This window comes from Methylobacterium sp. NEAU K (assembly GCF_030700285.1).
In the GTDB taxonomy this organism is placed as follows: Bacteria; Pseudomonadota; Alphaproteobacteria; order Rhizobiales; family Beijerinckiaceae; genus Methylobacterium.
The window spans coordinates 1-47,674 of the sequence record NZ_JAUYZJ010000036.1 but is presented as its reverse complement, the minus strand read 5'-3'; the positions used below and the strand labels follow the sequence as shown (position 1 = coordinate 47,674).

At 66.6% G+C, this 47,674-nt stretch carries 47 protein-coding genes and 10 pseudogenes; 27 read left to right on the top strand and 30 right to left on the bottom strand.

Features of this window, described 5'->3' with window-relative positions:
• Positions 1 to 743 (bottom strand): B12-binding domain-containing protein (locus Q8W67_RS22525; protein WP_305550009.1); only part of this gene is annotated, 743 nt, incomplete at its 3' end.
• Between the two features lie 397 nt (positions 744 to 1,140).
• Between Q8W67_RS22525 and Q8W67_RS22520 the strand changes: the two genes are divergently transcribed.
• From Q8W67_RS22520 to Q8W67_RS22505, 4 genes are all read left to right on the top strand, one after another.
• Positions 1,141 to 1,851, top strand: a complete 711-nt coding sequence (locus Q8W67_RS22520) for a L,D-transpeptidase (RefSeq protein ID WP_305550012.1) — start codon at positions 1,141 to 1,143, stop codon at positions 1,849 to 1,851.
• Positions 1,852 to 2,095: 244 nt separating this feature from the next.
• On the top strand, positions 2,096 to 2,254 hold the full coding sequence (locus tag Q8W67_RS22515) for a hypothetical protein (protein WP_305550007.1): 159 nt from the start codon (positions 2,096 to 2,098) through the stop codon (positions 2,252 to 2,254).
• A 111-nt stretch (positions 2,255 to 2,365) separates the two neighbouring features.
• Positions 2,366 to 3,397 (top strand): transposase DNA-binding-containing protein, encoded by a 1,032-nt coding sequence (locus Q8W67_RS22510; protein ID WP_305550006.1) that lies wholly within the window; start codon positions 2,366 to 2,368, stop codon positions 3,395 to 3,397.
• Positions 3,321 to 3,647: a hypothetical protein gene (locus tag Q8W67_RS22505; RefSeq protein ID WP_305550005.1), complete on the top strand. Its 327-nt coding sequence runs from the start codon at positions 3,321 to 3,323 to the stop codon at positions 3,645 to 3,647. The genes Q8W67_RS22510 and Q8W67_RS22505 overlap by 77 nt, the downstream gene beginning before the upstream one ends.
• A gap of 119 nt (positions 3,648 to 3,766) precedes the next feature.
• Here Q8W67_RS22505 and Q8W67_RS22500 read toward each other — a convergent pair whose 3' ends face one another.
• The 3 genes from Q8W67_RS22500 to Q8W67_RS22490 form a co-directional block, all read right to left on the bottom strand.
• Positions 3,767 to 4,183: a DUF1236 domain-containing protein gene (locus Q8W67_RS22500; RefSeq protein WP_305550004.1), complete on the bottom strand. Its 417-nt coding sequence runs from the start codon at positions 4,181 to 4,183 to the stop codon at positions 3,767 to 3,769.
• A 44-nt stretch (positions 4,184 to 4,227) separates the two neighbouring features.
• The gene (locus tag Q8W67_RS22495; RefSeq protein WP_305550003.1) at positions 4,228 to 4,473 is read right to left on the bottom strand and encodes a hypothetical protein; all 246 of its coding nucleotides are present in this window, start codon (positions 4,471 to 4,473) and stop codon (positions 4,228 to 4,230) included.
• Positions 4,474 to 4,758: 285 nt separating this feature from the next.
• Positions 4,759 to 4,968, bottom strand: a complete 210-nt coding sequence (locus Q8W67_RS22490) for a hypothetical protein (protein WP_305550002.1) — start codon at positions 4,966 to 4,968, stop codon at positions 4,759 to 4,761.
• A gap of 653 nt (positions 4,969 to 5,621) precedes the next feature.
• On the opposite strand from Q8W67_RS22490, the gene Q8W67_RS22485 reads away from it, so the two are divergent.
• Positions 5,622 to 5,888, top strand: a complete 267-nt coding sequence (locus tag Q8W67_RS22485; protein WP_305550001.1) for an amidohydrolase family protein — start codon at positions 5,622 to 5,624, stop codon at positions 5,886 to 5,888.
• A 15-nt stretch (positions 5,889 to 5,903) separates the two neighbouring features.
• Here the strand turns inward: Q8W67_RS22485 and Q8W67_RS22480 are convergent, their stop codons facing one another.
• From Q8W67_RS22480 to Q8W67_RS22450, 7 genes are all read right to left on the bottom strand, one after another.
• Positions 5,904 to 7,196 (bottom strand): hydantoinase/carbamoylase family amidase, encoded by a 1,293-nt coding sequence (locus Q8W67_RS22480; protein WP_305550000.1) that lies wholly within the window; start codon positions 7,194 to 7,196, stop codon positions 5,904 to 5,906.
• A gap of 66 nt (positions 7,197 to 7,262) precedes the next feature.
• Positions 7,263 to 7,679, bottom strand: coding sequence for an oxalurate catabolism protein HpxZ (gene hpxZ, locus Q8W67_RS22475; RefSeq protein ID WP_305549999.1), 417 nt, complete (start codon positions 7,677 to 7,679; stop codon positions 7,263 to 7,265).
• A 1-nt stretch (position 7,680) separates the two neighbouring features.
• A complete protein-coding gene (locus Q8W67_RS22470) occupies positions 7,681 to 8,865 on the bottom strand; it encodes an amidase (RefSeq protein ID WP_305549998.1) in 1,185 nt (394 codons plus the stop codon).
• Positions 8,862 to 10,478: an ABC transporter ATP-binding protein gene (locus tag Q8W67_RS22465; RefSeq protein WP_305549997.1), complete on the bottom strand. Its 1,617-nt coding sequence runs from the start codon at positions 10,476 to 10,478 to the stop codon at positions 8,862 to 8,864. The genes Q8W67_RS22470 and Q8W67_RS22465 overlap by 4 nt, the downstream gene beginning before the upstream one ends.
• Entirely contained in the window at positions 10,475 to 11,302 is an 828-nt protein-coding gene (locus Q8W67_RS22460; RefSeq protein WP_305549996.1) for an ABC transporter permease, read from the bottom strand. Before Q8W67_RS22460 ends, Q8W67_RS22465 begins: the two co-directional genes overlap by 4 nt.
• Positions 11,303 to 11,304: 2 nt before the next feature.
• Positions 11,305 to 12,276, bottom strand: a complete 972-nt coding sequence (locus tag Q8W67_RS22455) for an ABC transporter permease (RefSeq protein WP_305549995.1) — start codon at positions 12,274 to 12,276, stop codon at positions 11,305 to 11,307.
• Between the two features lie 4 nt (positions 12,277 to 12,280).
• Positions 12,281 to 13,900 carry an ABC transporter substrate-binding protein gene (locus tag Q8W67_RS22450; protein ID WP_305549994.1) on the bottom strand — a complete coding sequence of 540 codons (1,620 nt, stop codon included), beginning with the start codon at positions 13,898 to 13,900 and terminating at the stop codon, positions 12,281 to 12,283.
• Between the two features lie 280 nt (positions 13,901 to 14,180).
• Here Q8W67_RS22450 and Q8W67_RS22445 point away from each other — a divergent pair, with 280 nt between their 5' ends.
• Positions 14,181 to 14,351: a hypothetical protein gene (locus Q8W67_RS22445; protein ID WP_305549993.1), complete on the top strand. Its 171-nt coding sequence runs from the start codon at positions 14,181 to 14,183 to the stop codon at positions 14,349 to 14,351.
• Positions 14,352 to 14,404: 53 nt separating this feature from the next.
• On the opposite strand, the gene Q8W67_RS22440 is transcribed toward Q8W67_RS22445, so the two are convergent.
• From Q8W67_RS22440 to Q8W67_RS22405, 8 genes are all read right to left on the bottom strand, one after another.
• Positions 14,405 to 14,731, bottom strand: coding sequence for a hypothetical protein (locus tag Q8W67_RS22440; protein ID WP_305549992.1), 327 nt, complete (start codon positions 14,729 to 14,731; stop codon positions 14,405 to 14,407).
• Positions 14,732 to 15,120: 389 nt separating this feature from the next.
• Entirely contained in the window at positions 15,121 to 15,339 is a 219-nt protein-coding gene (locus Q8W67_RS22435) for a hypothetical protein (RefSeq protein ID WP_305549991.1), read from the bottom strand.
• 361 nt (positions 15,340 to 15,700) lie between these two features.
• Positions 15,701 to 16,210, bottom strand: a complete 510-nt coding sequence (locus tag Q8W67_RS22430) for a monooxygenase family protein (protein ID WP_305549990.1) — start codon at positions 16,208 to 16,210, stop codon at positions 15,701 to 15,703.
• 146 nt (positions 16,211 to 16,356) lie between these two features.
• Positions 16,357 to 16,671: a transposase gene (locus Q8W67_RS22425; RefSeq protein ID WP_305549989.1), complete on the bottom strand. Its 315-nt coding sequence runs from the start codon at positions 16,669 to 16,671 to the stop codon at positions 16,357 to 16,359.
• The gene (locus tag Q8W67_RS22420) at positions 16,671 to 16,898 is read right to left on the bottom strand and encodes a helix-turn-helix domain-containing protein (RefSeq protein WP_305549987.1); all 228 of its coding nucleotides are present in this window, start codon (positions 16,896 to 16,898) and stop codon (positions 16,671 to 16,673) included. The genes Q8W67_RS22425 and Q8W67_RS22420 overlap by 1 nt, the downstream gene beginning before the upstream one ends.
• Before the next feature lie 285 nt (positions 16,899 to 17,183).
• The gene (locus Q8W67_RS22415) at positions 17,184 to 19,139 is read right to left on the bottom strand and encodes an adenylate/guanylate cyclase domain-containing protein (RefSeq protein ID WP_305549986.1); all 1,956 of its coding nucleotides are present in this window, start codon (positions 19,137 to 19,139) and stop codon (positions 17,184 to 17,186) included.
• Positions 19,140 to 19,799: 660 nt separating this feature from the next.
• On the bottom strand, positions 19,800 to 20,018 hold the full coding sequence (locus Q8W67_RS22410; RefSeq protein WP_305549985.1) for a hypothetical protein: 219 nt from the start codon (positions 20,016 to 20,018) through the stop codon (positions 19,800 to 19,802).
• A 237-nt stretch (positions 20,019 to 20,255) separates the two neighbouring features.
• Entirely contained in the window at positions 20,256 to 20,411 is a 156-nt protein-coding gene (locus Q8W67_RS22405) for a hypothetical protein (protein WP_305549984.1), read from the bottom strand.
• Between the two features lie 125 nt (positions 20,412 to 20,536).
• Between Q8W67_RS22405 and Q8W67_RS22400 the strand changes: the two genes are divergently transcribed.
• Complete coding sequence (locus tag Q8W67_RS22400; protein WP_305549982.1) at positions 20,537 to 20,830, top strand: hypothetical protein; 294 nt, start codon at positions 20,537 to 20,539, stop codon at positions 20,828 to 20,830.
• 2,071 nt (positions 20,831 to 22,901) lie between these two features.
• Here the strand turns inward: Q8W67_RS22400 and Q8W67_RS22395 are convergent.
• Positions 22,902 to 23,141, bottom strand: a complete 240-nt coding sequence (locus tag Q8W67_RS22395) for a 3',5'-cyclic-nucleotide phosphodiesterase (RefSeq protein ID WP_305549981.1) — start codon at positions 23,139 to 23,141, stop codon at positions 22,902 to 22,904.
• Between the two features lie 285 nt (positions 23,142 to 23,426).
• Here Q8W67_RS22395 and Q8W67_RS22390 point away from each other — a divergent pair.
• From Q8W67_RS22390 to Q8W67_RS22380, 3 pseudogenes are all read left to right on the top strand, one after another.
• Positions 23,427 to 23,552, top strand: a pseudogene (locus Q8W67_RS22390) (integrase core domain-containing protein); the annotation flags it as partial.
• Between the two features lie 123 nt (positions 23,553 to 23,675).
• Positions 23,676 to 24,046: pseudogene (locus tag Q8W67_RS22385) on the top strand (6-carboxytetrahydropterin synthase).
• Between the two features lie 4 nt (positions 24,047 to 24,050).
• Positions 24,051 to 25,055 (top strand): annotated as a pseudogene (locus Q8W67_RS22380) (NAD(P)-dependent oxidoreductase); the annotation flags it as partial.
• Here Q8W67_RS22380 and Q8W67_RS22375 read toward each other — a convergent pair.
• The 3 genes and pseudogenes from Q8W67_RS22375 to Q8W67_RS22365 form a co-directional block, all read right to left on the bottom strand.
• Positions 25,005 to 26,207, bottom strand: a pseudogene (locus Q8W67_RS22375) (MFS transporter); the annotation flags it as partial. The pseudogenes Q8W67_RS22380 and Q8W67_RS22375 overlap by 51 nt on opposite strands.
• Positions 26,208 to 26,247: 40 nt before the next feature.
• Positions 26,248 to 27,309 (bottom strand): lactonase family protein, encoded by a 1,062-nt coding sequence (locus Q8W67_RS22370; protein WP_305549980.1) that lies wholly within the window; start codon positions 27,307 to 27,309, stop codon positions 26,248 to 26,250.
• Positions 27,310 to 27,322: 13 nt separating this feature from the next.
• Entirely contained in the window at positions 27,323 to 28,630 is a 1,308-nt protein-coding gene (locus Q8W67_RS22365; protein ID WP_305550011.1) for an alpha-hydroxy acid oxidase, read from the bottom strand.
• Positions 28,631 to 28,814: 184 nt separating this feature from the next.
• Here Q8W67_RS22365 and Q8W67_RS22360 point away from each other — a divergent pair, with 184 nt between their 5' ends.
• The 8 genes and pseudogenes from Q8W67_RS22360 to Q8W67_RS26920 all read left to right on the top strand — a co-directional run.
• On the top strand, positions 28,815 to 29,843 hold the full coding sequence (locus tag Q8W67_RS22360; protein ID WP_305549979.1) for a LacI family DNA-binding transcriptional regulator: 1,029 nt from the start codon (positions 28,815 to 28,817) through the stop codon (positions 29,841 to 29,843).
• Between the two features lie 94 nt (positions 29,844 to 29,937).
• The gene (locus tag Q8W67_RS22355; protein WP_305549978.1) at positions 29,938 to 30,609 is read left to right on the top strand and encodes an aspartate/glutamate racemase family protein; all 672 of its coding nucleotides are present in this window, start codon (positions 29,938 to 29,940) and stop codon (positions 30,607 to 30,609) included.
• Between the two features lie 3 nt (positions 30,610 to 30,612).
• Positions 30,613 to 31,410, top strand: a complete 798-nt coding sequence (locus tag Q8W67_RS22350; RefSeq protein WP_305549977.1) for a hydroxypyruvate isomerase family protein — start codon at positions 30,613 to 30,615, stop codon at positions 31,408 to 31,410.
• Positions 31,411 to 31,793: 383 nt separating this feature from the next.
• Positions 31,794 to 32,633, top strand: coding sequence for an NAD(P)-dependent oxidoreductase (locus tag Q8W67_RS22345; RefSeq protein ID WP_305549976.1), 840 nt, complete (start codon positions 31,794 to 31,796; stop codon positions 32,631 to 32,633).
• A gap of 29 nt (positions 32,634 to 32,662) precedes the next feature.
• Positions 32,663 to 33,364, top strand: coding sequence for a substrate-binding domain-containing protein (locus Q8W67_RS22340; protein WP_305549975.1), 702 nt, complete (start codon positions 32,663 to 32,665; stop codon positions 33,362 to 33,364).
• Between the two features lie 26 nt (positions 33,365 to 33,390).
• Positions 33,391 to 33,843 (top strand): ATP-binding protein, encoded by a 453-nt coding sequence (locus tag Q8W67_RS22335; protein WP_370693933.1) that lies wholly within the window; start codon positions 33,391 to 33,393, stop codon positions 33,841 to 33,843.
• A 35-nt stretch (positions 33,844 to 33,878) separates the two neighbouring features.
• A pseudogene (locus Q8W67_RS22330) lies at positions 33,879 to 34,225 on the top strand (transposase); the annotation flags it as partial.
• A gap of 59 nt (positions 34,226 to 34,284) precedes the next feature.
• Positions 34,285 to 34,383: pseudogene (locus Q8W67_RS26920) on the top strand (hypothetical protein); the annotation flags it as partial.
• A gap of 140 nt (positions 34,384 to 34,523) precedes the next feature.
• On the opposite strand, the gene ribA reads toward Q8W67_RS26920, so the two are convergent.
• Entirely contained in the window at positions 34,524 to 35,615 is a 1,092-nt protein-coding gene (gene ribA / locus Q8W67_RS22325; RefSeq protein WP_305549974.1) for a GTP cyclohydrolase II RibA, read from the bottom strand.
• 192 nt (positions 35,616 to 35,807) lie between these two features.
• Between ribA and Q8W67_RS22320 the strand changes: the two genes are divergently transcribed.
• Both Q8W67_RS22320 and Q8W67_RS22315 read left to right on the top strand, forming a co-directional pair.
• Positions 35,808 to 36,509, top strand: a complete 702-nt coding sequence (locus Q8W67_RS22320; protein ID WP_305549972.1) for a RibD family protein — start codon at positions 35,808 to 35,810, stop codon at positions 36,507 to 36,509.
• The gene (locus Q8W67_RS22315) at positions 36,506 to 37,042 is read left to right on the top strand and encodes a cytochrome b (protein WP_305549971.1); all 537 of its coding nucleotides are present in this window, start codon (positions 36,506 to 36,508) and stop codon (positions 37,040 to 37,042) included. The genes Q8W67_RS22320 and Q8W67_RS22315 overlap by 4 nt, the downstream gene beginning before the upstream one ends.
• Here Q8W67_RS22315 and Q8W67_RS22310 read toward each other — a convergent pair.
• Genes Q8W67_RS22310 through Q8W67_RS22295 form a run of 4 tightly spaced genes read right to left on the bottom strand, consistent with a single transcriptional unit; the run spans position 37,016 to position 40,288 of the window.
• On the bottom strand, positions 37,016 to 37,882 hold the full coding sequence (locus Q8W67_RS22310; RefSeq protein WP_305549970.1) for a class I SAM-dependent methyltransferase: 867 nt from the start codon (positions 37,880 to 37,882) through the stop codon (positions 37,016 to 37,018). The genes Q8W67_RS22315 and Q8W67_RS22310 overlap by 27 nt on opposite strands.
• Positions 37,879 to 38,931 (bottom strand): glycosyltransferase family 4 protein, encoded by a 1,053-nt coding sequence (locus Q8W67_RS22305; protein WP_305549969.1) that lies wholly within the window; start codon positions 38,929 to 38,931, stop codon positions 37,879 to 37,881. The genes Q8W67_RS22310 and Q8W67_RS22305 overlap by 4 nt, the downstream gene beginning before the upstream one ends.
• Positions 38,928 to 39,332, bottom strand: coding sequence for a 6-carboxytetrahydropterin synthase (locus Q8W67_RS22300; protein ID WP_305549968.1), 405 nt, complete (start codon positions 39,330 to 39,332; stop codon positions 38,928 to 38,930). The genes Q8W67_RS22305 and Q8W67_RS22300 overlap by 4 nt, the downstream gene beginning before the upstream one ends.
• A gap of 29 nt (positions 39,333 to 39,361) precedes the next feature.
• Positions 39,362 to 40,288, bottom strand: coding sequence for a zinc-binding alcohol dehydrogenase (locus tag Q8W67_RS22295; protein WP_305550010.1), 927 nt, complete (start codon positions 40,286 to 40,288; stop codon positions 39,362 to 39,364).
• 78 nt (positions 40,289 to 40,366) lie between these two features.
• On the opposite strand from Q8W67_RS22295, the gene mdoH reads away from it, so the two are divergent.
• Together mdoH and Q8W67_RS22285 are read left to right on the top strand one after the other, a co-directional pair.
• Positions 40,367 to 42,139, top strand: a complete 1,773-nt coding sequence (mdoH, locus tag Q8W67_RS22290; RefSeq protein ID WP_305549967.1) for a glucans biosynthesis glucosyltransferase MdoH — start codon at positions 40,367 to 40,369, stop codon at positions 42,137 to 42,139.
• 496 nt (positions 42,140 to 42,635) lie between these two features.
• Positions 42,636 to 43,052 (top strand): annotated as a pseudogene (locus tag Q8W67_RS22285) (transposase); the annotation flags it as partial.
• Positions 43,053 to 43,249: 197 nt separating this feature from the next.
• On the opposite strand, the pseudogene Q8W67_RS26915 reads toward Q8W67_RS22285, so the two are convergent.
• Positions 43,250 to 43,348 (bottom strand): annotated as a pseudogene (locus Q8W67_RS26915) (hypothetical protein); the annotation flags it as partial.
• 275 nt (positions 43,349 to 43,623) lie between these two features.
• Between Q8W67_RS26915 and Q8W67_RS22280 the strand changes: the two are divergent.
• The 5 genes and pseudogenes from Q8W67_RS22280 (at position 43,624) to Q8W67_RS22260 (ending at position 47,182) form a co-directional block, all read left to right on the top strand.
• Positions 43,624 to 44,805 (top strand): site-specific integrase, encoded by a 1,182-nt coding sequence (locus Q8W67_RS22280; protein WP_305549966.1) that lies wholly within the window; start codon positions 43,624 to 43,626, stop codon positions 44,803 to 44,805.
• Positions 44,806 to 45,012: 207 nt separating this feature from the next.
• Positions 45,013 to 45,564, top strand: coding sequence for a hypothetical protein (locus Q8W67_RS22275; protein WP_305549965.1), 552 nt, complete (start codon positions 45,013 to 45,015; stop codon positions 45,562 to 45,564).
• Between the two features lie 88 nt (positions 45,565 to 45,652).
• On the top strand, positions 45,653 to 45,862 hold the full coding sequence (locus tag Q8W67_RS22270; RefSeq protein WP_305549964.1) for an AlpA family transcriptional regulator: 210 nt from the start codon (positions 45,653 to 45,655) through the stop codon (positions 45,860 to 45,862).
• Between the two features lie 426 nt (positions 45,863 to 46,288).
• Complete coding sequence (locus Q8W67_RS22265) at positions 46,289 to 46,609, top strand: hypothetical protein (RefSeq protein WP_305549963.1); 321 nt, start codon at positions 46,289 to 46,291, stop codon at positions 46,607 to 46,609.
• Between the two features lie 36 nt (positions 46,610 to 46,645).
• Positions 46,646 to 47,182: pseudogene (locus tag Q8W67_RS22260) on the top strand (bifunctional DNA primase/polymerase).
• On the opposite strand, the pseudogene Q8W67_RS22255 reads toward Q8W67_RS22260, so the two are convergent.
• Positions 47,169 to 47,674 (bottom strand): annotated as a pseudogene (locus tag Q8W67_RS22255) (integrase core domain-containing protein); the annotation flags it as partial. The pseudogenes Q8W67_RS22260 and Q8W67_RS22255 sit on opposite strands and share 14 nt — an antisense overlap.

Below are 47,674 nucleotides of genomic sequence, written 5' to 3'. Positions count from 1 at the left end.
CCGATGGATCGATTGCACGATGCCTCGCGAACGGAGCGGATCGCCATGGCGAGCTGATCGACGCGCGCCTCGTTGCTGAGCGTCAGGCCGACGACGCCGAACCATTCGGACGCTACCAAAGCGGCGATCTCTTCCGGGCTGGAGGAGAGCCCGATCGACACCACCCAGCCGGCCCTGTGCAGGAACTGCTCGACGATCCGCACGCCGAACGTGTGCTGCTCTCCGGGTGCGCTCATCAGGAGCAGGCGGCGTTTCCCGTCGCTTGGGACCGCATCCCCGTCCACCCGGAACCGCGACACGAGACACTGTAGGCGGGCGACACCCGTCGTCACCTCGATGAAATCGCACAGATCGTCGTCCCACATGCGGCCCAGGAGGGCCGCGGAGGGCGCCAGCAGATCGAGGAACAGCCGATCGACGGGATGGCCTTCCGCCACCAGGGCCGAGAAAGCCTCGACCATGGGCGCATCATCCTCCGCAAGCGCCAAATCCGTGAAGGCCGCGACCTGCCCCACCTCTGGTTTGAACGTCGGTTTGGGCGCTTCCGAAACGAAACCGCGATGCAGCAGCATCAGCTGAGGGATGATCTCGGACTGGACGACTTGCCCTAGGGCCAGACACCGCTCGCGCGCGGCCTCGGCTGCGCGTTTGCGCGCATAGGCCTGACGGGCCTCCGCCGCGCGCTCGGTCTCATGGGGGGAGCTATCGCCCCACTGGCCTTCGGACGAAGCGAGGTTCTGCATCGTCCCCCTCCCGGTGCCCCTGCGTCGACGGCCTTGGTGACCTGCCGATCGCAGGATTGCATCAAAACTGCCGGCGGGCGGGATGTAAAGGTCGAGGTACGATCCTTTTGGTGAGGCGATCGAACGCAGGTGCCGGAATCTCCTGGTGGGTGTCGGCCGATTCCGAGCAAGGCCGGCAGGCCCTGGCACGGGCCGTCAGGGTGGCGATCGGAAGCGCGCGCTCATAATTCTGACCTTCATCGACGTTGCCGGCGTCGGTGCATGGCAAGCGCCACACAGCGAAAACCTGGCTTGCCAGTCGAGCCGGGTACCGGCAATCTCAGCTTAGCCGTACGCTCAATGTATGTATGCCGGAGCGTTTTCTCGTCGGGCCGCAGGACATGAGAAGTCCAGAATGATGATCGTGGACGGTGAGACTGCCGATGCCGGCGGGATGGACGAGATCGCTCTGCCCGAGCGTCGGGCGGGGCTTCTCAACCGCCGGTCGTTTCTGGTCGGCTCGGCCGTCGGTTTCGGCGCGCTAGGGCTAGCCGGTTGCGCGACATCCGACGGCATGATCCTCGCCGAGGCGGCGAAGGTCTACGGGCCGATTCCAGACGAGAAGTTCCCGATCCCGGCGGTCGATATCGGCAAGGTCGATCCGAAATATTACCGCCGGACAGTTCGTTACGAAACCAGGGAAGCGCCCGGCACGATTATCGTCGATCCCGGCAATTTCTATGTCTACCGCATCGAGGGCGACGGGTCCGCCACCCGTTACGGCGCCAATGTCGGCCGCGATGGGTTCTTGTGGAGCGGTGACGCTTATGTCGGTCGCAAGTCCGAATGGGCGACTTGGACCCCGCCAAAGGAGATGATTCGGCGTCAGCCCGAGGCCGCCAAATACGCCCGCGGTATGCCGGGCGGCCTCGACAACCCGCTCGGCGCCCGCACCCTCCATCTCTACCAGAACGGCGCCTATACGCTCTACACGATCTACGCCAGCAGCGAGCCCGAATCGATCGGCACAGGCGTCACGAGCGGCTGTGTCGGCCTGCTCAGTCAGGACATGATCCACCTTTATTCACGAACGCCGGTCAAGACGAAGGTTGTCGTCCTGCCCGCGTAGGTAAAGGTGTCACCCTTGTTGCAGACGCCACCCGGCTCGGACGAAGTCGCAACCTATCGGGGTGCTTCCGGGTCGCGCCACAACCTAACCTTGGCACTCGGCCCGGCAGCGGCCCTTCGGCTTCGCGCCCGTTGCGGTCATAGAAGGAAAGGAGCGTTTTTCCAGAACGCGGACGTAGGATCTTTGCCGCGACCAAAATGCAGCGCGGTGCCGGGTGCCGATGTAAGCTAGCCGCATAGCCTGATTGACCGGACCGAACACGGGCTACGACCGATCCGACCGGAGCAGCCTCATGCCGATGGGCGGGCCGCTGGCCTACCGGGAGACCAACGCCATGCGATTTCTGGTCGAGAACCTGACGCAGCCCGGCGAGCGACCCTTAACCCTCGAAGACTTCGCCTAGCGCGTACGCGTCCGGCGAAGCTTCCAATTACCCACATCGTCGGCCTGACGTTTGCCTCGCCTGAATCGACCATGATTCTGTCCGTGACGCCGAATCACGGAGGCGTCGCGGATGAGCGGTGGTGTAGTGGCCGGCGACGCCGGCTGGCAGGACGCTGAACTCGCCTGCACGAGCTTGCCCGATCAGCGCCTCGGGCGCCGCCTGCGCAGGTTGCTGGATCAACCGTCGTCCGCGCCGGGTCAGCCTGTGCCGGCTGCCTGCCCGGGCAAGATCGGCTTCACCAGGACCATCAACGGCGGGCGCGACAAGGCGGGGCAGCCCAACGTGCTGACGCTGTGCGGCGTGCTGATGCATTCCAGCCTCGCCGTCTCGCTCGCCGGCACGCCGCTGGGCCTCACGGCCGTGAAGTTCTGGACGCGCACCAAGTTCAAGGGGACCTGGACGCTCAAGCGGCACGTGAACCCTACGCGCGTGCCCATCGAGACGAAGGAGAACTACCGCTGGCTGGAGAACCTGCGCCAGTCGATGGCTTTCCTCGGCACGCCAGAGCGCTGCGTGCATGTCGCAGTCCGGGAGAGCAACATGTACGAGCTCTTCTTTCTCGCGCAGGACCTGCGCACCCGCTTTCTCGTGCGCGTGCAGACCAATCGGCTGGCCGAACCACCGCCCGACGCACCGCAGCCGAACGCGGATCATCGCGTCTTCGCTCAGCTCGACGCGGCACCCTGGTCGGGTCGTCATCAGGTCGACGTCGGCGGCAACACCGATGAGACCGCCTGCCTGCACGTCAAGTTCGCCACCATCACGACCCGCCCGCCGATCGGCAAGCAGAAGCGCTACAGCCCGCAGGTCCTCACCTACATCCATGCTCTCGAACTCGACCCGCCGGCTGGTCGTCAGGCGATCGACTGGAAGCTCGTCACCAACTTGCCGGTGGCCGACCTCACCGCGGCCGTCGAGAAGCTCGGCTGGTACGCGCTGCGCTGGAAGGCGGAGGTCTTCCACAAGGTCATGAAGTCGGGGTGCCGCGCGGAGGAGAGTAGGCTGCAGACCAGCCGAGAGGCTGGTGAAGTTCCTCGCCCTCGTCACGGTGGTCAGCTGGCGCATCTTCTTCGTAACCATGTCGGCCCGCGTCAAACCTGACGCTCCGCCCGACACCGTCCTCACCGCCGCCGAGATCAACGCGCTCGATTGCATCGACGCAGCACGCGCGATACCGCGACTGGGGCGGCGGGCGCTTGCCGACGACCTGCTGCCGATCGCCATGCTCGGCGGCTACCTCGCCCGCAGCCGCGACCCGCCACCCGGTAACATGGTCGTTTGGCGCGGCCTCGCGCGCCTGCACGACATCACCGTCGGCATCACAATCGGCGCCGCCCCACGATATGGGTAATTGGAAGCGACAACGGAGGCTTACGCGGAAGCGTTCGGACGGTGACAGGCGAAACCCCGCCCGGGCTTGGCCGGACGGGGTTCGATGGTTGGGCCGTCAGTTCTGGGTTGGTAGCCTGCTTACTCGACGACCTCGACGATGCGGTGGCCGCGGTCGACCAGTACCGGCTGGTCGTTCACGATGGTGTAGCGATACCCTGGACGCACCCGATACTCGGTGGGCACGTCGTAGTAGGTCACGCTGTCCTCCGGCAGCACCGTGCCGACGCGGACCGGGCCGCCCCAGCTGTACGAGCTCACGCCGCGCTCGCGGACGTAGGAGCGGAAGCGCGGGCGCTCGTCGACGCCCAGGATGCCGCCGACAGTACCGGTGGCGGCGCCGACGGCACCGCCGACGATGCCACCCACCGGACCGGCCGCATCCGCACCGACCTCGGCACCTTCGGCGGCCCCGCGCAGGATGCCCTGCGCCTGGGCGGCCATCGGGAGGGCGAAGAGGCTGGTCGTCGCCAGCGCGAGAAGAAGTTTGCGCGTCATGGGGATGTCTCCTGAAGTGTCGGGCGGGAAAGGAGCGCGGACGCTCAGTTGCAGCCTTCCTTGTGGACGGTCTTGGAGTTGCCCATGCCGTCCTCCTTGTGGACGGTCTTCGAGCCGCAATCGACGGTGCCGGTGGTCACCTCGCGACGTTCCACCACGCCCTCGCGGTGGTCGACCGCGACGCCGGGCCCACCATCGCGATGGATCACCGTGGTCTCCTCGGCCATCGAGGCGTTGGACAGACCGGTCACGGCAGCAAAGGCAAGGCCGGCAACAATGAAGTTACGCATGGGATATCCTCGTCAAGCAATGGGTTTCAATGGACAGTAAGACTGAGTCCTCGTTCCTGGTTCCACGCCATGCTGGTGAAACATTCGGCGACCTCATCTCCGAAATGAACGGACGATTAACGGCGTTCTCGGTAGGCTTCGCAGAGAAGTACGCAGCACCCGCGTCGAAAGGCGTCGTATCTGGGATGGATGACGAGCGTTGGCTGATCCATGGGACGCGGCAGTGCCAGCCTTCACAGGCGAGCCGCCCCGGCCGTACCCGGGGCGGCCGGGTCGTCACGCGGCTCAGTAGCCGCAGCCGTAAGGGCGGCCGTAACCGTAGCCATAGTGGCGATGGTGGTATGCGCGGGAGGCCAGGGCCCCGGCGGCGATGCCGCCGACGACACCGGCCACGACGGCGCCCTCACCCCTGGCCTGCGCGGTTGCGCTCCCGAGAGCCCCGAGCCCGAGCAGGGCGGCCGCGGACAGCGCGGCGATCGTGGTCGAGAGACTCACGGGTTCTGCTCCGTATTTAATGTAGTTGTGCGCGAGATCTCGCCAGGCCCGATCATGTCGTTTCGGCGGAAGACCGTCGATGTATGAGGTTCGGGTGTCTGCGTTGACGCCAATACGCCGAAGGCCAGACTTTGGTTCCAGGCCGCCCAGCGCGTTGATTGCTCGATGCTTGCGCGAGGGAGCGTCAGCGACCGTCGTCGTCGAAACCGCAGGACGAGCCGCGAAGGCTATGGCGGTCCGTGCGAGGCGGTTCAGGATGTCGAAAACCGGTGGCGGCTATCAATAGGGTGGTTTGTAAGGTGCATAATCGCCTATCTGAAAGCAGTTTTTCGTTCCACCAACGATATGGCTGTATCGCGCCCATCTCGGCTGCTCCCACGGATTGGGCAGCGTTTCCGAACGCGAAATTCCGGATGCCGGCTCACTGCTGCGGTGATGTCTGCGTAGCCGCTGGTGGAGACTGTGCCTAATTTGGCTCCGACGCTATGTGTTGCCGATCACGCCGAACCGCGAAGCGACGGGCAAACGCGACTGCGACTGGGGAGCGGTGGAAGCGATCCTGTGCGTGTCTGCCATCAGCCCGAACGCGGCAAGCATAGCCGCCGCCACAATGGACTTGCGGTGTCCCATCACTGCTGAACAGTGGGCCAAGTTTGTGGTTCCGCCGGGCCGCGGTCGGCAGCCTCACCGGCAAAGGGCGCATCGCGGCCGGGTACGACGCGGACTTCACCCTGGTGGACCTGAAGGCGCGCCCCACCATCGAGGAGCGCTGGATCGTCTCGCCCTGCGGCTGGACTCTGTTTGCGGGACTTCGCGTCACCGGCTGGCTGGTCGCCACGATCGTGCGCGGACAACCGGTCATGCGCGACGACGAGGTCCTGGGCGATCCGGTCGGGCGCCCGGCGCGTTTCTCCGCCTGAGTCGAGGCGCCCCGATCAACCGCCGCAGGTCTCGGCCACCAGCCAGGCGGTGAGGATCGAGACGGCAGCGATAAGGTCGTCGATCTCCATGGCCTCGTCGGGGTTATGGCTGCCGTTGGCGTTGCGCACGAACAGCATCGCCATTGGAACCCCGACTTTGGCGAAGGCCGCGGCATCATGCGAAGCCGGGCTGCCGAGAGGCATGGTGGCGATCCCGAGGGCCGCGGCCGCAGCCTCGAAGCCGCCGCGGATCCGCGGGGAGACCTCTCCGACCGCCACCTCGGCGCGCGGGCCCAGCACGATCTCCACGTTGCGCCGCGCCGCGACCGCCGCGACGTCAGCCAGGAACCGCGCCTCAAGCTCTGCCAGCGTGGTCGCCTCATAGGCGCGCACGTCCAGGCTGAACCGGAACTCACCCGGGACCGTGGTCAGGCCGTGGGCCGCACCGTCGGTGTGGAACCGCCCGAGGGTGACGGCCATCGGGCGGCCAGCCTCCTCGTTGGCCTGCCAGACCTGGTCCAGCGCCTGGGCGATCTCCGCGCCGGCCATGGCAGCGTCGCGCCGAAACCGCCGTGGCGTTCCAACATGGTCGTAGCGTCCGACGATCCGGGCATCCGGATAGCGGAAGTTGCCCGGGATCCCGGTGCAGAGGCCGACCGGGATCCCGGCCTCGACGAGGCTCGGCGCCTGCTCGATATGCACTTCCAGGAAGGCGTGGATCGCGGACGGATCAAGTGTCGGCGCGCCTCCGCGCAGGGCCTCGGGATCACCGCCAGAGGCCGCGATGTGATCGGCGAGGCTGCGCCGGGTATCGGTCCGCGTGATGGCGAGCGCGCCCTCCGGCAAGGTGCCGAGCGCCGCTCGGCTGCCGAGATAGGACAGCTGGAACCAGACGCTTTCCTCCGCGCGCACGGCCATGACCATGATATCGCGGTCCGGGATCAGCCCCAGGCTCTGGATCGCCGCAACGGCGGCGAGCCCGGCGACGACCCCGGCGGCCCCGTCGAAGTTGCCGCCATGGGCGACGGTGTCGAGATGAGAGCCGATCAAGATTGGCGGCAGGGTCCGGTCCCGGCCCGGCAGCGTCATGTAGGTGTTGGCGGCCGCGTCCTGGCGGATCGAGAGGCCCAGATCGGCTGCGCTGCGCGTAACGATCGCGTGGGCTTCGGTCTCCTCCGGGCTGTAGGAGGGACGGGTGAACCCGGGATCGTCCTGGCCGCAGCGAGCGAGTTCTGCCAACAGGTGCTCTATCCGGCCTCGCTGCTCGCTGACCGCTTCCCTGACGGCGATGACGGCTGCCTGTTCCAATGGGTTTCTCCCTGCCCAGGATCGGTCCGGCTGCCCATCACGACGGTCCCGCTGGGCGCGCCATGATTACCCAGCGGCATCGGGGTCGACCTGCGCGGCCATGATCGATACGTGCGCTGAGATCACCTTCCAACCGCGATCGGGGAGGCGCATCCAGGTCTGGCTCTGGCGCCCGATACCGGGCTTGCCGCGCGGCTTGAATTCGAGATTCACGGTGGCGACGTCGGAGCCGATCGTCAGGATCTCCAACCGGATGCGCGCCTCCTTGGTCCCCCCAGGCGGGGGATCGGCCGCGATGCGGGCGGCATGAATCGCCGCGAAGCCGTAGCCGTTCTCGCCCACGGCGTAACGGATCGTGTGAGGGCTGTCCCAGAAGGTCGAGTCCAACACCGCGACATCCTTGTCGATCAGCGCCTGCTCGTAGCGCTCAAACAGGGCCGAGACCTCGGCCACCACGTCGGGGCGGTTCACAGATGCGTCCATGTCAGGCCTCCAGGGCAACGGCGGTCCGGATCAGGTCGAGGTCGGCTCCGCGGGCGCCGATAATCGACAGGCCCACCGGGGCGCCCTCGACATGTCCTCCCGGGATGTTGACCTGCGGGACGCCGGTGAGGCCGCCGTGGCTCGTCAGGCAGCCGATGCGTTCCCGTAACGGGTTCAGCGTGCTGAGCGGCAGCCCGCGCAGGGGCGCCGGGAACGGCGTGGTCGGAAGGCACAGGATGGTCCCGGGGGGCAGGAGCCGCACGAGGCGGGCCCGTGCCTCGATCCGCATCAGGGTCGCGGCGTTGCGCTCGGCCTCCGTCATCATCGAGCCCTGGACGAGCGCTCGGGCGACCGAGAAGGCGAGGCGCGGGTTGCAGGTATCGAGCCAGGGCTCGAAGGTCTGCCACGCCTCGCTGCTCTGCAGGACGCGCTGTGCCCGCTGCCACACCGACAGGCCCTGCGGCGCCATCGTCACGTCGCGCCGGTTGCCGATCAGGGCGGCCAGACGGTCGATGAGCGGTATCAGCGCCCGCTGCACCGCCTCGTCGGCGAAGCCGAGCGCATCCGCGGCCACCAGCAGCGTATCTGGCAGCCGATCCGGCATCGCCTTACCGAACAGAACCTCTCCGACCCGGGCGAAGGTGGCCGGATCGCGGGCGAACCAGCCACAGGTATCGGCGCTCGGCGCCTGGACGCAGACCCCGGAGAAATCGATGCGGCCGTGGGTGGGGCGGATCCCGTAGAGGCCGCAGAAGCTCGCCGGCACGCGCACGGAGCCGCCGCTGTCGGTGCCCAGCGCGAAGTCGCAGGCCCCGGAGGCTACGGCTGACGCCGAGCCGCTGGATGACCCGCCGGGCACCCGATCCGGGGCGGCCGGGTTCAGCGGGGTGCCGTCATGGGCGTTCTCCCCCAGGATTCCCAGCGAGACCTCGTCGGTGACGGTCTTGCCCACCACCGAGGCCCCCGCGTCGAGGAGGGTCTGGACCACCCAGGCGTGCCGGGTGGGCGTCGGGTAGATCCGCGGCCAATCCGGGTTGCCGCCGCCGGTGGGGATCCCGGCGACGTCGATCAGATCCTTGACGGCAAAACCGAGCCCGGTGAGCGGCCCGGTCGCGGAACCGGCGACGTGGGCGCGCGGACCCGGCAGGAAGGGGTCCGTCGAGGGTGCGGGCTGGTCGGACGTCATGCGGGGATCGGCTCCTGCCACTGGGCGCCCGGAACGGCTGCGAACAGCGCCTTGGTGTAGGGGTGCTTCGGCGCGAAGAAAATCTCGGACGTGGGCGCAACCTCGACTACTTGGCCGGCCCGCATCACGGCGATGCGATCGCAGACCTGCAGCGCGACGCGCAGATCATGGGTCACGAACACCATGCTGAGGTGAAGCCGCGCCTTGATGTCGGCGAGCAGCGCCAGGACCTGCGCCTGCACGGAAACATCCAAAGCCGAGACGGGCTCGTCGGCCACCAGCACCTCGGGTTGCATGGCCAGGGCCCGGGCGATGCCGATCCGCTGACGCTGGCCGCCGCTGAACTCGTGCGGGAAGCGCTGTGCCGCCGCGGGATCGAGGCCGACAAGCGCCAGCATCTCGCGTGCCTGGACCTTGGCGACGTCCGGCATGGTGCCGTGGATGATCGGCCCCTCGGCGACGATGTCGACGACGCGCTGGCGTGGGTCGAGGGAGCCGTACGGGTCCTGGAACACCATCTGCACCCGCTTGCGGTGCGGACGCATCTGGCGGCGGCTGAGCGCGGCGACGCTGTGTCCGGAGAGAAGGATCTCGCCGCCATCGACCGGCATCAGCCGGGTGATCGCCCGCGCCAGGGTGCTCTTGCCTGAGCCGCTCTCGCCGACGAGCCCCAGGGTCTCGCCTCGCCGCAGCATCAGGTCCACGCTGTCGAGCGCGCGGGTGACGCGGCCGCCGAACAGGCCGCGGGCCCCGTACGTCTTCTCGACCTTGCGTGCCTCGACCACCAGGGGGGCCGCGCTGGGCGTCCGCCGCGGCGGCGGCGCCAACCTGGGCACGGCCGCGATCAGCGCACGGGTGTAGGGGTGCTTCGGTGCGCCGAGGACCGAGGCCGCCGGGCCCTGCTCGACCAGGGTGCCCTTCTGCAGCACCGCGACCGTGTCGGCGATGTCGGCCACCACGCCGAAATCGTGGGTGATGAACAGGACGCTGGTACCATGCTCGCGCTGCAGTTCGCGGATCAGGTGGAGGATCTGCGCCTGGGTGGTCACGTCGAGAGCGGTGGTCGGCTCGTCGGCGATGAGGAGCCGGGGGTTCAGCGCCAGCGCCATGGCGATCATCGCCCTCTGGCGCTGGCCGCCCGAGAGCTGGTGCGGATAGGAGCGCAGGAGTCGGGCGGGCTCCGGCAAGTGGACGCTGTCGAGCAGCGCGACGACCCGGGCCCGCCGGGCAGTGCGGCCGAGCGCGGTGTGGATGCGCAGGACCTCGTCGAGCTGGCGGCCGATCGTGTGGAGCGGGTTCAGGGCCGTCATCGGCTCCTGGAAGATCATCGCGATCCGTGCGCCCCGGATGCGACGCATCCGCTTCGGCGTGATCGCCGCGAGATCCTCGCCCTCGAAGTTGATGCGCCCGCCCGAGACACGTACGTGCGGCCCCGGGAGCAGCCCGAGGATCGCGCGTGCCACCAGCGACTTGCCCGAGCCGCTCTCGCCGATCAGGCAGGTCACCGCGCCGGGCCGCAGGACGAGATCCACGTCGGTGACCGCATTCGACCGGTCTGCGCCCGGGGGCAGCGCGATCGTCAGCCTCTCGATGTCGAGGACGGAGTCGCTCATCGCTCGCGGAGCCTCGGGTTCAGCGCCTCGTTCAGGCCATCCCCAACGAGGTTGATGCCGAGGACGGTGAGCAGAATTGCAATTCCGGGAAAGGTGCAGATCCACCACGCCGAGCGCAGGACCGCGCGTCCGGCACTGATGATCAGGCCCCAGCTCATCACGTTTGGGTCGCCGAGCCCGAGGAACGCGAGGCCCGCCTCGATCAGGATCGCCGTGCCGATCAGCAGCGACCCCACGGCGATGATCGCCGAGGTGCAGTTCGGCAGCATGTGGCGGAAGATGATGCGCGCATCGCCCGCCCCGAGGCCGTCGCAGGCGAGCACGAATTCTCGCCCGCCGAGCGCCACGAACTCACCGCGCACCAGCCGGGCGATGCCGGGCCAGGAGACCGCCGCGATGGCGACGATCTCGCTGGTGAGCGACGGCGACAGGATCGCCACGATGAGGATCGCCAGCACGAAGGCCGGGATCGTCTGGAAGAACTCCGTGAGCCGCATCAGCGCGATCTCGACGCCGCCCCGGTAATAGCCGGCCAATCCCCCGACCAGGGTCCCGAACAGGATCGCGGCCAGAGTCGCGCCGAGGCCGATCAACAGCGAGGTGCGGGCGCCGTAGGCGATCTCCGCGGCGACATCCCGCCCGAGCGTGTCGGTGCCGAGCAGGAAGCGGCCGCCCGGCGGCTGGAGCGCGGGCCCGACGAGGCGGAACGGGTCATCGGGAAAGAGCAGGGGCGTGAGCGCCACCAGGGCCACCAGCCCGAGCAGCACGGCGGCTCCAAGGAGCGCCAGTCGGTTGCGCGCGAAGCGCGCCAGAGCGGCCCGCATCGCTACAGCTCCATCCGTGGATCGAGGCAGACGTAGACGAGGTCCACGGCGAGGTTGATCACCACGACGAGGCAGGCCGAGACGAAGAAGATGCCGAGCAGCAGGTTCAGGTCGCGCGACTGGAGCGCGTTGAAGGCCAGCGTGCCGACCCCCGGCCAGCCGAACACCGTCTCGACCACGATCGAGCCGCCGATCAGGTTGCCGGCCTGTACCCCCGCCATGGTGACCACCGGCAGCAGGGCGTTGCGCAGGACGTGGCCGGTCATCACCCGGGCCTCGGTCTGGCCCTTGGCGCGGGCCGTGGTGACGTAGTCCATGCCGACCTGCTCCAGCACGGAGGCGCGCATCACCCGGGCGTAGACGGCGAGGTAGAACAACGAGAGCGCGACCGCCGGCATGACCAGGTGACGGCCGATATCCCAGACCTCGTCCCAGCCTTCGTTGTCGGCGCCGACCGTGTCGAAACCGCTGGTCGGCAACCAGCCGAGGCGGATCGCGAAGACCACGATCATCATCAGCCCGAGCCAGAACCCGGGCGTGGCATAGGCCACGAGGCTCACGAGCGAGATCACCGCGTCACGCCAGGAATTGCGCCCCGTGGCGGCCACGAGACCGAGCAGCGTGCCGATCACCAGGGCGGTGCCGAAGGCGGTCAGCATCAGCAGTCCCGTAGGCCAGAGCCGCTCGAGGATCAGGCTCACCACGGGGCTGTCGTTGCGAAACGAGTAGCCGAGGTCGAGATGGAGCATGTTCAGCAGGTAGACGCCGAACTGGGTGGCGAGCGGCCGGTCCAGGCCGAACTTGTGCCGCAGCTGTTCCATGTATTCCGGGCTGGCCGCACCGCTCTCGCCGGCCAGCACCGACGCCGCATCGCCGGGCGCCAGGTGGATCAGGAAGAAGTTGAGCACGACGATGCCCAGCACCACGGGGATCGCCAGCAGGAGCCGGTGACCGAGAAATCGCGCGAGCCGCATGGGGCTACTTGTCCATCCAGGCCCGTTCGAACGCCTGCTGTGTGCCGAGCGGTCCGGTGGTGTGGTCCTTAAGGCGCCGGTTAAAGACGCTGACGTATTGCACGTCGATCAGCCAGACCATCGGGCTGTCGTCGGCCAGGATCTGCTGGACCTTCTTGTAGATCGCTCCGCGCTTCTCGGGGTCCAGCTCGCGCGCGCCCTCGCCGAGCATGCGGTCGACCTCCGGGTTTGCGTAGAAGGTGTCATTGACGAAGGTCACGCCCTTGCGGATCTGCGCGGTGAGGAATTGCTTGTTGAGCCCGTAGACCGGATCGACGCCTTGGCTCAGGAACGGCTCGTTGATATCGTAATCGTAGTTCGTGTAGACGCGCCGCAGCCAGGTTGCGGTGTCCTCCGAACGGAGCGTCACGTCGATGCCGACTTCGGCCAGCGCCTGCTTCAGGTATTCGGCCTGCCGCAGCCACTGCTCGCCGAACGAGTTCACCTCCAGGTGCAGGGCAAAGCGCATCCCGCCGGCGCCGCGGGGCGCGCCGGCCTGATCGAGCAGCCTGTTGGCGATCTCCAGCCGGTCCGGCACATCGTACCGGCGCACGTCGTCGGTGTAGAGGCCCGCCGTCTTGAACTTGCGGCTGAGCGGCCCCGTGGCGGGCAGGCCGTAGCCGAACATCACGTCCCTGAGGATGACGTTGCGGTCGATGGCGTAGGCGATCGCTTGGCGGACCTCCTTCTTCTGAAGCTGTGGGTGACGGCCGTTCAACTCCAGGACGCTCTGGGCCGGCGTCATCTCGTAGCCTTTGGTCGTCAGGTCGAGGACCGGATTGGTCTTCATCCGCGCGAGATCGGCGTAGTTCACAGCGCTGTAGCCGGCGAAATGGGCCTCGCCGGCCTCCATGGCGGCCGACCGCGTGGCGGCGTCCGGGATGAAGCGGGCAACGATGCGGTTGAGGTAAGGCAGCCCCGGTTTCCAGTAGGTCTCGTTGCGATCGAGCCGTACGGACTGGCCGCGCTCCCAGCTCACGAACTTGAACGGACCGGTCCCGATCGGCTTGTTGGCGCTCGGGTTCTGGAGGATGTCGGTCCCCTCGAACACCGACCGGCACAGGATCGGCAGATCGCGCCCCGAGAGCGCCTTCATGATGTACGGAGCCGGGTTGGCGAGGCGCAGCACCGCTGTCATTGGGTCCGGTGTATCGACTGCCACGAGTTCCGCGAGCATCACCGGGGCGATCGGATTGTACTTCTTCAGGATCTCCATGAAGGAGTACTGCACGTCCGCGCTGGTGAACGGCTTGCCGTTGTGGAAGGTCACGCCCTCCTGGAGCTTGAACGTGATGGTCTTGCCGTCCGGGGCGACATCCCACGACTTGGCGAGGTTGGGCTGCGGGTTCAGGTCCCAATCGTAGGTGCACAACCCTTCATAGACCTGCGTGGCGATCGGTGGAATGTTGCCGGCCGACACGGCATAATGGGCCAGGGTTGAAGGCTCCGGATGCACGATCATCACCATCGTGCCGCCTCGCTTCGGCTCGGCCGCGCGTGCGCTGCCCGAGGCTGCGGCAAGGCCGAGCGGGAGCGCAAGCACCGTGCGGCGGGAGAGATCGGTCACGTGCGGTGTACGGGACAAGCCGAAGGACTCCTGAAATTGAAGGAGCCTCAGCAACGGTCGTGCCACCGGGATAGGAAAATCACACCCTTATCATGTCGATTGATCGCGGCTGCTCTGCGCCCGGCCTCGCATTCGGTACGCAGAAAAATTGACGGGAGATCTTGGTGGCGGCCGCCGGACTACCCGGAGGACCCACGTCGGAACGAACCTTGCCAAGAACAGCGGCCGAGCCGGCCCTGGCTCGCGCTGGTAGGCAGTGGCCGCAATGCCCGGCTCCGGCCGGACGATCAGGCTCGGGATGCTCACCCCATCCTCGAACCGCGCGTTCGAACTGATGACCGCGCGTATGCTGGCCGGGCACCGCTCGGTTCGCCAGAGCGACGATCTCGGCCTCGAATTCGTGCTGCACTCCGGTGACCGAGCGGAAGGCGGCAATGACCGCCCGGAGACAGGCACATCGGGCGAATAGCCCAGCCAGAGCAACGGCGTCTTCGTACTAGGGCAGCAGAGTGCCCGAGAATGTCACGACGCTTCGCGTACGGAGTGTATCGCCATCGCGAGCTGATTGACGCGCGTCTCATTGCTGAGCGTCAGACCGACGATTTCAAACAATTCGGATGCCACCAGAGCAGCGAACTCCTCCGGACTGGACGAGAGCCCGACCGAACCCGCCCAACTCGCCCTGCGCAGGAACGGCTCGACGATCCGGACGCCGAACATGTGCTGCTCGCCGGGGGCACCCATCAGGAGCAGTCGACGCTTCTCGTCGAGCGGGCGTGGCTCCCCGTCGACCCGGAATGGAGCCACGAGGAGCGAAAGGCGAGCGACCCCCGTCGTCACCTCGACCAAGTCGCACAGATCCCCGTGCGACCTGCGGCTCAGGAGGGCCGCTGGATGCCAGGAGATCGAAAAACATGCGCTCGACGGGGTAGCAGTCCGCGACCAGAGCGGAGAAAGCCTCGACCATGGGCGCATCCTTCTGTGGGAGCTCCAGATCGGTAAAGGCTTCAATTTGCTCTACGTTCAGTTTGAACGAGGCTTTGATCTGCTCGGACAGGAAACTGCGATGCAGCAGCACGAGCTGAGGGATAATCTTACCGATGTCATCGAAAACGCCGAGGCTGGGCGCTGCGCACGTTGACCACTCTGCGCCCGGACTCGGCTCGCGCCTTAGCTCACTGACACCATCCGTCAGATCAAGTCTCGACTACTCTACCTGATCCGGATTGTCCGATCGCTCAGGCCGCCCGTTCCAGGGACGTAGCCAGCGCCGAGTGGTGCACACCGGACGGTACGTGCAGCCCAGCCTCCCCGCCCTCGCTCCAGGCGACTTCGGCGAGGACCCGCGCGCCGTCCGCGGTCTCGTATTCGACCGCTTCGCCCCGCACCACCGCCGGCACGCCCACGAGCCGGGCGTCGTGCGCGGACACCTCGGCCAGTCCATCGATCGCATTCAAGACGGCTTCCGTTGCCCGTCAGAGCGGACCCTGTGGCTGGACTCGACGCAGGACATCGATGCAGGTTCGACGCCAGCGGGCAGCGTCATCGAGTAACAGCACCTCTTCGGCCCTTACGAACACGCCGCGCCTCGCCATCGTCCCCTCTGATCCCGGGATGGATGCAGAACAGACATGGAACGCGGCGAGACCCAGAACCGTCACTGCGGACCGGGGTCTGCGGGATGCACGCGGTGATACGGTGTGCTGCGGTGGTGTCCGCCAGCCGAAACCTACTCGTACGGACGCCCTAGCCGCCCATCTCCCGCTGTCCCCTACGGCATGCCGACAAGGACATCCGGTACAATGAACGGGTGTAAATTTATGAAGAACGATGATCGGGCTGTTCAGTGCCGGGCAAGCGCCCCGCTATGGATTCTGTTTCTAAACGAGATCTGATCGTTCCAGCGGTCGGAGCCATTGGTAGAAAACTTGAAAAGCCGTAGGACTTGCGCATGTTGAGATAAACGCCCTGCATTCCGCCGCGCATGTGATAGGTTTCGTGCCAGAACTCAGTGCCTTCGGGGTTCTGAATAAACTTTGCCCACCATGTTTTGTGTGGATCAGATCTAGACCACATCTCCATTGATTTCAGGTCACGCCAATACCATCGCATGCCGGCATGAAGCGGGAAAATTTGGAAGAGTATTCTATTCTCATACCTGAGCAGCCCGTCTGGCCAATTGGCGCCCGCCTTATCAATCGGTCCACCTATCCTAAGGATAGTAAGTGCTCCTCGCAGGTTTTGAGCACGCATACCCAGCATCATAACGACCAAATCCGGATAAGCGGAAATATCTGGCGTCTCAGATCTGATGCGAAGGCTCACCATAAGAGCACCTCCAAATATTCAGACATTCTGCGCTCAAATCTGGCAGATGCCAAGCAATCATTAAAGGCCGATGATGCCCATCGCCGACCAGTCGATGCACGGTCACGCTGACGTCTCGATGGTAACCGGGGGAGACATCCGGGCGGTCAAGCTGTTGCAGCGTGTCTGATGAGGTCCGGTAGGGGCGGGATCGCTTCACCGCCAGAGATCCCGACGCGGTCGCTAAGGTAGCGGAAGAACGAGATCCCGAGCTTTGCGCAAGTCTTCATCAGGCCGAGCATGACATCGCGGGCGGTGCGGCCCGCCTCGCTCATGGTCCCGCCGGAGATCTTCCGCTTGGTCACGCAGGCGCGGATGTCGTTATCCGAGCCGTTGGTGTGGAGCGGGATCCCGGGGCGCTCCCACACGCGCAGCAAGGCGGCTCTGTGGCGATGCAGGCGGGCGAGCAGCCGATCGAGCATCAGTCAGACCAGGCCAGCCCGAGTTCTTGGGCCATCCGCAGCGCGATCTTGGGCGTGCTCCAGGTCCCGCCATCGGGCGGTGGCTGCGCCAGGCGCGCCCGCAGCTTGTCCAGGAGTTCAGGGGTCAGAAGCCGCGGGTTGGCGCCGTTGCGGCGGCGCCGGTCGCCCACCGCATCGGGACCGAACTGGTTGTAACGGCTGGCCAGTTGCTCCTGCCAGCGCTGCACGAACCCGGTCGTGGACGCGACCTCCGCCGACAAACTGCCCTGCGCCAGAAGCCAGATCGCCTGATAGTGCGCGCGCCACGCAGGCGTCGTCCCAGGTGCGGGGACGCCGGCCCCGTTCCGTGATGCTCAGATGATCCGCTATGTGGGCCATATCCATCTCCATGAGACAGGGCCACAGATCCTGGCCAGCCCAAAACCACGCGGGGATCCCCGCCGAATCAATCAGCCGGATATTGTATCAGTTATAAACTATAGAAAATATAATTGCGACAACCGAACATAGATCTATCCTTCGGGTAGTCCGGCTTTCCTCAGCCCATCAACTATGCGCTGATATTCAATCAAGAATTTTGGGTTGTCCGAGAATCCAGCATTTGCCCATTTCTGAACGGTGTAGCCAGGCATTAACTTCAAAAGCTCTGCAACTGCATCCTGCGCTTCGACTTTCTGTTCAGTCCAAGCGTAAGCAGCAGACAAGTCGATATAAGCCAGCCAAAGTGGTCCAGCTGCGACCGATTTACGGCACCAATCAATGGCCTCCGAGTCTCGGCCTAAATGTGTGAATGCGTGACACATATGGAATAGCCAAAAATTTAAGGCTGGGTCGTGCGGGCTTAGACGCAGAGCCTTCTCGATCAGCGGCAGCGCCTCATTCGAGCGGCCGAGCAGGATTTTCGTATGACCAAGCTCCTCATAGGCGACAGCTAAATTCCTATCGTTCCTAATCGCAGTCTCGAATTCAGGGACTGCCAAGTCGTGCTTTTTTTGTGCTTTCAGTATTTCACCCTTCACGAAGTGGGCCATCGCATGCTCAGGCGCATCTGACAGCACCGACGTAATTGCCTCATTCGCTGCAGCTAAGTTTTCAGCAGGAGATGAGCTCCATCGGAGCCATACCATGTAGGATATGGAGCGCGCTTTACCCACCAATGCGGAAGTGAGACGTTGATCTTTCTGAAGAGCAAGCTCAAAAAGATTAAGTGCCTCTTGAAGATGCGCGGGACTTGGACGCCGGTTCAGAGCTGCCCAACCGCGCATGGCGAGATCAGCGGAGTTTGGGTTGTCCGGCCGCTCACGCAGCGTGCGAAGGCTTTCTGCTTGGGTCAGTTGCACGTCGAGCGAGCGGGCGAGGCGGGCGACGAACTCGACCTGCAGGTCGCCGAGCCGGCTGCGCTCACCTTCGAACCTGTCGGCCCACAGATGGGCCCCGGTCTCGGTCGATATGAGCTGCGCATTCAGGATCACGCGATCGGCGGCGCGCCGCACGCTTCCTTCGAGGACGTAGCGGACGCCGAGGTCGCGGCCGACCTGCTTCACGTCGACAGCCTTGCCTTTGTAGGTGAAGGCCGTGTTGCGCGCGATCACGAAGCTGCCGGCCAGATGCGAAAGGTCGGTGGTCAGATCCTCCGTCAGCCCGTCCGCGAAGAAGTCCTGCTCCGGATCGGCGCTCAGGTTTGCAAACGGCAGCACCACCAGTGAGAGCGGCGGCAGGGGCTTGGGCGGTAGGCCGGCCTGCACCGCGAGCGTGTGGTCGGCCGTGGGAACCTTGGCGGGCCGATACCACCAGCCCAAGCCGACGGCTGCGGCAAGGCCGAGCACGCCAGCCACTCCGGCGAGCCAGAGAGGGCGGCGGCTTGCGACCGCAGCTTGTGGCGACTGATCCGGTTCGTCCTCAGGCAGGTCGGCACTGGCCGCGATGGCTTCGGCAGAGAGGGCGAAAACGCCGATCGGCCGGGCGATATTCTTGAGTTCGAGCTTGCCGCGGTCTTCGAAGTGGTAGGGAAGCTTGTCCCGGACCTGATCGTGGATCGAGCGGGAAATGCACAGGCCGCCCGGTTCGGCCAGCGGTTCCAGGCGCGCGGCCACGTTCACGCCGTCGCCGTAGAGGTCTCCGTCCGGCTCCGCAATCACGTCGCCAAGGTTGATGCCGATGCGCATGCGCATTGCTTGGTTCTCGGGAAGGCCGGCATTATGCATGGCGGTCGCGCGTTGGATGGTAACGGCACAGCCAACGGCACGCACCGAGCTGTGGAACTCGACCAGCACGCCGTCGCCGGTCGACTTCACGATCCGGCCATGAGCGGCGGCGACCTGCGGCTCGATCACGGTCCGGCGGAGCGCCTTGAGCCGGCGCAGGGTGCCAGTCTCGTCCTCGGAAATCATTCGGCTATAGCCAACCACGTCCGTCAGCAGGATCGCGGCAAGGCGGCGCTCCACGGCCCGATCCAACACTGCCCCCATCAGTTTGCTCTATACCTGATTACCCTATCACAACTGTACTCCCAAGCCAAAATCAGTCGATCTCTGATTATGCCCCAGCTAAAATGGCGCAAGATCTAAGAAATAATCGCATACTCAGCCGGATTAATTGATTTACGAATGTATAAATCGGTGATGAGAAGAGAAAATACGATTCGTAAATCTTCCATTTGGCATTTCCAACTTGAGACAAATTTTAATATTTGCGGACATATGACTGCGTTTAAGAAGTCATCTCGATATTTGGCAGGCCCAACACGGGGTCGAAGACGGAACGTCCGCTTCACTATGCCGGCCGCTCCATAGCGGACCGGCCGATTTCGGCCTGATCCGGCCGGCCGCCTCGCGCCCATTGCGGTCATTCATCGCGCCCAATCCGCGTCTCCGAAGCGGATCTCCGAACACTTCCGCTGGTCGGTTGTACGCCCGCGTCTCGACCAGTCATCAGCCGGGGCGTCGCATCAGTCCCCGGATCGGGGGAGCGCACCCGCCCCGACCGCCAAACCGGCCGAAACATGGGCCCCTCCGTGATGCGCCCGCAACTAGGAAAAGCGAGCGGAACACCCATGGTCCGAATGGAAAGGGCCCCGGTCCCATGCCGGGGCCTTCCTTCTGGGTCCGCGGCATGGCCACGGGACTATGTTAGCGAGCGACCGCCTCAACGACGAGGCGCCGACCTACTGGAGCGGTAGGAACGAGCCGCGGCGTGGTGGCCAGTTCGGACGGGGGTCGAACGGTGGCCGTGGCACGGGCCTGCTCACGATAGAGCGGCGGAGTAAGATTGACGCGCTCGTTTGCCTGGGCGGAGCCAATCAACGTGACGGTCGCGAGGGTGGCGAGAGTGATGGTGCGGATGGTCATGGTGCTGATCCCACTGAGGTTCCGGGACTGATCCCGGCTTCGAGGGATTAGATGCGCCGCACCGCACCATCATTCAAACAGATACAATCAATAGCCCATATTGATCATATCAATGATTGGCGGATTGTGGGGACATAGGGCTGTCCTTCGTTCCGACATACGATCGGGATGCGCGAGGCCGGGCGAGCCGTGATGTATGGCCGCCCCGCCGGTGCGAGCGCCTCTGAAGGCGCGGCCTCAGTCCTTCGCAAACGGCTTGTTTGCCTTGAAGTTTCTGGCTCTCGGCTCAGCCTTGCGCGGGTCCGGCTTGTTGGCGAGCAAGCGTTTCACGCGTTCGTTGAAGTCCTCGGGCGTGACGGCCTGCGCTTTGCCGGTCGTGAATTCGCGTGCCATCTCGGCCTCCGCTTCGTGGCCCAGTGCACGGGATTGCGCGGAGGGATGAGGCCCTTATGCGCCTTCTCGGGGCAGGGCGCCAGCACAGCCAAGCTGAGGCGGCGTGTTCGCGTAGCCGCCGCCTCATGGACGTCTTGGGGCGGCTGCAGGAGCCCTCCGACAGGGCCAGCAACCCCACCGTGTCCGACCTCCGCAAGATTTCTGAGGTCACGGACGACGATATCATCGCCGCGGTGGAAGCCATCCCCGGCGATCTCGCGAGCGAAGCCTATTCCCTGGCGAAGGGTTGGACTCTCGACCTAGTCGGGGCGGTCGCGAGCCACAAAGCCTCTCAGAACGCTCTGCGCACCGATCGGGATGCCTACAAGCGCGACATGGTCCGCACCGGGATCCCGCTGTCGCATCCGGTGATGGGATGAGCAAAGTCAGGGCCCCGATCCCGGAATCAGTAGAAGCGCTCGCTGACGCTGCTTGCCCCGGTAGGAGCGCCCGCTGCGAGCCCGGGCAGGCCCGGACGTTGTCCGGCTTCGATGACCGTTTCGCGCGTGAGGTCGTCCACGGCCTCGTGCGGTCAGCTATCGCCCGAGGAGGCGATCCCGCCGCTCGACTTCAGCAGTTCCGCACGTTGCAGCAGGCGGCAATCGCGATGTCGCGAGACCCTGCCGCGACTCAGACTGCCGAGCAACTCGTCCGTGCGATCGACCTGAGCCTCCGGGCGATGGCCGCAGTGAAGTCATAGGCCCACCGGGCTGATTGTGTGGGCACCCACCGATTGCACGTGGACGTGGCGCAATGCGGGGAAGCGACTGTGGGTGAATGCCCCGTACGGAATAGCTCTACGTTTACCATGTGCCCCGGCAAAACACATAACTGCCGATGTCTGAACCTTAAAAACGTCCACCAGAAAGGTAAATAAAAACGCGATTTAAATAAAGATCTCTGAAAATCCCCTTATGTGTCTATGAGGTCAGATTGCGCCCGCGCTCTTCATGCTAACGGCAGCCCATGAACTTAGCGAGCGCAAAAAATCCCCCGGCCCTGAAACCCGTATCGGCTCGGTCGCGTACCCGCGGGGTCAGGCAACTCCAGGAAGGAGCTCCAACCGTGAACAACTTCGCATGGCTCCGCCGGAAACGGGGCCGCAGGCCGTCGCTGGCTCTCGTGGTGGCAGCAGGCATCGCAGCGGCGGCAATCTGGCTGCTCATCTACCAACTCTCCGGGCGCATAATCTGGTTATGGTAGGCAGAGTATTCAGGATTTGTATTCCTCTGGCTCAGCGCCAAGATATGCACCGAGCAGATATCCCGCTTGATGTGTGAAAAGATATCCAATTAAAATAAGAAGATGTAGCATTTTTGTTTCTGAAAATATCATAAAAAATGTAAAAAAGCCAACACATATCAGCGATGACGATAGGCACAAAGCAATGATGTTGCAAAGCCAACCTATTATAATACCAACTGTGAATAGGATAGCAGCGACGATCACGACTTGACCCTTGTTTTGGTTAATAGATAAAATCTTAAGATTTATTCCTGTCCGTTCTTATCTCTATATATGCTGTGGACTTGGCAATCTACCCCTGTCTTTGACCTTGACGGCGTGCACGGATGAGAAATGCGGGACGGAAGTGGGGGCTGCGTCGGTAATCGCGATCCAGCGCGGTTCGAGGAAGCTGCGATCACGCAGCCAAGCTGCTGCAGATCATCCGTCGGACCTTCGCCCCTCACGTGCCTGCGGTGACATCGCCTACATCGCGGTCGGGCTGGGATTGAAGCGGGTCCGGAAGCGGTTCGATCCCGAAGACATCGCCTGGTTCCGGGAGAGACAACGGCGGGTGGGATGGCCGCCCGAGCCCTCTCGAAGCCGTAGGCGCATCGCCACGGCGCCCGAGCCGGAAGTGATCGACTTAAAGGCGTTGCTGGAAGAGCGGCATGCCGAGAGACGGGCGGCCCGAGAAGGAGGACAGCAGGTGTCGCGGGCTTCCGACATCAGGGCTGCACGCGGGAAGGGTAATAGGAGGCGCTTACCCGATCAGGGCGCTGGTGGCCGTATCACCACGATCGCAGGAGGGCTCACGATCCACTTCGGCGCGATCGTCCGGTGTGAGGGGGCCGACTGCGGAAGCGAGTCGTGGGCCGCGTCCGGCTCGCCTATCGCTGTCAGCTTCGTACGCTCATCGCGAAAAACGATCAGGACTGTGTCCCGTCGCCATCGGCATCAGGATCGGCAGGCGGAAAGCTGGTGCCGGCAGCGCGCAGGATCTGCATCAGGGCGTTGAGCTGCGCGATGGTGATTGCCGGCTCACCAGGGCTGCTCTCAGTTCGCGTCACAACGCTCAGAGGCACCTTCGCCCTGGTTGCAAGAACGTGGCCTTCCACCCGAGTGAGACACTGCTGCGCGAAGCTGCAGGCCTGTGATGACCCTCACCGGCTCCAGTGACTGAGAGGCTGGAACATCAATCCTCGTTCCGGGAGCGCAGGGCGAACGTTACTTGCCCCCTCCACCCTTGTAGGCCGTGATCGCGCGCCGACAGTTCTCCGAGATTTTGCTCATGTTCGCCTTGAAGCAGGCGTCCATCTCCGGGCTGTCCGGATCCTTGCCGCTGCAGAAGGTGACGGCATCTCCGGAACAGTAGGTCTTCAGGTCCTCGTTGCCGCGTTTAGGCGCCTGCGCCGAGGCGGGGGCGGCGGTAGCGATGAAGCTGATGGCGAGGATGAGGCTGCGCATAATGGGTACCGGACCGAAGGAGTTCGTCGACGCGCTAACGAGCCTGGCCCGCTGTTTTATCCCTTCCGCTCCCGGAATCGGATCCCGGCCCCGCCGCCGTTGGCCTAACCGGCTGGTTTAGGACCCGGCTGATCGAGAGGATCAGCCGGGCCCGGAGGGGTCGGGCATGAGGCGCGGACAGAAACCGAGCGCAGAGCAGGTGGTGCTGACGCTGTGCCAGATCGAGGTGCAGACGGCATAGGGCAAGCGTATCACCGTCGCATGCAAGGGGGCGGACGTCTCCGAGCAGAGCGACGCGAAGAATGGCTGAGACAGGAGATCTTCTACTCGCTGAAGGAGGCGCAGATCGTGATCGGTCTTTGGCAGACCATCTACAATCGCGTCCGGCCGCACTCATCCTTGGGCTACCAATGCGGATCGCGTTCACGGATTGTCGGACCGAGATCCCTTGGCGGCTCTCGCGGGAGACGCACAGAAGGAACGGGGTTTACTGGTCGCAGGCCGGCTATCGAGACTGAGCAAAAAAGATATCCGATGACGCTCACCCAAGCCTTCACCTTCGCGGCCCCCACCGGCTGCCGAACGTGCCCGAGACCCGCCGCTGCAACAGGATGCACGGCCATTCCCGCCGGGTCGAACTGACCGTCGCCGGGCCCGCGGATCCCCGGACCGGCTGGCTGATCGACTTCTACGACATCGAGAAGATCTTCGGCCCGCTGCTGGCGCGGCTCGACCACCATTGCCTCATATTCTCCTACACGGGCCTGCCCCCCGAGGAGGCCACGCGCCTGCGCGAGGAGCCCGAGGTCTACGCCATGAAGACCGGCCGGATCTGCGTGGCGGCAGTCAATACCCACAACATCGACCACGGGGTTGATGCGATCGAGGCGGTGGTGAAGGGCTGACCCGGTGGCCCTCAAGCGCGTCTGCCGGTTCAATCTCTGGGTCAACCCGGTCTTCGACGCACGGTTGAGGGCCGAACCCGACATCGACCTGCGGGTCGGCGATCTGCAGGGAGGGGCGGAGACGCTCGAGGCCCTGCTGGCGCAGGCGCATGTCTTCCACGTCTCGCCGGCGCGGGATGAGCTGCCCCGCCGGTGGCACGTGACGGATGTGTTGCTCGCCGGCTGCCCGAACCTGCTCGCGGTCTCTTCGGGCGGGGCGGGCTTCGACACGGTGGACGCGGCCGCCTGCACCCGGGCCGGCGTCGCGGTGGTCAACCGGGTCGGCGGCAATGCCCGCTCGGTGGCGGAACTCGCCATCGGCCTGATGCTCGCCGTCTCACGCAAGATCTGCGTCTCGGACCGGCTGTTGCGGACGGTGGGCGGCTTCTCGCGGGAATCACTGATGGGCCCTGAGATCAGCGGCTCGACGCTGGGTCTCGTCGGGATCGGCCATACCGGCCGGGAGGTCGCCAAGCTCGCCCGCGGCTTCGACATGCGGAGCCTGGCCTACGACCCGCTGCTCTCGGCCGGGGAGATCCGGGCCCGCGGCGCCGAGCCGGTGGACCGGGCGCAACTGCTGGCCGAATCCGACATCGTGTCCTTGCACTGCCCGCTCGACGCCACGACCCGCGCCAGCTTCGATGCCGACACCTTCGCGGCGATGAAGCCCGGGGCGCTGTTCATCACCACGGCCTGGGGCGGCGTGCACGACGAGGTGGCGCTGGCCGAAGCCCTGGCCTCCGGCCATCTCGCCGGGGCCGGCCTTGATGTCTGGGCGCCGGAGCCGCCGCCTCTGGATTCAGCTCTGCTCAAGCTCGACACCGCGGTGGCGACCCACCACACCGCCGGTGTCACGGGCCGCCTGCGGGCTGCGCGGGCGCCTCACGAAGATTGCCATCGCGACGACGCCGGCCGCGGCGATCAGGGCGGCGATGACGAAGGCGCTGGCGTAGCCGCCGAGATACTGCACGGCGAATCCCGTGGCGGTCGGCCCGATGATGCCCGAGATGTTGCTCAGCAGGTGGATGAAGCCGCTGACCCCGCCGACCCGCGCCTCCGGCACCAATTCGTGGATCGTCGCCCAGCAGGATTGCACCGAGCTCGTCAGCGTCAGCACGGCGACCGCGATCAGCGAGACCGCCACCGCGGCGTTCGGCGCGGCGTTGACGGTGATCAGCGCGACGCCCGCGATGGCGAGTGGCACGATCGTGGTGATCTTCCGCGCCGCCAGTTTGTCGTCCATGCGCTTGTACAACAGGTCGGCGACGATGCCGCCGCCGACATAGCCGACGAAGCCGCAGGCCCACGGGATCGCCGCCACGAACGCCATCTGCTGCACCGGCATGTGCAAAGCGTCGGTGAGGTAGCTCGGGAGCCACGAGAGGAAGATGTACAGGGTGTAGTTCACCGCGAACATGCCCAGCCCCAGCGAGAGCGTGCTCGGCAGCAGCAGGTAGCCGCGCAGGGACCGCTCGTGGTCGGACGCGGCGAGGTGCGACACGGCCCGGCTGCGCTCGACCAGGGCGATTTCTTCCACTGAGACCCGGGGGTTGTCCCGGGGGCGGTCGGTCATGAGGATCCGCCACGCCACCACCCAGACCAGGCCGACAGCGCCGATGGCGACGAAGGCCACGCGCCAGCCGTACTGGATCGCCAGCAGGCCGACCACCGGCGCCGCGATGGCGCTGCCGACGGTCTGGCCCGAGAAGGTGAAGCCGATCGTCCGCGCCGTCTCCTCGCGGGGGAACCACGTGGTGATGGTGCGGTTCGTGGTCGAGTTCATCGGCCCCTCGGCGAAGCCGAACAGGGCGCGGACCAAGAACATCTGGGCGAACCCGGTCACCGCGCCGGTGAGCATGCACAGGATCGACCAGGCGGCGGCGGCCCAGCTGTAGACGCTGCGCGGGCCGTAGCGGTCGGCGAGCTGGCCGCCCACGAAGGCGAACAGGGCGTAGCCGAAGAAGAACGTGCTGAAGATCACCCCCAGCTCGGAGGGCGACAGATTGAGGTCCTGCTTGACGAAGGGCGCGGCTACGCCGAGCGCGGCGCGGTCCATGTAGTTGATGATCCCGGCGATGAAGAGCAGAGCCGCAATCAGGAACCTGTATCGTTTGGCAAACATCGGGCTTCCTCCGGGATAGTCATGTTTTTGTTATGTATTTTTATAGGAACGCGATCGTGCAGGGGCTCGGGCTCTGGCGTGAGCCCGTCAGGGTGAGATCCCCGCTGCCCGGGTCGATGGCGAATTCGACCAAGCTGTCGCCCTGCTCGTTGGCCACCAGCAGGCGGCTACCGTCCGGCCCGAGCGTCATGAAGCGCGGGTCCCGGCCGCCGGATGGCGTCCAGCCGGCCGGTTCGAGGCGGTCGCCGTCCACGCGGAAGCGCGCGATCCCGTTCTGCCCACGGTTCGAGGCGTAGACGAAGCGTCCGCAGGGTGTGACCACGATCGCCGCCGCCGTGCTGGCGCCGAAGAAGTCGGGTGGCAGCGTCGGGACGCAGTGCAGAGGCGTGAGCGTCGCGGTTTCCGCATCCCACCGGCAGGTCGCGACCGTGGAATCCAGCTCGTTGACCAGGAAGGCGATGGTCCCGCCGGGGTGGAACGCGATGTGGCGCGGCCCGGCGCCCGGACGCAGAACCGCCTCGGAGACGATATTCAGGCAGTCGCCGTCGAGCCGCAGGACGAAGACGCGGTCGAGACCCTTGTCGGGCACCAGCATGTGGCGGCCGTCCGGCGACAGGACCACGTGGTGCGGATGGGCGCTGGCCTGCTCGGTCCGATGCGGACCGGGCCCGCCCGGGAGCGGCTGGATCTGCGCGGCCGGCTCCAGCCCGCCATCGGGGCGCAGGGGCATCAGCGCGACCGTGCCGCTGGCGTAGTTGGCGACGATCAGGAACCGCCCGCTCGGGTCGAGCGCTTGGTGGACGCTGTTGGTGCCGCCGGTGGCCGCGCTCCCGAGGCTCCGCAGTCCGCCGTCGGGCGCGACCGCGAAGGCGCTCGCCGCCTCGCCGTCGCCCTGGACCGTGTAGAGCACGGCACGCCCGGGATCGGCGACCATGAAGGACGGATTCTCCAGGCCTTCGACCCGGCCGAGATGGGTCCAGTCGTCGAGCCCGGCGCCGACCCCATAGACGTCGATGCCCTTGCCCCGCGCCCGGCGGCGCGCGGTGGTGAAGCAGCCGACGAAGGCGAGGCCGAGGGGAGGGCGGGGCGTGTCGTCGGCCATGCCGATCTCCGGGTCAGGTCCGCCGCGGGACGCGGCGTAGGAAGTCCGGGTTCAGCTCGGACAGGCGGTTCACCCCGATCAGCGCCATGTCGCGGTTGAGCTCCTCCTTGAGGATCCGCATGGCGTGCTCGACGCCCGCCGCCCCGCCGAGCGCCGCGCCGAACATGAACGGCCGGCCGAGCAGGACGAAGTCGGCGCCCAGCGCCAGCGCCTTCATCACGTCGGTGCCGCGCCGGATGCCGCTGTCGACGATGATCTTCAGGCTGCCCTTCCGGGCGGCGATCTCCGGCAGCACGTCGAGGGGCGCGATGGCGTGGTCGAGCTGGCGGCCGCCATGGGTCGACAGGATGACGCCGTCGGCGCCACAGCCCCGGGCGATCTCGACATCGCCCGGGGCGAGCAGCCCCTTCACCACTAGGTTGCCGGACCAGCGCTTGCGGATCGACTCCAGGTTCTTCCAGGAGAGCTGATCGCGCGCGATGGTGTTGCGCACCGCGCCTTGCGACATCATCGGCGGCCCGCGCGTAGCCTCGGTGTTCTCGAAATGCGGGGCGCCGTGCCTCAGGAAGGTCCGGGCGACGGTGCCGAGCAGCCAGCGCGGGTGGGTCGCGCTCTGCCAGGCGACTTTGGGTGTCACCTTGATCGGCATCGAGAAGCCGCTGCGGGTGTTGTGCTCGCGGTTGCCCAGCGTCGGGGTGTCGGCGGTCACCACGAAGGTGCGGTAGCCGGTAGCCTCGACCCGGTCGAGCAGGCGGTCGATCCGGGTCTGGTCGCCCGGCAGGTAGCCCTGGAACCAAGCCTGCGGATTCTGGGCGTAGACATCCTCCAGCTTGATCAGCGAGGAGGCGCTGAGGATCATCGGCAGGTTCATCCGCCGCGCCGCCTCGGCCAGCACGATGTCGCCCCGATAGGCGATGAACGCGGCCCCGCCGAGCGGCCCGACGCCGAAGGGTGCCGCGTAGGTGTGGCCGAACAGCTCGGTGGCGGTGTCGCGCCCCGAGGTGTCGCGCATCAGCCGCGGCAGGAAGGCGTAATCGGCGTAAGCCCCGCGGCTATGGGCCAGGGCGGCTCCCGTCTCGGCGCCGCCGGCTACGTATTGGAAGATCATCGGCGGCAGCAGCCGGCGGGCGTGGCGCTCAAAATCGTCCAGAGCCAGCAGGTCGCGGCACCGGTAGGGCGTGACCGCGTCGCTGCGCTTGAGGCTGGTGACGATGGCCTGCGGGCCGGCGACGCCCGGCGCTTCGACATCGGCTTGCCCCACCTTGGGGGCCTCGCGCTCCGGCGCTCCCAGGCCGGAAGCCGGCTGGCCGAACGTCGCCATCCGCTCTTCCCTGGATTCCATCTGGCCTGGATCCCTCCCGACAAGCCGACTATTTTGAAAGCGCTTTCAGATAGCCAGCATCGCTTGGGGGTGTCAATATACTGCAGGTTCGCTTCGTTTTGACTTGTGGGCGGGATTCGCCGAGGAGAATCGGATTTCAGTGCTGGACGTGCCGGGAGAGATTTTGGAACCGCTCGCACGCAGCCCGGTGGCGCGGGACGTTGCCCATCGCGCCGGGGTCTCCACCGCGACGGTGTCCCGGGTGCTGAACGGCTCGGCCGGGGTCCGGGCCGACAAGCGCGAGGCCGTGATGCGGGCCGCGCAGGATCTCGGCTTCGTCGCCAACGGCGCCGCCCGGGCGCTCTCGACCCGCCGGTTCATGGCGGTCGGCGCCGTGGTGCCCAATATCGAGAACGAGGCGTTCGTGCGCGTCTTGTCGAGCTTCCAGGAGCGGCTACGTCAGGCTGGCTACACCCTGGTCGCGGCCAATGCGGGCTATGACCTGGAGGACGAACTGCGCGAGGCGACCTTTTTGCTCGAGCGCGGCGTCGACGGGCTGATGCTGGTCGGCGACATCCACCACCCTGACCTGCACACCCGCATCGCCCGGCACGGCATCCCGATGGTGCAGACCTTCAGCCTGTCGCGGGAGCGTCCCTGCGTCGGCTTCGACAACGCCGCCTCCGCGGCCCGGGCTGCGAACTACCTCGTCGATCTCGGCCATCGGCGGATCGGGGTGATCTCCGGCCTGCGCAAGGACAACGACCGCGGCGGCGCCCGCGTCACCGGCATCGCCCAGGCGCTGGCGGCCCGCGGCCTGCGCCTCGCCCCCGAGCACGATATCGAGATCTCCTACGGCATCGGCGGCGGCCGCGACGGCTTCCGCCAGATGCTGGCGGGTGGGCCGCCGCCCACCGCGATCATCTGCGGTACCGACCAGATCGCCTTCGGGGCCATGATCGAGGCCCGCGCCCGGGGGCTCGACGTGCCCGGCGACCTGTCGGTGATCGGCCACAACGATTCCGACTTCGCGCCCTTCCTCGATCCGGCGCTGACCACCATCCGGATCCATTCCGCCGAGATCGGGCACGCCGCCGGCGACCATTTGATCGCCCGGATGCAGGGCCGCCCGGTGGTGCGCCTCACCCAGATCGACGCCGAGCTGATCCTGCGGGCCAGTACGGCGCCGCCGCGCAAACAAGCCCTCGATTGAGGCGGATCGGCGATATCTTGCCACCGCTTTGAAAACGCTTACAAGATCTCGAACGGCGACCGGACGCCGGATCGCGCCCCACCCGGGAGACAGCATGGCCCCCCGCATCGTCCTCCTGCACGCGACCCCGGTCGCGATGGCTCCGATCCAGGCGGCCTTCGCCGAGCGCTGGCCCGAAGCGGAGACGGTCAACCTCCTCGACGACGGCCTGTCCCTCGACCGGGCCAAGGAGCCCGGCGAGATGTCCGAGGGCATGATCGACCGGTTCGTCCGGTTCGGGCGCTACGGCCACGACATGGGCGCCGACGGCATTCTGATCACCTGCTCGGCCTTCGGGCCGGCGATCGACCGGCTGATCGAATCCGTGCCGGTGCCGGTGCTCAAGCCGAATGAGGCGATGTTCCGCGCCGCCATCGCGCAAGGGCAGCGCATCGGCATGCTGGCGACCTTCGGCCCCTCAATCGGCACCATGACTGACGAGTTCGAGGAATTCGTCGGCCAGACCGGGCGACCCGCTACCCTGCGCACGATCCTAGTGGACGATGCCATGGCGCGCCTGCGCGCCGGCGATGCCGAGACCCACAACCGCCGCGTCGCAGGCCGGGCGCCGGAATTGGCAGATTGCGACGCGATCATGTTGGCGCATTTCTCGACCTCCCGGGCGGCCGAGGCGGTGCGCGCTGCCGTCGATGTCCCGGTCCTGACCGCGCCCCATGCGGCGGTGGACCGGATGCGCGCGATGGTCGAGACCGGCGGGAGGGCCTGATCCATGAAGCTTGGTGCCTTCCCCGACCGCCTGAGCGGCCATTGCGGCTTCCTGTTTACGGAGTTGCCCCTGCCGGAGCGGTTCGCGGCTGCCGCGAAGGCCGGGTTCCGGGCGGTGGAGCACCCGAACCTGTTCGCGACACCGGCCCGGGACGTCGCGGGTTGGCTCGAACGAGCCGGCGTGCCCCTGGTGCAGACCGGATTTCCGGCGGGCGACGCCTCCAAGGGCGAGAAGGGTTTTGCCGCCCTGCCGGACAAGATCGCCTATTACCGCTCCACCGTCGAGCCGACCCTCGACTATGTGGAGCAACTCGGCTGCCGGATGGTCCACCCGATGGCGGGCGTGCGGCCGGCGGGGGTGGCGCGCGAGCGGCTCTGGGAGACCTATCTCGACAACCTCGCCTTCGCGGCCGACGCCGCCAAGGCCCGCGGCATGACGGTGATCGTCGAGCCGATCGGCCCGGGCTCGATCGCCGATTACGTGATCGACGATCCGCTCGTGGCCGTCGAGGCGATCCAGGCGATCGGCCGGGACAACGTCAAGCTGCTGTTCGACGCCTATCACTGCGTCTGCCTCGGCCACGACCCGGCGGCGCTGATCCGCGCGTACGCGCCCCTGATCGCCCATGTCCAGATCGCCGATAATCCGGGCCGCCACGAGCCCGGCACCGGCACCATCGCGTTCGACCCGATCTTCGAGGCCCTGGAGGCGGTGGGCTATGCCGGTTTCATCGGCTGCGAATACCACCCCACCGCCGGCACCGAGGCCGGCCTCGGCTGGATGCGGGCGGCCTCGGCGTAGGGCCTGTTCGGCCAGGTGCGCTCGCGATGACGGCGCGGGCGTGGTGAGCGTTTCGCATATCCAATCCCACCCATCATCCTGAGCAGTTTGCGCAAGCTGCTCAGGATGATGTTTCGGATGGATTGGTGTAATCGGGCAGTCTTTAAATTCTAAAGTGGTATTATATAGAAATACAGCGGGCACCTTTCGCGATTATGCTTTAGCCTAGCGACCGTGCATGGCGCTCCAGCACTGCGGGCCAGACCTCCGGGTTCACCAGGCACGGCGGCGTCTCGCTCCGGAGGAGGCCGATGCTCTGCTCGGCGCCCCAGGACGCCACGTGGCGGCGCGCCTCGTGGGTTACCTCAATGCGGTGAAAATCGCCTGATCCCGGAGCCAACCCGATGAGCGCCCCCACCGACACGATCCCGCAAAAACCCGTCCTGCTCACCGGAGCCTCCGGCACCCTTGGGCGCGTGCTCACGAAGGCGCTCGGCGCGCAGGGCTGGGCGCTGCGCCTGACCGACCGGGTGCCGTTCCCGGATCCGCTGCCCGAGGGCGTGCGTTTCCAGATCGCCGATCTGGAGGACGGCCCGGCGATCCTGCGGCTGGCGGAGGGGTGCGGCACGATCCTGCATTTCGGCGGGATCTCGGTGGAGCACCCGTTCGAGACCGTGATCGGCCCGAACATCCGAGGCCTCTACCACGTCTACGAAGCGGCCCGGCGGGAGCGCGCCCGGATGGTTTTCGCCTCCTCGAACCACGCGATCGGGTTCCACGAGCGCACCGAGATTCTGGACGGCGACTGCGCGCTCGCCCCGGACGGCTATTACGGCCTGTCCAAGGCCTATGGCGAGCTGATGGGCGGCCTGTACCGGGACAAGCACGGGGTCGAGAGCGTCTTCCTGCGCATCGGCTCCTGCTTCCCGGAACCGACCGACGCCCGGATGCTGGCGACCTGGCTATCCTACGCCGACATGACCCGACTGGTCAGCCGCGCCACCCTGGCCCCGACCCTCGGGCCGGCCGGTACGGTGGTGATCTGGGGCGCCTCGAACAACAGCCGCATGACCTGGTGGCGCCGGGATGGCCGCGACGTGATCGGCTGGGCACCGCAGGACAGCGCCGATTCCTACGCCCCGGCGCTGGAAGCCAAGACCAGCGGCAACCCGGTGGTGGAGCGCTACCAGGGCGGCGGATTCACCGCCCTCGACTATTCCCGCGCCGAGCCTCCAGGCCGGTGATCACAGAACCCGAGACGATGGGAGCCAGCATGGTGGACGACCAGCGAGCGACGCGGCTGAAATGCGCCCTGGTGGTGCGGGGCGCCTTCGACGCGCATGTGGTCCCCGCCTTCGAAGCGGCGGGCGCCCGGGCGGCGATCGACTGGGCGCCCACCGCGGTGATCATGAAGGCGCTCGACGCGGGCGAGACCGCCGACGCGGTGTTCGTGCTCTCCGACGCCATGGACCGGCTGATCGCCGAGGGAAGGGTCGAACCGGAGAGCCGGGTCGACGCGGTACGCTCTCGCTATGGCATCGCCGTGAAGGCCGGGGCGGCGCATCCGGAAATCGGGAGCGTGGAGGCGCTCAAGCGCACACTCATCGAGGCGCGCTCCGTCGCCTATTCCCGCACCGGCGCCAGCGGGATCTACTTCGCCGGCCTGCTGCCGCGGCTCGGGCTCGCCGATGCGGTCAACGCCCGGGCGACGATCATCCCGCAGGGCTTCACCGCCGAGAAGCTGGTCTCGGGCGAGGCCGACATCGCCGTCCAGCAGATCAGCGAACTGATGGTGGTGCCGGGCATCGAGGTGGTCGGGCCGTTCCCGGAGCCCGTGCAGGAGGTCACCACCTTCGCGGCCGCGATTCTGCGCGGCGCCGCCGACCGGGACGGCGCCCTGCGCTTCCTCGCCGAGCTGAGCACGCCGGAAGCGGCGTCAGCCTACCGCGCCAGCGGTCTTGAGCCGGCTTTCTGATCGAAGACCCGCGGCCCTCACCGTCCTTGCGAGCGCGCCGAGGCAAGCCAGGGCAGCGCGCGATCCACGAAGCGCTGCCCCTGTTCTGCGAGCGGGAGATCGCCCGGCGCGGCCAGCGACGCATCGACATCGCGTTCGGGCTGGCCCGCTTCCCGTTCGTGCGCGACCTGATCGGCTTCGACTTCGGCGCGCAGCCCTCGTTGGACAAGGCGCAGATCCGCGAGATCGCCACCGGCCGCTTCATCGCCAACGGCGAAGCGGTTTTGCTCCTCGGTCCGCCGGGCGTTGGCAAGACGCACTTGGCGGCGGTGATCGGGTGCGAGGCGATCGCGGCCGGCTACGGCGTGCTGTTCACCCCCGCCACGACGCTCGTGGCGCAGCTGGCCAAGGCGCATGCCCAGGGCCGGCTGGAGGAGCGGCTGACGCACTACGCCAAGCCGAAGCTGCTGATCATCGACGAGCTCGGCTACCTGCCGTGATCCTCCCTCGGTTTCACGGACACCTCTGATACGCTCTGGCTGGGCGGGGAAGGTGTCGGAGGGCGAAGGCGAGACGGGCGTTCACGCCCGAGTTCAAACGCGAAGCGGTCGCCCTTCTGGAGAGCTGCGGCCGGCCGCAGATGCAGATCGCGGCCGAGCTCGGGATCCAGCCCTCGATATTGCGGCAGTGGCGTTCAGCGCTGAACGGGGCCTCACCCCGACCACGTCCGGCAGGATCGACGGCGATCTCGGCCCCAAGTCCTGTGGCCTCCCCGTCCGATCAGGTCGCCGAGATCGTCCGGCTGAGGCGCGAGCTTGACCGGACGCGCATGGAGCGCGACGTGCTAAAAAAAGCCATCGGCATCTTCGCGGAGATGCCCAACCCTCAAGGTCGAGCTCGTCCTTCAGCGACGATGGGCGACCCGGGATGAGGCGCGGCGCGACCTGTTCGCCTCCATCGAGGACTACTACAATCGGCAGCCTCTCCACTCGGCACTCGGCTATCTCACGCCCGAGCAGGCCGAACGGGACGCGAGCTAAACTCCCCCTGTCCGCGAAATCGGGGGAGGATCATGAGACGCGATGCCGTGGTGACGCACGCGCTGAAACGGCCCGCGCTCACGGCTGCATCAAGCACGGGCATGACAGCTGAATAAAGCTGGGTGGGCGAGAAGCGGGTATCAGACCTGCTCGGCTTTCTGCGTGAGGTCCACAGCCTGCGCGTCCAGGCGGGCGGCAATGTCCCCACCGAGGGCGTGGCCGGTCCGGTCGCGCTTCATCGTCAGGTATCGCAGGTTCTCGGCGGTGACGCGGCCGAGGCTCGGCTGCGAGCCGACCACCTCGAGCCCCTCCGCGCGCAGCGCCGCGACCTTGGCGGGGTTGTTGCTCAACAGCCGGACGCGACTGATGCCGAGGTGGCGGAGCATGGTGGCGGCGAAATCATAGCGGCGCTGGTCAAGCCCGTAGCCAAGGATCTCGTCGGCCTCGAACGTGTCGAAGCCGCAGGCCTGCAGATCGTAGGCGCGGATCTTGTTGGCGAGGCCATTCCCGCGCCCCTCCTGATCGAGATAGAGCACGATGCCACCGCCGCTCTGCGCGAGGTCCCCGACGGCGCCGCGCAGCTGGTCGCCGCAATCGCATTTCAGCGAGCCGAACAGGTCTCCCGTCAGGCAGGCCGAATGCAGCCTCACCGCGACCGGGGCGCCCGGATCGGGCCGGCCGACGAGAATCGCCACGTGCTCCCGCAGGCCGTCTCCGCCCCGGAAGACCACGAACTCGCTGTCGCGTGCGCCTTCCAGGGGCACCGGCGCGCGGCTCACCTGCCGGACGCCCGCACCGCGATAGGCGGCGATCGACGAAGCCTGCACCGTGAGCAGATCGGCGGGCGCATCGGCCGGGTCGGCCAGTGGCACGACGAGGCAGGCGGGCAGCATCAGGGCAACGCGGGCGAGGTCGAGGGCGCTCTCGTCGAGGGACGTGGCCGGGGCGACCGGCCTGTCGAGGTCGGCCTCGGTGGCGAAGACGAGGGTCGCGATCGCCTGTGGATCGAGGCCGGCGAGCGGCACGGCCCCCGCCTCCGACCGCTCCGCGAGCCCAAGGCGGCGCAGGCGCGGGGCCGGCAGCACCAGATAAGCGGGCATCGACCGGGCCGAGAGGAAGGCCGACAATTCGGCATCGACCGATTCCGCGCAGGCCACCAGCGCGAGGCTCTCCCCGGCGAGGATGACCGGGCGCCCGGCGCGCATTTCCGCGATCGCGCGCGAAATGGTCACCTGTTCCCGGTCTTCACGGCGATCTAGATACTTCCAAAGAGTGGCCATCGAACACCTCAGACGGCAAAGCCCGATTCACGCAAGGTCGGTGGGGCTCAGCGAATGACCATCGGGACGGGTCCAGAGGGAGCTTTCGCATCTTGCCCGCCGCTTCCGGCTACGCTTGATGTATTGCGTCCGGGCAGCGATGACATGGGTGCGACGACGTGCTCGGTCTTCGCCGCGTTCGAGACCGGGACCGCGCAACGACCCTTCGTGGTGGCGCAGCTCGGCCAGTCGCTCGACGGGCGGATCGCCACCCCCTCCGGCGATTCGAAATACATCAACCTCTGCCCGGCGCTGGACCATCTCCACCGGATCCGCGCCCGGGTGGATGCCGTCGTCGTCGGCATCGGCACCGTCATCGCCGACGATCCGCTCCTCACCGTCCGCCGCGTCGAGGGGGCGAGTCCCGCCCGGATCGTCCTCGATCCCTCGGGCCGGATCCCGCCGAGCGCCCGCTTCCTCGCGGAGGATGGGGTGCGCCGGCTGGTCGTTTGCCGGACGGACGCGACCGTCCCGCCCTCCGCCGAATCCGTGCGGATGGAGGACGAGACGTCGTTCTGCCCGCGAGCGGTCATCGCACGGCTCGGCGCCCTCGGCTTCCGCCGCATCCTCGTCGAAGGGGGCGCGCGCACCGTCTCGGCCTTCATCGATGCTGGGGCCATCGACAGGCTGCACCTGATGGTCGCGCCGATGCTGATGGGATCGGGGCGAAGCGGCCTCGACCTTCGGCCAATCTCCGCCCTCAGTGAGGCGATGCGGCCCGTGACCCGGAGCTACCACCTCGGCGAGGGCGAGGTGCTGTTCGATTGCGATCTGCGGAGCCGCTTCGAGGGAGGAACCGCGTCATGACGGCACCGGCCACTTATTCCACCACGCAGAAGCTGCTCCACTGGGTCATCGCCCTGCTCATCGCGGAGCAGGTCATCGTCGCGCTGGCGATGACCAATGTCGGCAAAGGCCCGCTTCAGGACCAGCTCTACGAGTGGCACAAGTCCCTCGGCCTAATGGCCCTGGCCCTGGTGCTCGCCCGCATCCTCGTGCGTCTCTCGCGCGGGGCGCCGAAGCGGGAGGCAGGTCTCCTGGCCTGGCAGAGAAAAGCGGCTGACGCCTCGCATGCCGCGCTGTACGGCCTGATCGTGCTGGTGCCGATTCTCGGCTGGGCCGGCACTTCCGCCTGCTGTGCGCCGGTGAACCTGTTCGGTGCGCTGCCCCTCACCCTGCCGGTCTCGGGGGGCATGCCGGTGGGCTCGGCGATCCTGAACGTCCACTCTGTCGCCGCCTTCGCGCTCGTGGCGCTCGTCTGCCTTCATGCGGGGGCGGCCCTGCACCACCACGTCATCCGCCGGGACGGCACCCTACGGCGGATGCTCGCGGCCCGCTGAGGCCAGCTGTGCCAGCAGGTCGGCGTGGCCGATGACGACCGTCGTCCCCGGCGCGCCGCGGGCGGCCTCCCATTCCTCGACGTGGTCTGAATGGACGAGGCCCGTCTCCCGCACCGCCTGCGCCTTGCCAGCCTTCAAGAGGCCGATGAGGTCGCCCTGGTCCGGCCCGAGGTGCCAGGGGCTTGCGGCCGTCCGCACCACGTAGCCGTGCCGGCTGAACGCCTCCGCCAGCGCCGCCGTGGCGCCGGGCCCGAGCGCGGCGCCGAAGCCCTTGTCGCCGCCCTGGTGGCCGAGGAACGCGGCCTGCATCGCTGCGTCGGCGGGATGGGGCGGGTGCCACGTCTCCGTCCCGTCGTAGCTCAGGGCCGTGTAGAAGGTGGCGGCCGCCGCCGCGACCGCCGCGACGAAACGGTCGAGCCAGTCCCGTGAGACGAGGTCGAACAGAGCCGCAGCGGTGATGAGATCCGGCGCGGAGTCGAGGGCGCGGGCCGGCTCGGCCGCGAGATCGAGGCTGGCGAAGGTCACGCGCAGGCGCTTGCCCCCCTTGTCAAGCACCAGATCCTCGCCCTCCGCCTCCGCCTGGTCGGCCCACGCGGCGAGGGTCTCGCGGGCCGCCGCGAGCAGGACCGGATCGTGGTCGATCAGCGTCCAGGCCTGCCGTGGCGGGAGATGGGGGGCGAGGGCGCGCAGGTTCGAGCCCGTGCCGCAGCCGAGATCGACCACCGCGACGGCCTGCCGGTCGGGCAGGGCGTCGGCGAGGGCGGCCACCAGGCCGGCATCCCTGGCGAGGTTGTCGGCGGGCTCACGCAGGCCGAGCCAGTAGCTGCTGAAACCGCTCATGATCCGGCCTTCCTCAAGACGTCGGCGACGATCCGGACGGTGTCGCGCCAGCGGGGCAGGCGCTCCCCGGCCTCCCGGGAGGCCCGCGCCGCCGCGCGGCGCCGGGCCGGGTCGGCGATCAGGGCGCGCAGGGCATCGGCCAAGGCGGCCTCGTCGCCCGGCGGCACCTTCACCCCGGCGGCGTCCGGCACGGTGTCGGCGGCTGCCCCGCCCGTGGTGGAGACCACCGGCAGGCCGCGGGCGAGGGCGTCCGCGAGGGCCATGCCGTAGCCCTCGAACAGCGAGGGTGAGACCATGAGGTCGGCGCGGTCATAGAGCGCGTCGAGGCGCTCGGAGGGCACCGCGCCCGCCAGCGCGATCCGCTCGCCGAGGCCCTCGGCAGCGATGACCTCGCGCAAAGCCGCAACGTGAGCGGGCGACCTGTCGAGGGCGCCGACGAGGGTAAGGCTCCAGTCGAGATCCGCGACCTTGGCGAGGGCGGCCACGAGATGCGCGAAGCCCTTGCGCGGCGTCACCGCGCCCACGGCGAGGAGCCGCACCGGCCCCGGCCCCCCGCCCGTTGCGCGGGTCGCTGTCCCGGTGCCGGGCTCGGCCACCGTGATCTTGTCGTCGGGAACGCCGAAATCCGCCACCAGCAGGTCGCGGGTGAAGCGGCTGGTCACGACGATGCGGGCGGCGAGCGCCAGGGCCGCGCGCTCGGCGGCGATGAGGTGCGCCGCCTCGTCGGCGGCGAGGCCGGCCTCCAGGCCGAGCGGATGGTGGACGAGGGCGACGATCGGGCGGGGGGCCGCCGAGGCGATGATCGCGGGTGGCAGGCAGCCATAGGCGAGGCCGTCGATCAGCAGCACCGCCTCGCGCGGCGCGCGGGCCAGCAGCGCGGCTGTGAGTTCGAGATCCGCCTCGTCCGGGTGCGGGAACGAGGCCGGCAGGAACAGCGGGCTCACCGCCACGCCCTCGCGCTGCAGGTGTGCGAGGAGCTGGCGGGCATAGGCGTAGCCGCCCGTCGGCGTGGCCAAGTCCCCCGGGATGCAGAAGGTCGTCGCGGTCACGGGGCGACGGGGCCCTCGAACCACGCCCGCGCGATGTGCGATTCGTGCAGCATCACGCGGATCCGCTCGATGCCCTCGCCGCCCGGGCCCAGGTCGCCCGCGCGCGCTGCGGCGGAAATCTCTCGGTGGATGTGGCCGCAGAGGAATTCGGTGGTGGTGTTGATGCCCGAAAACTGCGGCAGATCATCGAGGTTGCGGTAGTTGATCGGCACGAGGATGCGCTTCAGCGCGTCACCCGCCCGGCCGATATCGACCACCACGCCGTCCTCCGTCAGGGAAGGCCGGTAGAAGGCGACGTCCACCACGAAGGTGGCGCCGTGGAGGGCCTGGGCCGGCCCGAACAGATCGCCGCGAAAGCTGTGGGCGATCATGACGTGCTCGCGGACCTCGATGGCGTACATGGTTTTGCTCCGGTGGCTCTGGTGAGGGATCAGGCGGCGTATCTCACAGCCGTGCAGAGGCCGCCCGCGCCTGGCGCCAGAAGCCGCGGCAGGGCGCCGGGCAGGTCGGCGAAGGCGACCTCGTCCGTGATCAGCGCATCGAGCCGCGGATCGGCGAGGAGGCTCAGGGCCTTCTGCATCCGGCGGGCATAGGTCCAGCGCGGGCGTCGCGAGGCGGCCACCTGGCCGACCTGGCTCGACACAAGGCTCAGGCGCCGGACGTGGAAATCGAGCCCGAGCGGCGCCGCCACGGCGCGGGTGCCGTACCAGCTCAACTCCATCACCCGCGCCTCGTCGCCCCCCAGCGTCAGGGCGAGGGCCAGACCGTCCGGGTTGGCGCTCGCGTGGAACACCACGTCGGCCTTGCCGGGCTCGGTGGCATCGGCCTCCGCGAAGGCGGCGCCGAAGGAGCGGGCGATGGCGGCCCGCTCGGGCAGCAGGTCGGTCACCGTCACCTCGCAGCCGATAAGACCGCTGCACAGATAGGCCACGATCAGGCCGACCACACCGGCGCCGACGATGGCGATGCGGTCGCCCGGCCCGGCGCCGGAATCCCAGACGGCGTTGAGCGCAGTCTCCATGTTCGCGGCGAGGATCGCGCGGCGCGGCGGAACGCTAGGCGGCAGCCGATGGAGGCTCTCTGGCCGCGCGGCGAAGTGCTCCTGATGCGGCTGCAGGGCGAACACGAAGGCTGGTTCCTTATCCGCCGGGCCCTCGATCCGGCCGACGGCGCAATAGCCGTACTTGACGGGAAAGGGGAAGCTGCCCTCCTGGGAGGGCGCGCGCATCCGCTCATACAGGGTCTCGGGAACGAGGCCCTCGAAGACGAGGCGCTCTGTCCCGCGGCTCAAGGCGGTCCACACCGTTTCCACGGCGAGAGCGCCGAGCTCGGGCGGGCCGAGAACCTCGCGCCGCAGTTCGGCCTGCCCGGCGGCGGTGTACCAAAGCGCCCTCGTCTCCCTCTCACCTTCCCTTGTCGCGTCGGATAGCCAAGGATGATGCACGTCGACCCCCTGCGGACCTGGGTTTCGGAGACAGGCGGCACCGGTCATTCCACGACGCCAGCCGGCCTACAATCGGCCGGCACTCTACGGTGGCGTCGCAGGGGCGTCCTGGCCGTGAACGTGACGACATGTCTCGCCCTGCTGGCACTCACGGGACTCGTGCTCGGAGCCGAGGGCTGGAGCGCGGTCGATCTCGCGCTGTTCGCCTGCTGCGGCCTCGCGCTGCCCTGGACCGTCATGGGCTTCTGGAACGCGGCGATCGGGCTGCGGCTGCTCGCGATGGGGCCGTCCGGCCTCGCCGCCGTTGCGCCCTTCCACGTGCCGGAGCGGGAGCCGATCCGCGTCGCCACCGCCGTGGTGATGACCCTGCGCAACGAGGATCCGGGCCGGGCGCTGGCGCGGCTGGAGCGGATCAAGGCGAGCCTCGACGCCAACGGCGAGGGCGCCGCCTTCGCCTATCACATCCTCAGCGACAGCGACGACCCGGCCATCGCCGTCGCCGAAGAGCTGGCCGTGGCGGCGTGTCGCGAGCGGTACCCCGAGACGGCAGAGCGCATCTTCTACCGGCGGCGGCCGAACAACTGCGGCTTCAAGGCCGGCAACCTCCAGGATTTCTGCCGGCAATTCGGCGACCTCTACGAGTTGATGCTCCCGCTCGATGCGGACAGCGTCATGGACGGGGCGTGCATCCTGCGCCTCGTGCGGATCATGCAGGCGCATCCGCGGATCGGCATCCTCCAGAGCCTCGTCGTAGGGATGGCCTCGCAGAGCCCGTTCGCGCGCATCTTCCAGTTCGGGATGCGCCAGGGCATGCGCCCCTACACGATGGGCGCGGCGTGGTGGATGGGCGATTGTGGTCCCTTCTGGGGTCATAATGCCCTGGTGCGGATAACCCCCTTCGCCGCCCATTGCCGGCTCCCCGATCTGCCGGACGGGATGTTCGGCGGGCCGATCCTCTCGCACGACCAGATCGAAGCAGTGCTGATGCGCCGGGCCGGCTACGAGGTCCGCGTGCTGCCGGTCGAGGGCGGGAGCTTCGAGGAGAACCCGCCGACGCTGTTCGACCATGTAGAGCGCGAGGCGCGCTGGTGCTTCGGCAACCTGCAATACGTGCGCCTCATGGGGCTGCGGGGGCTGCCGGCCACCAGCCGGTTCCAGCTCGCCGCCGCGGTGATGATGTTTCTCACGCCCCCGGCGCTGACGCTCGCGCTCCTTCTGCTGCCGCTCAAGCTCCTCGAGCTCGAAGACACGTTCCCGGCCTGGCTCGCGGCGTCGCTCTATCTCGCGTGGCTCGTGGGCTCGATCGCCCCGAAGCTTGCCGGCTATGCCGAGACCCTGGCCTCGCGGCGGGCTTCGGGTTCGTTCGGGGGGCGGGTCAAGTTCGCCTCGGGCGCCCTCGTCGAGATTGTGTTCTCGCTGAACCTGTTTTCGGTGATCTGCTTCTGGCTTACGCTGTTCATGGCGCAGCGCCTCGTCAGTTGGCGGCACGAATGGGGGCGCCAGAACCGGGACATTCAGCGGGTGGATTTCGCGCTGGCATCCCGCCGCCTGTGGCCCTGCTCCGCCTTCGGGCTCGGGCTCGCCCTCTGGATCTCCTGGCTGAGCCCCACGGCCTTCCTGTGGAGCCTGCCGCTCCTCTCCGGCCACCTGCTCTGCATCCCGCTCGCGTTCGCCTCGGCCGCACCCGCTCTCGGAGCGCTGATGGTGCGCAGCGGGCTGTGCAGTATCCCCGAGGAGCTCGGCATCAGAGCTGACGAGGCCTGACGCCGGCTCCGCAACTGGAGCTGGAAAGCGGGGGGAAGAGGGTTCTCGGGCCGCTACGATTATGCGGCCCTGCTCGATCGGTGGCGCCGCGCGGCCGACGGCCGGATCCTCGTCCTGCCCATCCTCGACCGGCGCTCGAACGCGCCGCTTCTGGAGCGCCTCGTCACGGAGCTGGGTCTCGCCGAGCGCCCGCAGCCGCTGCCGGCACCCCGCGATCTTATCTACCGGATGAACCGCGGTTCGGGCCCGATCGCCATCGAGGCGTCCCGTCGCCTGCACATGCTCGCATTACACCGTCAGGTGAGAGGGCACCCGCTGTGGCTCGGGAACTTCCTCGACAACCTCGCCTGGGTACGCGGTCTGGATGCAGAGCCTTTCCGCGGCGATGCGCGAAATGCCCTCGCCGCCGTCGAAGCCTACCGTGGAGAAACGAACGACCGCCTCGCCGCCCTGATCGGCCGGCCTCTCGCCCTGTCGCCACCTGCCGCCGGATCCGATGGCGGGGCGCGAGCTGCGGTGGGAGTGTCTCATCGCGTTCTCGGCCCGGCTCGCCCAGCAGATCGTCTACGTGGTCGACGACGAGGGCGTAGTGCACCAGAAGCCGGTCACCACCGCCATCGCCCACGCCGCGTTCCCACACGGCCACGCCTATCTCAGCCTGCGCGATGCCTTCGGTCCGATCTACGCCGATGGCCAGTTTGCCGGCGTGGTTGCGCACAATAGTCAGCCAGCGGCTTATCCCCGGCGGCTGGCCCTCGTCACGCTGCTGCAGTTCGCCGAGAACCTGTCCGACCGCCGGGCCGCCGAGGCCGTGCGTGCCCGCATCGACTGGAAGTACCTGCTCGGCCTCAACCTAACCGACCCCGGATTCGATGCCTCAGTCTTCAGCGAGTTCCGGTTCCGCCTCGTGCTCGGCGGCGCCGAGGCCCTCCTGTTCGACACCCAGCTGAACCACTGTCGCGAGCGCGGCCTGCTGACCAAGCGCGGCCGCCAGCGCACCGATGCCATCCATGTCCTTGGGGCGGTCCGCGGTCTCAACCGCCTCGTCGGCGCCATTGAGATCCGCGCCAACGCCGGGTCCTCGGTGCCGAGGGACTCCTTCAGTTCGCTCCTTCGAAGGAGTGGCCGGAGATCGCTCGGCACGCGCCGACGATACCAATAGACGCCCGTCTTCGGATGCCGCCAGGAGCGGGAAGGCGCGAGGACCATCGTGTACCACCCGACGGTCTGCAAATCTTTGCTGACGAATAGGTTTTTCGAAGTCAGCCACTTGGAGGCCAAGTGGCGGAGACGGAGACCGCCCTAGTCCATCGTCCGGCGAGATACAGCAAGAGCCGATAGCGGTCAAAAATGACTTAAGCGCCAGCGATATAGCCCTTGACGATTGCAAACAATTTCGTCCGGCGCGGTCTATTGCAATCCGCTCGCAGCCCACATTCGTTGTGGGGCAGAATGTGGGGTAACTGGATTTGGCGGACCCTACGATGGGTGGCAAGGGGCGGCATCCCGAAAAGGCGCTGACGACCGTGCAAGTGCGGGCGCTCAAGACCCCTGGGCGCCATGCCGATGGCAATGGCCTCTATCTCGTCGTCGATCGCTCAGGCGCGAAGCGTTGGCTGCTGCGCACCGTCGTGCAAGGAAGGCGGCGTGATATCGGGCTGGGCGGTGTTGGCCTCGTCAGCCTCGCTGAGGCGCGCGAAAAGGCGCTGGCCTATCGCAAGGTCTCACGTGACGGCGGCGATCCACTGGCTGAACGACGCAAGGCGCTGGCAACCATTCCGACCTTCGCCGAGGCGGCTGAGCTGGTGCATGCCGAGCACAAGGCAACGTGGAAGAACGCGAAGCACGCAGCGCAGTGGATCACGACCTTGCGCACCTACGCCAACCCGCATTTCGGCTCGAAGCGCGTCGATCAAATCGGAACCCCCGATGTGCTGCGGGCACTCGCGCCGATTTGGCTCACGAAGTGCGAGACCGCCAGCCGGGTGCGGCAGCGGATTGGCACAGTGCTCGACTGGGCGAAGGCCGCCGGCCACCGCAGCGGCGATAATCCGGTTGAAGGGGTCACGAGAGGCTTGCCGAAGCAGGGCGAGCGCGAGGAGCACCACGCCGCGCTGCCCTACGCCGAGGTCCCCGCGTTCGTCGCCCGCCTGCGGGCGATGTCCGGCCAGGGGGAGATCGGCCGCCTTGCCTTTGAGTTCCTGATCCTAACGGCGGCGCGCACCAGCGAGGTGCTGGGGGCTCAGTGGTCCGAGATCGACGACTCCGAGGCGCTCTGGATGGTGCCAGCATCGCGGATGAAGGCTGGCCGCGAGCACCGGGTGCCGCTCAGCGGGCAGGCATGCGAAGTGCTGACGCGCGCGAAGGTGCTGGCTGGCGACAGTTCGCTCATCTTCCCCGGGCGATCAGGAACCAAGCCGCTCTCGAACATGGTCTTCCTCATGGCGCTGCGGCGGATGGAGATGCCGATCACCGCCCACGGCTTCCGCTTGTCGTTCCGTGATTGGTCGGCCGAGGCGACAAACCTGCCGCGGGAGGTGGCCGAAATGGCTCTGGCGCACACCATCGAGAATCGGGTCGAGGCCGCATATCGCCGTGGTGACCTCTTGGATAAACGGCGCGATCTGATGGAGCAATGGGCGGCGTTCTGCAGGGGAGCAAGCTGAGCAGTGAAAACGATCCTTCTCCATACTCGCTACATCACGTCCGACTTTGACGCTGGGGCTGGGCCAGGACATCTCTTTGATTCCGATGCTCGCGAAGGCGCTTTTCGCGCTTATCGTCGATTGCTGCGAGACATCAGACATCATTCTAAAGATTAAGATTCGGATTGGCGAACTGCGGCGGTTACACTTCGGCCGGCGCTGCAACGGGTGGCGAGAAATTATTGGCGCGATTTCGATTTCGACGACCGCAAGAGGTCAGCGCAAATCAAGGCAGAAGCAAAGAAGCTCGTCAATCCACTAGCCGCTGCGATTAAATCGCTCGAAGATCAGTCGCCATTTGTGCGCCGTGGCCTGAACTCCAAGGCGCCATCTGTTACTCCTAAAAATGCCCTCGAAGAGTGCGATTTATTTGAGGTAGCTTTAGCCGCGAACAAGACGCTGCTCGATGCTTGCCGTGCGTTCGCAGAACGCGATCACCGTAAAGAAGGGGGCGCTATAAGATTTCAGAATGCCGCGCGAGATCTGTGCTCGGTGTGGGAGCAGATCTTCGGTCGGCGTCTCCCGCGCAACATCAAGATGGCGCGAGCGACTGATATTGATATCAGGGCAGGCGTCAAACGTCGCTTTGAGAACGCTGCGGCCGAATTTGTATTCAGCGCAATTTTCGAGATCTGCAACCCGTTTGAGGGTGGTCCCTCGTGGGTAAAAGCATCGCAGGTAGAGGAGGCGCTAGCCGTCGTGCTGTTTGGGGGGAAATAGCCCGAGCCCCTGACGAGGATTTCCCATTCCGTGCGACGGCTGATCGGTTCTGATTATAGCGACCTCCCGCAACGACCGGAGAGGTCCGATGAACTACCACCCCGACCTGCCTCCCACTGGCTTCAAGACCCGCGCTTGGGTGAAGCTCCGCTATGCAATTAGTAACTCGACGCTCCACCAATGGCAGACTGACGGATATTTTCCTAAGAGCGTGAAAATCGGTCCCCGCGCGGTTCGTTTTCGCGTGGAAGACATTCGGGAATTCGAGGCCAAGTTGCTTACCGGGCAGGAGGGCTGAGGCGCGGCGACCAACCGGATCGGCGCCATGTCGAACTCCACCTACATCAAATCCGCATTTAGCCGGCACCGCTTTTCACCAGCGAACGTCCGTCTCCAAGCCCTGTTCGATGACGACGCGACCGGCAAGTTGTCGCCGCAGCGGTGTGTCCGCCCTCGCTCTACTGACCCGAACTGGACGAGGAACGGCCTAACGGTTGCCTCACCCTCGGGCCGGGCGAGGCTATCGATCCAGGCTAAATTTTCTGATCAGCTGAAGCACTGGCTATGCATTGAAGCGGGCTGTGAACCAGCTCAGAGACTTCGCCTTGCCCATATAAGTAACCCTCTCCTGCGTCTATTTTTCCGTATTCGCTCTCCGCCGGGAATTGCGCCTATGCCGTTCCATCGCGTCGTAAATTCATGTTGAACTCGTCAGGAGGCCAAGATGTCCAAGCTTCACAGTGCGGCGAAGGAAGCTATTGATGCCCACGGCAAATTAAAAATCGAACTGCAGAAATTCATCATCGACAAGCTTATCGAAATTCACGATGACGTCCACGAATTTTGCCTGCCATATAATGAGATTTTGGAGATGGCCCTCGAATATGACGTAGAAATGGTAGGTGAGGACAATGGCAAAACGGGCGCACGGCACATCGTCGAGCAAATTATGAAAGATATGGACGAAAATTCCGACATCAAAACCTTGTGCCTGATTTGTGCCAATGACACTGGGCGGGGATTGCCCGCCCTTTTAGTTGTATGACGGAGATCGGCGGTGACTATCAAGCTTGTAAATCCGATGCTGCTTCAAGCGAGCTGGTTTGCCAAGGCCGGCTATGCGGTCTTGCCATTGTATGAACCTACAGCTGAAGCGTGCTCCTGTGGAGACGCATCCTGTTCGCGCGTTGGTAAGCATCCACGCACATCGCATGGCCTGGATGATGCTACAACAAAAATGGAAATTATTGAGAATTGGTGGAAACGTTGGCCGATGGCGAACATAGGTGTCGCCACAGGCATTAAATCGGGTTTTTTTGTTTTGGATATTGATGGAGATGAGGGCCGAGCGACGCTCGCCAGCATGATGGCCGATGGAGCAGCACTGCCGGTTGATGCCAAAATTAACACCGGCCGAGGGGAACACTAATGGTTCCGCTGCGAAGAGCTTCACGTGCGCGGCAGACGGCTTGGGCCAGGACTCGATGTCCGCGGTGAGCGTGGCTACGTTGTCGGTTCTGGAAGCCTGCACGCCTCAGGTCGTCGTTACCGCCACGCTCATTGGGGTGACCTGACCGGTATTTTGGACCGGGCCAGTTGCGAGGCTACTGCATGGTAGCACCCATGGGTAGCCGGAACGCCAGATCCGGGTAGCTGACAGGCGCGGGCGGCCGATAGCCCAGCGACGAATGCGGTCGGACGCGGTTGTATGTGTTCTGCCATAGACCGATCACGATCTGCGCCTCCTTCAGCGAGTAGAAGATCTCCTGGCGCAGTCACTCGTCGCGCAGCTTGCCGTTGAAGCTCTCGCAATACCCGTTCTCCCAGGGTGATCCTGGAGCGATGTACTGGATCTGCGGACCTGTCCTGGCGACCCATTTGCGCAGTGCCTTCGAGACCATCTCGCTGCGCGGTCCTTCGGTTCAGGGCCATTGTCGCAGCGGATGTGCTCCGGGATGCCGTGCAGGCACATCGCCTCAGCCAGCGCCTCGATCACGCCGAGGCTGTTGATGCGCCGCGCCACCTTCAAGGCGAGGCAGGCCCGGCTGTGCTCGTCGATCAGCGTCAGGATGCGCAAGCTTCGGCCGTCGTGGGTCTGCGCCTGCACGAA

Bases quoted from the DNA above. Each gene is read 5' to 3' on its own strand.
- Q8W67_RS22520 (WP_305550012.1), top strand. From the start codon at position 1,141: ATGATCGTGGACGGTGAGACTGCCGATGCCGGCGGGATGGACGAGATC.
- Q8W67_RS22510 (WP_305550006.1), top strand. From the start codon at position 2,366: ATGAGCGGTGGTGTAGTGGCCGGCGACGCCGGCTGGCAGGACGCTGAA.
- Q8W67_RS22500 (WP_305550004.1), bottom strand. From the start codon at position 4,183: ATGACGCGCAAACTTCTTCTCGCGCTGGCGACGACCAGCCTCTTCGCC.
- Q8W67_RS22495 (WP_305550003.1), bottom strand. From the start codon at position 4,473: ATGCGTAACTTCATTGTTGCCGGCCTTGCCTTTGCTGCCGTGACCGGT.
- hpxZ (WP_305549999.1), bottom strand. From the start codon at position 7,679: ATGGACGCATCTGTGAACCGCCCCGACGTGGTGGCCGAGGTCTCGGCC.
- Q8W67_RS22470 (WP_305549998.1), bottom strand. From the start codon at position 8,865: ATGACGTCCGACCAGCCCGCACCCTCGACGGACCCCTTCCTGCCGGGT.
- Q8W67_RS22465 (WP_305549997.1), bottom strand. From the start codon at position 10,478: ATGAGCGACTCCGTCCTCGACATCGAGAGGCTGACGATCGCGCTGCCC.
- Q8W67_RS22460 (WP_305549996.1), bottom strand. From the start codon at position 11,302: ATGCGGGCCGCTCTGGCGCGCTTCGCGCGCAACCGACTGGCGCTCCTT.
- Q8W67_RS22455 (WP_305549995.1), bottom strand. From the start codon at position 12,276: ATGCGGCTCGCGCGATTTCTCGGTCACCGGCTCCTGCTGGCGATCCCC.
- Q8W67_RS22445 (WP_305549993.1), top strand. From the start codon at position 14,181: ATGCTCACCCCATCCTCGAACCGCGCGTTCGAACTGATGACCGCGCGT.
- Q8W67_RS22430 (WP_305549990.1), bottom strand. From the start codon at position 16,210: ATGGTGAGCCTTCGCATCAGATCTGAGACGCCAGATATTTCCGCTTAT.
- Q8W67_RS22425 (WP_305549989.1), bottom strand. From the start codon at position 16,671: ATGCTCGATCGGCTGCTCGCCCGCCTGCATCGCCACAGAGCCGCCTTG.
- Q8W67_RS22415 (WP_305549986.1), bottom strand. From the start codon at position 19,139: ATGGGGGCAGTGTTGGATCGGGCCGTGGAGCGCCGCCTTGCCGCGATC.
- Q8W67_RS22410 (WP_305549985.1), bottom strand. From the start codon at position 20,018: ATGACCATCCGCACCATCACTCTCGCCACCCTCGCGACCGTCACGTTG.
- Q8W67_RS22405 (WP_305549984.1), bottom strand. From the start codon at position 20,411: ATGGCACGCGAATTCACGACCGGCAAAGCGCAGGCCGTCACGCCCGAG.
- Q8W67_RS22400 (WP_305549982.1), top strand. From the start codon at position 20,537: ATGGACGTCTTGGGGCGGCTGCAGGAGCCCTCCGACAGGGCCAGCAAC.
- Q8W67_RS22395 (WP_305549981.1), bottom strand. From the start codon at position 23,141: ATGCGCAGCCTCATCCTCGCCATCAGCTTCATCGCTACCGCCGCCCCC.
- Q8W67_RS22370 (WP_305549980.1), bottom strand. From the start codon at position 27,309: ATGGCCGACGACACGCCCCGCCCTCCCCTCGGCCTCGCCTTCGTCGGC.
- Q8W67_RS22365 (WP_305550011.1), bottom strand. From the start codon at position 28,630: ATGGCGACGTTCGGCCAGCCGGCTTCCGGCCTGGGAGCGCCGGAGCGC.
- Q8W67_RS22355 (WP_305549978.1), top strand. From the start codon at position 29,938: ATGGCCCCCCGCATCGTCCTCCTGCACGCGACCCCGGTCGCGATGGCT.
- Q8W67_RS22350 (WP_305549977.1), top strand. From the start codon at position 30,613: ATGAAGCTTGGTGCCTTCCCCGACCGCCTGAGCGGCCATTGCGGCTTC.
- Q8W67_RS22345 (WP_305549976.1), top strand. From the start codon at position 31,794: ATGAGCGCCCCCACCGACACGATCCCGCAAAAACCCGTCCTGCTCACC.
- Q8W67_RS22340 (WP_305549975.1), top strand. From the start codon at position 32,663: ATGGTGGACGACCAGCGAGCGACGCGGCTGAAATGCGCCCTGGTGGTG.
- Q8W67_RS22320 (WP_305549972.1), top strand. From the start codon at position 35,808: ATGGGTGCGACGACGTGCTCGGTCTTCGCCGCGTTCGAGACCGGGACC.
- Q8W67_RS22315 (WP_305549971.1), top strand. From the start codon at position 36,506: ATGACGGCACCGGCCACTTATTCCACCACGCAGAAGCTGCTCCACTGG.
- Q8W67_RS22310 (WP_305549970.1), bottom strand. From the start codon at position 37,882: ATGAGCGGTTTCAGCAGCTACTGGCTCGGCCTGCGTGAGCCCGCCGAC.
- Q8W67_RS22300 (WP_305549968.1), bottom strand. From the start codon at position 39,332: ATGTACGCCATCGAGGTCCGCGAGCACGTCATGATCGCCCACAGCTTT.
- mdoH (WP_305549967.1), top strand. From the start codon at position 40,367: ATGATGCACGTCGACCCCCTGCGGACCTGGGTTTCGGAGACAGGCGGC.
- Q8W67_RS22280 (WP_305549966.1), top strand. From the start codon at position 43,624: ATGGGTGGCAAGGGGCGGCATCCCGAAAAGGCGCTGACGACCGTGCAA.
- Q8W67_RS22270 (WP_305549964.1), top strand. From the start codon at position 45,653: ATGAACTACCACCCCGACCTGCCTCCCACTGGCTTCAAGACCCGCGCT.
- Q8W67_RS22265 (WP_305549963.1), top strand. From the start codon at position 46,289: ATGTCCAAGCTTCACAGTGCGGCGAAGGAAGCTATTGATGCCCACGGC.